The organism is Massilia rubra (assembly GCF_011682065.1).
Taxonomy (GTDB): domain Bacteria; phylum Pseudomonadota; class Gammaproteobacteria; order Burkholderiales; family Burkholderiaceae_D; genus Telluria_A; species Telluria_A rubra.
This window is the reverse complement of sequence record NZ_VUYU01000004.1, coordinates 115344-173014: the sequence shown is the minus strand read 5'-3', so window position 1 is coordinate 173014 and position 57671 is coordinate 115344. Positions and strand designations below refer to the sequence as shown.

The following is a 57671-nucleotide window of genomic DNA, read 5'->3' as shown; positions in this document are numbered from 1 at the left end:
CTCGGCGCGCGGCGTCGTGTACCTTGGTGGCGATGGCGCCGCCCTGGCCGGCTTGCTGGCCTTGCACTGCGCGCCCTGTTCGGTGATCGCCATGGACGTGGCCGACCCGGGCAGCCCGGCGCGCCTGGCCGCCAGCCTGCTGCTGCGCGATGGCGCCGACGCGGCGCGCTGGCTGCCGTATCTGCAGGCGCGCCACGGCCAGGCCGCGGTGGCGGCGCGCGTGGTCGAGGACCCGTTCGCACCGCTGCGCGCCGAACTGGCGTGCTGGGAAGCTGAAGAACTGGAGTGCGGTTTGTGGTGGCGCGACGACGACCTGGTCGCCGACAGCCCCGCCCTGCGCCGCCTGGCCGCGCTCTCGCAGCGCCACGCCGCGCCGGTGCTGGTGGCGGTCATTCCCGCCCAGGCCGACGCCGCCCTGGCGCGCGCCACCGAAGACGGCATGCCGACCCTGGCCTTTTGCCAGCACGGCTGGAATCACACCAACCATGCGGCGCCGGACCAGCCCAACGGCGAATTCGGGGCGGCGCGCGAAGCGGTGGAGGCCGAAGCGGACCTGGTGCGCGGCAGCGAACGCATGCGCGAGCTGTTCGGCGAACGCTTCATGCCGGTCATGGTGCCGCCCTGGAACAAGCTGGCGCCGGCGCTGGCGGCGCGCCTGCCGGCGCTCGGCCTCTACGGCGTGTCGCAATACCTGTCCGAGCCGTATACCCCGGTCGATGGGCTGGTGCGCGTCGATACCCACCTCGACATCGTCGACTGGCGCAACGGCGCCGGCGTGCGCGAGCCGGCCGCGCTGGTCGGGCGCCTGGTGGCGATTTTGCAGATGCGCCGCACCGGCCAGTTGAGCGAGCCGATCGGCATCCTCAGCCACCACCGCGTCATGCTTGATGGCACCTGGCGCTTCCTCGAGCGGCTGCTGGCCGTCACCGCCGATTTTTCCTGCGTGCGCTGGCTGCACCCGCGCGACGTATTTGACGAGAGCACATCCATGATCCAAAAAGAAGCGCAATGCGCTGCCTGATCGTCGGCGCCGCCAAGACCGGCACCACGGCGCTGCTGTACGCGGTGGCGCAAGCGATGGGCGGCGAGCCCGTGATTCATTTCGAGGAGCGCATCGCCACCCTGCCGCCGCTGGCGCCGCACACGGCCGCCAAGCTGCTGTTCGAACAGGAGCGCGCCGACGACATCGCCGCCTTCGGCGCCGGCTTCGAGCGCCGCATCCTGCTGGTGCGCGACCCGCGCGATAACCTCATCAGCCGGCTGCTGTACTTGGTGGCGTCGTCCCGCGTCCAGATGGACGATGCCCCCTGGCTGCGCACCATCGCCGCGCTGCTGCAACGCAAACAGCAGGACCCGGCCTCGGTGGCCCTGCAAGCGTTTCCACAACTGCGCCCGCCATCGGTCCTGCTGGAGCGTACCTGCGCCGCCAACGAGGCGCTGGCGGCGTTCGCCGCCGCCCATGGCGGCGACTGGTTCATCCTGCGCTACGAAGACCTGGTGGCGGGCCGGCTGGACGCCCTCTCGGCCTACCTCGGCCTTGCCGTGCGGGCCGACCCCAAGGTCGATCCGACTTACCAGCGCGTCACGCGCACCAAGGGCGCCGGCGACTGGCGCCACTGGTTCACCCGGGACGATGTGGCGCACTACCGGCCGCTGCTCGACCCGCTGATGCACGCCCTCGGCTACGCCGACGACTGGACCCTGGCCGATCCGCAGCTGATCACCCCCGAGCACAGCTGGGTGTATTTCGAGCGCCTGGTGCGCGAACGGCGCCAGTTCTTCGATTTAGCGCCGCTCACGCTGCCCACGCCCGGCCAGCAGGGGCCGGCGACGCCCATGCGTCTGGGCAAGGCGGACGTCGTCAACCGGCTGATCCGCAAATTCGGCTTCAAGCGCTATCTTGAATACCACAAGTTCGACGGTTCCGGCTGTTTCGGGCAAGTCGCCTGCGACAGCAAGACCCAGGCCTATATTCCCGAACATAATTACCTCGACGGGGCCAACACCGAGCGCCTGCTGCGCACGGCGGCCACGGTGGCGCCGCACGACATCCTGGACCTGGCGCAACTGCTGGAGCGGCACGCCGGGCAGCGCTTCGACATCATTTTCTACGATCCGGTGCACCTGCGCCCGGCGGTGGACGATGCGCTGCGCGCCTTGCCGGCGCTGCTCAATCCGGGCGGCGTACTGGTGGTGCACGACTGCAATCCTGAAAAGGAAGCCTGGACCAGCGCGCAACGCAGCCCCGGCACCTGGTGCGGTGAAACCTACAAGGCCTTCGCCCTGCTGCGCCACCACAATCCGGGCCTCACCGCAACGGTGGACGAGGACTACGGGGTCGGGCTGATCTGGAACAATGGCCTGGTGCTCGATTATCCGCTCGCCGATCTCAACTACCAGCAATTCGCGGCCCAGCGCGCCTCCTACGCCGGCTTGATCAGCTACCACCAATTCCAGTCCAAAACGGCTGACGGCGACATCGCCACCCTGTTCGGCGCGCCGGCCGCTCCGGCGCCGCTGCGCTTCCAGAGCGCGCCGGCAGCGGCGCCGCGCATGGCGAGCCAGCTGTTCTGGCGCGGGCCGGAGCAGGACTTCAGCGAAGAGCAGGCGCTCAGCCTGCCGATCGTGCTCGATGGCAGCGAGCAGGTGCTGCACTTCACCTTTCCGCATGGCGTGGCCGGCATCGAGCGCCTGCGCTTCGACCCGGCCGACGGCATCCTGGCGCTGCGCCTGGCGTCGATCGAACTGATCAGCCCCAAGGGCGCGCTGATGTGGCGCTGGGACGCCGATGGGCATGCCGGCCAGGACTGGCGCGCCGTGCGCTTTTGCGAAGTCGATGGCGCAAGCCTGCTGCTCACCACAGGCAGCGATCCGCAATTTCATCCGGCCTTGCCGGGCAGCGTGCGGGCCCAGCTCGGCGCCGGTTGCAGCCTGTCGGTGGTGATGGCGCCGCAGCCACCGCTGGTCGGCGCGCTGCTGGCCGCGCTCGACCAGGCCCGTCAAGGAGCATCGAATGAATGACGTCGTAAGCGACACCGTGCAAACCGCCGCGCACTGGAACGCGCCGCCGCCTTTGCCGCGGCGCACGCGCTGGTGGCAATCGAAGGCCATCGTGCGCCACATCAACCAGCGCATCTCGGGCGTGGCCAGCGACGGCACCGAGGGCGGCGACCTGGCCCTGCTGCGCGCGCACAATGACGGAACCCCCTTCGCGCGCGCCGTCTCGGTCGGCTGCGGGGCCGCCTACCACGAGCTGCAATTGCTCAAAGCCGGCGTGGTCGAGCACTTCGACCTGGTCGAAATCGCCGCCAGCCGGGTCGCGGCAATCCACGCCAGCGCCGCCGCCATGGGCTTGAGCGCGCGCATCTCGGTCAGCAGCGCCGATCCGTTCGCCGGCGCGGCGTCCGGGCAATACGACCTGGTGTACTGGCGCGACGCCCTGCACCACATGAACCCGACCCTCGACGCCGTCGCGTGGAGCCGGCGCGTGCTCCACACCGGCGGCCTGTTCTACATGCACGAGTGCGTGGCGCCGAGCTACATGCAATGGAGCGATCACCAGCTCGACCTGGCCGAGCGCGTGCGCCAGATGCTGCCGGCGCGCTACCTGGACAATCCGCACCAGCCGGGGTGCCTGATACCGGTGCGCAGGAGCCGCCCGAGCATCGCCGGCGTGCGCGCCACCGATCCGAGCGAGTGCGTCGACAGCGCCAACATCCTGCCCAGCGTACGGGCGGTGTTTCCGAATGCGGCGGTGGTACCGGCCGGCGGCATTGTCTACATGCTCGCGCTGAACGATATCCTGGCCAACCTGGACGAAGAGCGCGACGACGGCCTGCTGGCCGCCTTGCTGGCGATTGACGATATCTACAGCGATGCGGGCGACTTCGTGTACGCGGTGGCGCATGCGCGCAAGCTCGATCCGGCCGCCGCCTACGCCTGATGGCTTACGACTGATGGACAATGCGCCGCTCGCGCAGCAGGAGCAGCAGCGACGCCAGCGCGTCGTCGACCGAGCCGCCGGCGGTGTCGAGCACCAGGTCGGGCGCGGCCGGCGCCTCGTAGGGCGAGGAGATACCGGTGAACTGGGCCAGCTGGCCGTCGCGCGCGCGCCGGTACAAGCCCTTGACGTCGCGCTCTTCGCACACCGCGAGCGGGCACTGGCAAAACACTTCGAGAAAAGCGCCGTCGGGAACCAGCGCCCGGGCCCGTGCGCGGTCATCGGCGAAGGGCGAAATGAAGGCGCAGATGACGATCATGCCGGCGTCGGCGAACAAGGCGGCCAGTTCGCCGGCGCGGCGGATGTTTTCGCTGCGGGCGGCATCCGAAAAGCCGAGGTCGGCGCACAGGCCGGTGCGCAGCTGGTCGCCGTCGAGCACATAGCTGCGGCAGTCCATCTCGAACAGGCGCCGCGCCAGCGCTTGGGCCACGGTCGACTTGCCGGCGCCGGACAGGCCGGTCAGCCACAACACGGCGCCACGGTGGCGGTTCTGGACGGCGCGTTCGGCGCGGGTGATGCTGGCGGCAGGCGTTGGCATGGCGGGACTCGGCAAGTGGGGGTGAGCGAACTGGAGCGACGATATATTCACATAAACCATGGCCGCGCGGCGGGTTTTCCTGACGCGCGGTGCGAATTTTTTCAGATCGGGATGCATGGACGAGTCACTCGCAGTGGAACATCAAACCAAGCCGGCAATGCCGACGTGCAATCTGTGCGGCGGCAAGGAGTTCGCTCCAGGGCCGGGCGGCCGCTTGGGCAAGGATGGGCACGGCCCGCGCTGCGTCGCCTGCGGCTCGCTGGAACGGCACCGGGTCAGCGCGCAAGCACTGCAAGCGCTGCACGGAACCGACCTGGACTCACGGCGCGCCCTGCTGATCGGTGCGGACCGGGGCGCCGATCCAGCCTGGTTCAGGCAGTGCGAGGTGCTGCAGTCGCCGGCGCCCGGTAGCTTGCCGGCGGCGCTGGCCGGCTACGGGCCGGGCAGCATTGACTTCATCGGAATGACGCATGTGATGGAGTTTCTCACCAACGACCAGGACGCCTTCGTGCGCTTGATGCGCCTGCTGTCGCCGCGCGGGGTACTGCAAATCTGCTTTTCCGACCCGCGCATGCGGCCATGGACCGCGATCGTTCCGGGACCGCCGGGCACCCTGCGGCGCTGGTACGGGCGCGACCTGGCGCGGCATTTTCGCTGCCACGACAGGCGCATCGACGTGAAGATGCGTGAAACGGCCGATCCGGGCACAGGCGATGTGCTGCCGGTCCACTTCTTCTATCACCAGCCATGAAAGCGCCGTCCCGATGACTCCCGAACACATCGCCACAATCAAGCAATACATCCTGCAGCGCGTCGCAGGCCTCGACAAGGCGCTGTTATCACTGGGCAACCCCAAGAACAAGGACGTGCTGGTGTTCGGCTGCGGCATGGGTAACGAAATCCTGTGGAGCGCGCGGCACGGCGCACGTTCCGCCCTCGGTATCGACCTGAGCAGCCCAAGGCAGGAACCGCTCGACGCGCTGATGGCGGAGGAAGGCTTCGGCAATTTCTCCTACTCCATTCACGAATGCAATGTGCATGACCTGGCGCTCGACCATCCGGGGCAATACGACCTGATCGTCTCGAACGGCGTGTTCGAGCATGTGACCGACCTCAAAGGCGTGCTCAATGCGATGCGACCCTTGCTGCGGCCGGGCGGCCGGATTGCCATCTACGCTGACGGTTTGTGGTTTTCGGCCATTGGCGGCCATCTCGGCAAGACCAACTGGGAACACCTGTGGATGGCGCCGCACGAGATCAAGGAGCAGTTTCCAGAGCGCTGGCACGCGTATATCAACCACCTGAACCGCATGACGGCGGTCGATTTTTTGCAGGCGCTGCGCGATGTGGGGGCCGTGGTGCTGCAGTTCAACGTGCGCAGCGATCCCTATATGCGCAACGCGGCGCCGCTGATGGACGCGATCCGCGCGCGCCAGCAAGTCTCGCCCACCGACATGTCGATCACCTCGGTCGGCTGCGAGATCTGCTTTCTCGAACATCTGTGATCGTGCAAATGTTAAACAATTCAATTCCCGTCGCGCCGCATTTCACATAAAATCGACCATGTCGAATTGCCGACCTTTTAGGGACACTCCATGATTCTTGTCACCGGTGGCGCCGGCTTTATCGGATCCAATTTCATCCTCGACTGGCTGGCGCACAGCGACGATCCGGTGATCAATCTCGACAAACTGACCTATGCGGGCAACCTGGATAACCTGGCGCCGCTCAGGGACGATGCGCGCCATGTTTTCGTGCGGGGCGATATCGGCGAGCGCGCACTGGTATCGGGACTGCTCGCCAGGCACCGCCCGCGCGCAGTCATCCATTTTGCCGCCGAAAGCCATGTGGACCGCTCGATCGACGCGCCCGGCGAATTCATCGCCACCAATATCAACGGCACGTTCGCCCTGCTGGAGGCGGCGCGCGCGTATTGGCAGGAACTCGATGGCGTCGACAAAAGCGCTTTTCGCTTTCTGCACGTCTCGACCGATGAAGTGTATGGCACCCTGGGGCCGCACGCGCCGGCATTTACCGAGCAATCGGCATACGCGCCAAACAGCCCGTATGCGGCGTCCAAGGCAGCGTCGGACCATCTGGTGCGGGCCTGTTATCACACCTACGGCTTGCCGACCCTGACCAGCAATTGCTCGAACAATTACGGGCCGTGCCAGTTCCCGGAAAAGCTCATTCCGCTGATGATCGCCAATGCGCTGGCCGGCAAGGCGCTGCCGGTGTACGGCGACGGCCGCCAGATCCGCGACTGGCTGTACGTGGGCGACCATTGCGCGGCGCTGCGCCGCATTCTCGAGGCCGGCCGTCCGGGCGAGGTATATAACGTAGGGGGACAAAACGAAATGACCAATATCGACGTGGTGCACACGCTGTGCGACCTGCTCGACGCCCAAGCGCCGGCGGCCGGGTCGTACCGCAGCCAGATCGCGCATGTGACCGACCGCGCTGGCCACGACCGCCGTTATGCGGTCGATGCGGGTAAACTCCAACGCGAACTGGGCTGGGCGCCGGACGAGGATTTTGCCAGCGGGCTGGCGCGCACGGTGCGCTGGTACCTGGCCAACCGCGACTGGGCGGCGGCAATTGCCTCGGGCGCGTATCGGGATGTGCACTGGACGGCGGGAGTGGCGGCATGAGCGCGCTCGCACGCAAGGGCATCATCCTGGCCGGTGGTTCCGGATCGCGACTGTACCCGGTCACGACCAGCATCTCCAAGCAATTGCTGCCGGTGTACGACAAGCCGATGATTTACTATCCGCTCACCACGCTGATGCTGGCCGGGATCCGCGATATCCTGATCATTTCGACCCCGCAGGACACGCCGCGTTTTCGCGAATTGCTGGGCGACGGCAGCGCCTGGGGCATCAACCTGGAATATGCGGTGCAGCCTTCGCCGGATGGCCTGGCGCAGGCCTTCATTATCGGGCGCGAGTTCGTGGGCAACCGGCCGTCGGCGCTGATCTTGGGCGACAATATCTATTATGGCCACGAACTCGATAACAAGCTGAAAAAGGCCAACGATCACCACGACGGCGCCACCGTGTTCGCCTATCACGTGCTCGACCCGGAACGCTATGGCGTGGTCGAATTCGGCGACGAGCAGAATGCGCTGTCGATCGAAGAAAAACCCAAGGTGCCGAAGTCGAATTACGCGGTAACCGGGCTGTATTTCTACGACCGCCAGGTGTGCGACATCGCCGCCGACATCCGCCCGTCGGCGCGCGGCGAACTCGAAATCACCGACGTCAATCGCGCTTATCTGGCCGCCGGCCAGTTGCATGTGGAAGTGATGGGGCGCGGCATGGCCTGGCTCGACACGGGGACGCATGAATCACTGCTCGACGCCTCGCAATTCATCGCCACCATCGAAAAACGCCAGGGCTTGAAAATCGCGGTGCCGGAAGAAGTCGCGTACCGCAAGGGCTTCATCGGCGCGGAAGAACTGGAAGCGCTGGCGCGGCCGATCAAGGATAACGCCTACGGCAAATACCTGCTGCGCGTGCTGTACGACCAGATTTTCTGAGGAAGGCGGCGGGTGCTCTTTTGCGCTTAATGGATCTGTCGCTTCGTTGCGCCATCTAAGGCACGTAGCCACAATCGGCTCCAGGCGAGCGCAGCCGTATCCGCTGGGCTGGCAAACAGACGACGACAGGCAAGATCGAACCGGCCGAGCACATAGCGCTGTTCTTGCGCAATCGAGGCATCCTTCCTCGCATGGCCGTGCGCTGAAGCGTGCGCCGTCGGCCAACGTGGAAACTCAGCGACATCAGCACCCCCCAACCGACGGCGACAGAGGTCACAGAACTTGTTGGCGATATCGTATTTTCGCCGGGTGTGCTGGCCGCAAATGAGGCATTCCATGACATTGCCATCCTCACCCATCCAATAAACGCCGCCATTCTCAGGCCGGCCACGCAAGTCGCGTAAGGAAAACGGTTCGTAATCGGTCGGGTCGAAATCGGCGCGATTGACGTCGTCAAAGCCGTTTTCATCGAAATCATCCATGCTTGTCATTCTCTCTTGTGCTGCCCCACAGCGGGCCAGATAAGACAGCTTAGATCAGAATAATATATTGCAGCAATCCATAATTATCAAAACTTTATTCGACGAAAAGAAGATTTACATTACAAAAGATTCTTTGCTTTCGACGTCGACCCAATGACGTTTTTTTGCAACCCGCACCCCGTCGACCAAGGTGGTCTATTTCGCCGGCGCCTCCGGCTGCGCCTTTTTCCCACTCTCGCCAGGGCGCGGCATCTTGATCCACTCGGCGCTCTTGAGTTTTTCGGGCGGTACGGGCACGTCGCCGGCCGGGCATGGGGCGTCCGGCCGATCCTTGAAGTGCCCATTTTCGCATTCCGACACGAGCGTGCCGTTGCGCCCCGCAGCGATTTTCTCGGGTGAATCCGCAGGGATGTCGCGGTTACCCATCCAAAAGATGCGGAAAGCGATCATCGCCACGAACAGCACGATCAGCATCGGCCAGCCCAGTTTCACTTCACCACGCTCGAATTGGCGCATCTGTCTTTCTCCTGAAAAGTTCATTGCAATCTTGCCATGATAGCGCAATCGAAAAGCCTGCCGGCGGATCGGCCGCCGTCGCCGTGTGTTCAAACGGCAACAACGCGACTATAATGCCCGCATGAGCACCCTGGCAAAGCGACAAACACTGCACATCTGGATCGCCTTCCTGGCCATCCTGTTCAGTGCCTTCGCGCCCGCCATCGGCAGCGCCGCCATGGCGTCCGCGACGATGGAAGTGTGCACCAGCGAGGGCGTTCGGCTGATCGACGTGGCCGCCAGCGACGACGCCTCCGGCTCGGCCCATCACGCCATGCAGCACTGCGCGTTTTGCACCACCCACGCCGGCTCGTCCCTGCCGCCGGCGCCGCCCACGGGCATGCTGATCGTCGAGATCGGCCGCAGTTCCTACCCATCGCTGTTCTACCGCGCGCCGCAACCGCTGCACGCCTGGTCGTCGGCCAACCCGCGCGCCCCTCCCCTCCTCGCCTGACCGTCCGTACCAGTTTGGCCACCGGCTTGCCGGGGCCTTGTGCCGCCATCCGCGCGGCTCCGAACCTGTTTGACGAGGATTTATCTTGAAACCGACCCCTGTCGCTTCAGCGACCACGCTCGCCATCGCGATGCGAACGCTGCGCTGCTTTAACGCCGCCGCTTTCAGCGCGCTCGCCTTTTTCTACTTCGCGTCGTATTGCCTGCCCGCGGCCCCCTTCTTCGCGCTGCAACTCGTGCCGGCCGCCGGCACGACCATCTTCAACACGCCATCACTTTCCGCCAGCAAGGACGCACCATGAAACACCTTCACATTCCCGCCTTCCTCGCCCTGGCCGGCGCCGCCCTCAACGCCGGCGCCCAAACCGCACCCGACGGCCCGATCGAAGCGCGCATGCGGGTGATCGTCTCGGCCATCGGCGAAGGCTGGCGCGCGCCGCAGAACGGCTCCGGCGACGCCGCCTCGCTGCTGGGCGCCACGCCCGGCTATAGCGTGGCCCAGGGCGGCGGCGTGTCCGGCCTGCCGACGATCAACGGCCTGGGCGACGACCGCCTCAAGATCCGCATCGACGGCATGGAAATCACCTCCGCCTGCGCCAATCATATGAATGCGCCGCTGTCGTACATCGACCCCACCCAGATCGGCCACATCGACGTGCTGGCCGGGGTCACGCCGGTCAGCGCCGGCGGCGACAGCATCGGCGGCACCCTGACCGTCAAATCGGCCGCGCCGGTATTCGGCATCGACGGCGAGCGCCTCGTCACCAGCGGCAAACTGTCACTGAGCGGGCGCAGCAACGGCGAGGCAGTCAACGCCGGCGTCTCGGCCAACGTGGCGAACGAGCGCCTGAGCTTCGGCTACAGCGTTGCGCAGGCGCGCGGCCACAGCTACGACGATGGCGACGGCCAGCGCGTCCTTGGCAGCATGTACCGCAGCACCAACCAGTCGGCCGTGCTGGCCCTGCGCGGCGACGGCCAGCGCGTGACGCTGCGCGTCGGCGTGCAGCGCATTCCCTACCAGGGCTTCCCCAACCAGTACATGGACATGACCGGCAACGACGGCAAGTTCGCCAACCTGAACTGGCTGTCGACCTTCGGCTGGGGCGAGCTCGACGCCAGCGCTTACTGGCAATCGACCAGGCACGAGATGGGCTTCTTCACGCCCGAGCGTCCCGGCACCATGCCGATGCTGACCGACGGCCGCAATGCCGGCTATGCGCTCAAGATCACGCTCCCGGCGGGCGAGGCGAGCACCGTGCGACTGGGGCACGAACTGCACACGTTCAGGCTGGACGACTTCTGGCCCGCCGTTCCCGGTTCGATGATGATGGGACCGCAAACCTATGTCAACATCAACGATGGCCGGCGCGACCGCATCGCGCTGTACGGCGAAGCAGAAACCCGCCATGGCGGGCGCTGGACCTCGCTCGTCGGCGCGCGCTGGGAATCGGTGCGCATGGACGCCGGCGCGGTCCAGCCGTATGCGAACAACATGATGAACGCGGCCGACGCGGCGGCGGCGCAAGCGTTCAACGCGCGCGCGCGGCGCCAGCGCGACAGCAACCTGGACCTGACCGCGCTGGCGCGCTTCGAGGCCGACGCGAATACCACCTACGAGCTGGCGGCGGCGCGCAAGACGCGCTCGCCCAACCTGTACGAGCGCTATTCCTGGGGACGCGGCACGATGGCGATGACCATGACCAACTGGTTCGGCGATGGCAACGGCTATGTCGGCGACATCGACCTCAAGCCGGAAACGGCCACCACCCTGGCCTTGACCGCGCACTGGCATGGCGGCGGGGCGGACGGCTGGTTCGTCAAGCTCAACCCCTACTACAACCGGGTCAGCGACTATATCGATGTCGATACGCTGGGCCAGTTCAACCCGTACAGGAGCAAAATCGCGCAAGGCGCCCTGCTGCGCTTCGCCAATCATGACGCCAGGCTGTACGGCGCCAACCTGTCGTGGCGCATGCCGCTGCCGGCCTCGCTGGCATTCACAGGCAATGCGGCCTACACGCGCGGCAAGCGCGCCGATGGCGGCGACCTGTATCACATCATGCCGCCCAACGCCCTGCTGGCGCTCGACTACAGCCACGGTCCGTGGAGCGGCCAGGTCGAAACCAAACTGGTGGCGCACAAGGACCACGCCGACGCTCGCCGGCTGGAGCCGCGCACGGCGGGCTACGCGCTGCTCAACGCGCGCGCCGGCTACCAGTTGCGCAAGAACGTGCGCCTGTCGGCCGGCGTGAGCAACCTGCTGGACAAGCAGTATGCCGACCCCTTGGGCGGCGTGTACCTGTCGGGCCTGGCCGCGCAGCGCGGGGCCTTGCAAGCCTTGCCCGGTTACGGCCGTTCGGTGGAACTGGGACTGACCATCGGCTTCTGATGCGATGCCGGTGACGCAACGCGGGCCGCTCAGGGCAGGTCCGCGTACCACTGGGCGTAAGGCGTGTTGGCGACCATGCGCCGGTTGAAATCGGGTGCGCCATCGGTCCACCACACCGGCCCCCGTTCGCCCAGGGCGCGCTTGGCCGTGTCGACGGCCGCGCGGGCGCCGCGTTCGGCGTCGGCGTCGCCCGATTTTTTGGCGGCGCCGACCTGCCTGCGCGCCGTCATGAGCTGGTCGACCAGTGCTTGCCGTTCATCCGGCGCAAGAGCGGGATTACTGGTGCGCCACAGGCGGCCCGACACGACAAAATAGCGCCCGTCGGGCGTGGTGGGATATTTTTCAGGGGCCGGCATGGACTTCAGCCGACGCCGTGGAACCGGCTGGGGCAACGCTGGGCAGGTAGGCGCTCAAAAACTCGGCCGGCATGCGGCGCACCTTGCCGCTGCTGATCTCAATGCAGACCAGGTCCCAGCGCCCGCGCAGCACGGTAACGCCATCGCGCGCGCGGATCAGTTGAAAACGGCGTTCCATCGCGATCTTGCCGTCGCCACCGGTCAACCACGTGGCCAGGCTCAGGGACTCGCCCACAACGGTCGGCAGCAGATAGTCGTACTCGCCGCGCCGGATTGCCATGGCCCGATCGAGGCGACGGTAGTCGTCCAGGTTCAGGCCAAGCTGCTCCGAGTGCGCCCAGCCGATCTGTTCGCACCATTGAACATACACGGCATTGTTGGTGTGATCGATTCCGTCGATATCGCCTGGCTGCGGCGTGATCGCCTGCACAAACGGGTTTGCATAGTCCCAGTCCAAAACAGTCCCTTTTCAAAAGGGGACCTCGAAAGACCTACTGCGCAGCGCAATTTTCGCTCTGCGATGCTCACCGTACCTGCGTACGGTTGCGCTTCTCGAACGAAACTTGCGCCGCTCGCTACGGTTTTTCGAGGTCCCCAAAAAATGTATGCGCGCTGTGGCGTGAATCAGCCGAAGCGCGCCTGGTAGTCGCTCGGCACCACGCCCAGTTGCGCGGCGAAGGCCCGTCGCAGATTGTACTCGCTACCGAAGCCGCTCTGGCTGGCGGCGCGCTTGACTGTCATGCCGGGGCGTTCGAGCAGGCCGCAGGCGGCCTCCATGCGCAGCCGCAGCAGCAGCTGGGCCGGCGACAGGCCGGCCGCCTGGCGCAGTTGGCGGTGCAAGGTGCGCACCGACAGCGCACACGCCGCCGCCATCTGTTCGACGTCGATCCGCTGGCGCAGGCGCGGGCGCAGCCAGTCGGTAAGCTGGGCATGCACGTCTTGCGGATCGGCCTGCGCCAGCAATTGGGAGCTGAACTGGCGCTGGCCGCCCGGCCGCTTGAAGAACACCACCATCCGCTTGGCCACCGCCAGGCCGACGGCGCGGCCCTGGTCTTCCTCCACCAGGCTAAGCGCCAGGTCCATGCCGGCGGCGATGCCGGCCGAGGTGTACAGCGGACCATCCTTGATATAGATCGCGTCCTCGTGCACGTCGATGGCGGGAAACTGCGACTGCAACAAGGCCGCATCGCGCCAGTGCGTGACGGCGCGGCGGCCGTCGAGCAGGCCGGCGCGCGCCAGCACAAAGGCGCCGGTACACACCGCGCAGCAGCGCGCCACGCGGCCCGCCGCCCGCGCCACCCAGCGCGCCATGGCCGGGTCGTGCGCGCCGCCCGCCGTTTCGATGCCGTGCCCACCTGAGACGATCAGGGTCGCCCCGGCCAGCTTACTCCCCGCCGGCGGCAGCGGCGCGCTCAGCACCGTCACCCCGCAACTCGACGCCACCGGGCCGCCGCCGGGCGCGATCATGTGGATCCGGTACGGCTGCGGCAAGAGCGCGTCGCGGGCCTCGTCGTTGGCGCTGCCGAAGACCTGGGCGGGGCCGGTCGCGTCCAGGAGGGCAAAGCCGGGAAACACCAGCAGCCAGATATCGATCGTTTTCATATGGCAGATATTCCACTATCAATGTCATTTATGTCAATCGCCATCATGACATGATGGGTCTTCTCATCAAGGAGCAACCATGACACGCACCATCGGTATCTATGTTTTTGACGACGTTGAAGTGCTCGATTTTGCCGGGCCTTACGAAGTGTTCACCTGCGCCACGCGCATGGCCGCCAAGCTGGCGCCCGATGGCGAGGCGCCGTTCCGGGTGCGCACCATCGGCGCCACCACCGCGATGCTGCGCGCGCGGGCCGGCCTGAGCGTGCTGCCGGAAGCCGATTTTGCCGGCGCCGGCGACATCGATGTGCTGATCGTGCCGGGCGGCGTGGTGACGAACGAACTGGCCAAGCCCGACGTCATCGCCTGGATCGCCGCCACCGCGGGCAAGTCGGAGCTGACGGCGTCGGTCTGCACCGGCGCCATCCTGCTGGCGCAGGCGGGGCTGCTCGACGGGCAGGAGGCGACCACCCATTGGGCGGACGTGGAGGAGTTGCGCGCGTCCTTCCCGCTGGTGCGCGTGCGCGAACAGCGGCGCTGGATCGACAATGGCGCCATCGTCACCTCGGGCGGCATTTCGGCCGGCATCGACATGTCGCTGCACCTGGTCGAACGGCTGGCGGGGCGCGAACTGGCGCTGCGCACCGCGCACCTGATGGAATACGAGTGGAACGAGGGATGAGGGGGCGGAAATGAGAATCGTGCGCAGCAAGGACTACCTCGGCGCGCGCGCCTGGGACGCGCAGCTGATTGCCGCCATGGACAACGCCACCGTGCGCCTGCACTGGAGCGACCAGCCCTACCCCTGGCACGTCAACGACGGCCAGGAAGTATTCGCGGTGCTCGACGGCGAAGTGGCGATGCACTACCGCGACGACGGGCGCGAGATGGTGGCGCATTTGTGCGCCGGCGACATCTTCTACGCCGCCGAGGGCGACGCCCACAGCGCGCACCCGCTGGGACAGGCACGCATCCTGGTCATCGAGCGCGCCGGCAGCGTGTAGCGTCCACGCTCGGCACGTCCGGGCGGTGCCGCTCAGGCCAGTCGCTTGACCAGCACGGCGGCCGCTTCGGCCGACGAGGCCGGATTCTGGCCGGTGATCAGCAGGCCGTCGGTGAGCACGTACGAGCCCCAGTCGGCGCCCTTGGAATACACGCCGCCGTTGGCCTTGAGCATGTCTTCAACCAGGAACGGCACCACGGCGGTCAATCCCACGCCGTCTTCTTCCGTATTGGTGAAGCCGGTGACCTGCTTGCCTTCGACCAGCGGACGGCCGGCCGGGGTTTTGACGTCGCGCAGCACGCCAGGCGCATGGCAGACCAGCGCGACCGGCTTGTTGGCCGCGATGAAGGCTTCGATCAGGGCGATCGAGTGCTTGTCGTTCGCCAGGTCCCACAGCGGGCCGTGGCCGCCTGGATAAAACACCGCGTCGAAGTCGGCTTGCTGCACACGGTCGAGACGCACGGTGGCGGCCAGTTGGGCAGTCGCTTCCACGTCGGCCTCGAAACGGTGCGTCGCTTCGGTCTGGGAGGCCGGTTCGTTGCTCTTCGGGTCGAGCGGCGGCTGGCCGCCTTTTGGCGAAGCGAGCACCATCTCGACGCCGGCATCCTTGAAGATGTAGTACGGGGCGGCCAATTCTTCCAGCCAGAAGCCGGTCTTGCGGCCAGTGTTGCCAAGTTCGCTATGCGAGGTCAGTACGATCAGAACTTTCATGCTATTTCTCCTAAATAGATCATCAATGAAACGAGTAGACCAGTCGTCTATCCGCAGGGAAAAAAAAATCGGCGGACGAACCGCCGGCAAACTCCCCTTACTCCGGGGAGAGATGTAATAGTTGACGCGTGGTCGACAGCGCCCAGTCGAACGGCTGGGTGTTGCGGCCAATTTTCACCATGATGCTCGCGCCCAGCCACAGCTGGTACAGGCTGTTGGCGGTGGTCTCGACATCGCTGTCGATCGCCAGCGATCCTTCGGCCACGCCGGCCTCGATTGCGCCGGCCAGCCTGGCGACGATGCCAGCCGTGCCGCGCTTGAGGGACAGGCGCATCGCCTCGGACAAGTCGGCCACTTCGGCGCCCAGCTTCACGGCCAGGCATTTTCCCTGGCATTCGAAGGACGATTGCGCCGCCTGCCAGCTTTTCCAGTAATTCATCAAGCGCTGGGCCATGTTGATGCCGGGCTGGCTGAAAGTGGCGTCGATCTGCGCTAGGTAGTCTTCAAAATAGGCTTCAAGCAAGGCTTCCCCGAACGCATCCTTCGAACCGAAGTAATGGTAGAAGGAGCCTTTCGGCACCCCGGCGGCGAGCAGGATCTCGTTCAGGCCGACCGCCGAAAACCCTTTCGCGGCCATGATGCGCTGGCCGGTGGAAAGGATGTTCCCGCGAACATCGGGGCTGTCGGATGTGGTTCTTGTGTTCATGGGCCCACTATAACCGAGATTAGACCGGTCGTCTAGCCCCATATAAATCGATTCTGGCTGGCGCCTCAAGGTCCTGCCCGCACTGGCGACAGGACCTTGAGCGCAGGCGCCGAACGCGCGCCCTATTGGCCGGTCTGGGTCAGCACCATGGTCCAGCGCTGGCCGTCAACAACGATCAGGACCTCGAACGGCAGCGCGCCAGCCGGTGCGGCGGACACATCGAAGCTCTGGGTCTGCGCGTTGTAAGCCAGCCAGCCCGGCAACGGCGAGGCGTCGGTGCGGGTCACCTGCACCGACACGCCGCCGACCGCCATCGCAGCGCTCAACTGTTTCGGCAAGGCGATGCTGAAGCGTTCGCCGCTGGCGACTATTTCCTTGGGAATACCTACCGCCACCAGGCCGGCTGCCTGCTTCGAGGAGGCGCGCACCAGCGACACGGTGATGGCTTCTTTCGCTTGCGCACCGAGGCCCCGCTGCACACCCGCCCCAGGCACGGGCGGCGGGATGGTCAGTTGCAACGGCGACGCTGCCCTGGTTACGACCGGAGGGACGGGCGCAATCACGGGCAACTGCGGCAGCACGAGTTCGGCAACTTCAACCGGCGGCGTTGGCGTGGGCGTGGGCGTTGGCGTGGGCGGTGGCGGCGGCGTTGGCGTCGGCGTCGGCGTTGGCGTTGGCGTTGGCGTTGGCGTCGGCGTTGGCGTTGGCGTTGGCACAGTCGGTACTTCGGGAACCGGCGGCACCGGATCGCCCGGAGCGGGAGTGATGGTGGCGGCGGCGACAGCCGACGTGTTGAGCAGCGCATAGTTGGGCGCGTCGATCCCGGCGACGCCGATTCCGCTCACGTCGATGCGTTTCGCGACGCCGGGCGCGGCGTCGATGAAATTGGCGCCAAGGCTGGCTACCTGGAGCACGTCGCCGGCGACACGATCATCGCTCAAGCGCACCGGCGCGATGGTGCCGCCGTCAAATACACGATCGATCCCCGTGGCGCTGACCGTCAAGGGGCGTGCGTTGATGCTGGAGGTGGTGCTCGCAGTGGTACCGGCCGGCACGTAATTGCCGGCATCCGCGCCACTGACGGCAATATCGGAAACGCTCAACTCCCTGGCGACGCCCACCCGTTTGTCCGCGAACCTGGCGCTGCCGGCAATGGCCAGCACGTCGCCGGCGATGCGGTTGTCGGCGAACGTGGCGCTGCCGGCCGTCGTGCCGTCATAGACTTTGTCGTTCCCCTTCACGCTGATCAGCAAGGGGCGCGGCGCGATGCTCGCCGTGGCCGCCGCCGTCGTCGAGAACGCGTAATTGCCGCTGTCGGCGCCGGTGAGCACGATGCCGGTGATATTGACGCGTTTGGCCGTCCCGGCGTTCTTGTCGATAAAGTTGCCGGCGCCTGCCAGGGTCAGATTGTCGCCCGCCACACGGTCGTCGGCGAACGTGACGGCGTCGAGCGTGGTGCCGTCGTACTCGCGGTCGGCCGCGCTGGCGCTGATATTCAACAAGCGAGGCGTGATCGCTCCGGCCGTCGTGACGGTCGAACCGGGCAGCATGTAGTTGGCGCTGTCGGTGCCGCTCATCGTGATCGCGCTGATGACGATGGCCTTGCCGTTGCCAACGTTTTTGTCGGCAAAGTCGCTCACGCTGCCGCCGACCACCAGGTTGTCGCCCGCAATGCGGTTGTCGGCCAGGGTCGCGCCGCTGGTCGTGCTGCCGTCGTACACGCGGCTGGCGCCGCTGGCGCTCACGGTCAGCGGACGCGGCGTGATGCTGGCAAAGCCGGTGGCCACGGGATTGAAGCTGTAGTTGCCGCCATCGGGTCCGCCGAACGCATAGCCGCTCACGCTGACCGGCTTGTCGACGCCGACGTTCTTGTCGCTGAAACTGCCCGTTCCCGGACTCACGGTCACCGCATCGCCGTCGATCAAGCCGTCGCCGACGCTGATGGTGGCACTGGCGGCCGTGCTGCCGTCGTACTGGCGACTGGTGCCGAGCGCGCTCACGAGCACCGGCCGCTTGGTGATGTTGGCCGTGGCGCTGGCGCTGGCGGCCACCTCGTAGTTGGCAAGGTCGGCGCCGCCGGCGCTGATGCCGCTGAGCGTGACGGTCTTGCCGTTGCCGACATGCTTGTCGACGAAGTTGGCGGCGGTATAAGCCAGGGTCACCTCATCGGTGCCGATCAGGCCGCTTGGCGCGAGCGTGGCGGTCGCGATCGTGGTGCCGTTGTATTCGCGGTTGGCGGCGACAGCGCTAAATTCCAGTGCGCGCCTGGTGATCGTGGCCGAGGTGTTTGCGCTGGTATTGACCAGGTAATTGCCGGCATCGGCGCCGCCGATCGCGATCCCGGTGACGTTGATGGACTTGCCGGGGCCCGCGTTCTTGTCGGCGAAGCTGGCGGCGCCATAGGAATACGTCAGGATATCGTTCGACACGACTGAGTCGTCGGGGAGCAGCGTGACGGTGGCGGCGACCCCGCCGTCATACGCCCGGCTGATGCCGCTGGCGAAAATTTCGAGGCTGCGCGGGGTGATATTGCCGCTGGTGGTCACGCTCGTGTTCGGCGCATAATTGCCCGCGTCGGCGCCGCCGAGCGTGATGCCCGATACCGTAATCGTCTTGCCGACGCCAACGTTTTTTGTGTCGAACAGCGCGGTCTTGTCAATGGTCAGCACATCGCCGTTGAGCCTGTCGTCGAACAGCGACACCGTGGCGTTACGGCTGCCGTTATACGTGCGGCTGTCGCCTTCGGCGCTGATCGCCAGCGCGCGCGGCGTGATCGTCGCGCTGGCATTGGCGCCGGTCAAGACATAGTTGGTATCGATGGCGCCGGCCAGGGCCAGCGTACCAAGGGCCAGCGGCTGCGTCCCGGCATTGACGTTCTTGCTCGGTACGCTGCCGCTGCCGGTCAAGCCGCACGCGGCCAGTCCGCCCGCGCAGTCGCTGCCGACCAGGTTGGTGGCGCCGATGGCGGCGGCGTTGAAAACCGTGCCGCCGTCGTAGGGACGGCTGCCGGCCAGGGCCAGCGGCCGTTTCGATATCGTGTAAGCGAGGCCGGCGCCAGGCACGACGGCGTAATTGTCGGCGTTGGCGCCGCCCAGGGTCAGGCCGGAGCCGTACACGATCTGGTACAGGCCCGCATTCGAGGCAGAGGTCGGGGCGCCGCCATACACCGCCGTGCCGCCGACATTGAGGCCGAGGGCGGCCAGCGCGCCCGCGTCGAGCAGGTTGGCGCCGTTAAACAGCGAATATGTCAAGGTGCCGACCGGATCGCCATATACATTGCCGGCCTGGCTGGCGTTCACCCGCACCAACAGCGGCTGCGAGCTCGGGCACGACGCGAACACCGCCAGGCAGGGATAGCCGTTGTTGACGCCCGCCTTGATTTGCCAGACCGGCGCCAGGAAATCCCATCCGGCGTCGGTGAAGGTGGCGCGCGCTTTCATTTGCGCGCTGGTCTTGCCCACCCCGCCGGCGCTTGCCGCCTGGCCGGACGTGTCGACGTCCCAAAAGCTGTTGTTGATCTCCGACGTCGTGACGCCCCCGTCCATCGTTTCGTAGCCGACAAGGCCGCCGACACTGTTGTTGCCATTGCCGATCGTCACGGCGCCGACCGCATAGCTGTTGGTGATCACCGAGCCGTTTTCGCCCACCAGGCCGCCGACGTTGGTGTTGCCCGACACGGCGCCGAGCGCATAGGTATCGATGATGTTGCTGCGCGTGCCGCCGGCGGCCTGGTTAATGCCGACCAGTCCCCCCACCGACTGGCTGCCCGCCACGGCGCCGCTGGCGTAGCTGCGCCGTATGGTCCCGAAATAGTTCAATCCGGCCAAGCCGCCGATGAAGGCCGTGGTGCCGGTGACGCTGCCGGTGGCATAACTGTTTTCGATGATGCCGGTATTTTTGCCGACCAGCCCGCCCACCTGGCTGGTGCCGGACACGGCGCCGGTGGCATAACTGTTGGTGATAATGCCGGCCCGGTTGTCCCCGACCAGCCCGCCCATCTCGTTAAACCCCGTCACCGCCATGGTCGAGAAGGCATTGCTGATGGTGCCGTAGTTGATGCCGACCATGCCGGCCGCATTGGTGCCGCGGTTGACCGACCCGCCCAGCATGCCCAGATTGCGCAACTGAACCGTGTTGTTGCCATACAAGCTGGTGATCATCGCCGGCCCGCTCTGGTTGATGAACATCCCGCTGATGGTGTGGCCCAGGCCCTCGAACGCGCCCCATGACACGCCGAAGGGCGTGAAGCCGGTGCCGCCATTGCCATCGTTCCATCCCGACGTGGCGGACGCATCGATATCGCTGCCGAGCGCGTAATACGCATTCTGGCTCAACTGCGCACCCTGCAGGGTGCCGGGCGTCATGTCGCCACGGTCCGCCCCCAGGCTGTTGATGACGGTGTACACATTGCCATTGATGGTCAGGGCGCCGCTGCCGCTGAAATTGACTTTGCCGGCAAACGTATTGTTGGCGCCGAAAGCGGTATTGACTTTCAGGCTGGCCGGCGCCAGGTCCAGGCTGGCGCTGCCTGTGGCGCTCATGACCGCCTTGATGTTGATGGCGTTGGTGGCGGTCAGGGTCAGCTTGTTGGTGCTCCAGCTGACCGCGTCGTTGACGTTGATGCTGCCGTCGCTGCCGCTGCCGCCGGTGCTGGCCAGCGCAACGTCGGCCAGCGCCAGGTTGCCGCTCAGGGTCGCGCCGCTGATATCGCCGCCACTGGGCGCGATCGTGAAGCCGTCCGGGTCGAGCAGCCAGGTCCCGGTCTTGCCGGCCAGCGCGCGCGCATCGACCCGGGTGCTCGCGCCGACCGCCAGGCGGCTGCCCGAGGTTTCCACAAAGCCGCCGTTGCCGCCATTTTCCCCGCCACGCACGCTGATCGCGCCATCGACCGTGGTCTTGCTGGCGTGGTTGCCAAGATCGCCCATCAGGATCACCGAGCCGCCGTTGCCGTGCGACCCGGGGGCGGCGTCGGCGCGGATCGTGCCCGCGTGATTGACCTGGCCGGACCCGCTGAGCAAGATGCGTCCGCCATCGTTGACCAGGCCGCTTGCCTCGAGCACGCCGCTGTTGTTCACCACCCCGCCCTGCAAGCTGTTGCTGGCCTGGGCCGACAACACGATCAGGCCGCCCGGCGCGAGCACCGCCTGGCGATTCTCGACCAGGGCCGCGATCACCGACGGCGTGACGCTGACCGAGGCCAGGGTATTGCTGTCGTTGAACTGCAAGGTGACCGTTTCGCCGGCGGCGAGCGCCACCGCGCCCTGCTGCGCAAGCACGATGCCGCTGTTGCGCACTGCGGGGGCCAGCAGCGCGATATAGCCGCCCAGCGAAGCGTGCAACTGCCCCTCGTTGACCACATTCCCGCTTGCCCCGGCGCGGGTGAACGTATTGCTTCCAGCCATGAAGTCAGCGGTCGACATCGCATGCGTGGTCGCTACCAGCCCGCCCACGTCGACCGTGGCCGAGCGGCCGAAATACACGCCCGCCGAATTCGACAGGAACACCTGGCCGTTGGCCGTGAGCTTGCCGAAAATCTGGCTCGGGCTGGCGCCCAGGACCCGATTGAGCGTCACCGAACGGCTCGACGGCTGCACGAAATTGACACTGGCGCCCTGCCCGATATTGAAGCTCTGCCACTCGATGGCGCCCCGTTCGGTGCTCTGCTGGATCGACATGGCGGCGCCGGCCTGGCTCACTTGCGCGTTCCCCGCCACCACATTGGCCCCGCCCGGCAAGGCACCAACGGCCGGCGCCGTCTGCGCCAGCGCCGCATCGGCGAACCCGGCCACCAAGCCCAGTGCGGCGAGCACGGCGGCGAGCGGCCCGCGGCTGCTCTTGCCCCGCCCTTTGGCGTGTTCGGCAACGGCAACCCAGCAGCCGTACTGGTCGCTCCAGACCAGGCGATAAAAGCGGTTCATCGAGGCGTGTGCGAACATGATGATTCCCTTAATTCAAAATGGCAGACTGGCTTGCAGCCAGAAGCGGTTGCGGGTCAGCGAACCATCCTGGTCGCTACCGCTGGCGCTCGGATTGGGATTGGCGCCGATCCGGCGCGCCCAGGTGGACTTGATGCTGATGCCTTTCGGCGCCAGCCAGCTCAAGGCAACGCCGGCGCCGCGCAAGCTATAGGCATTGCGCGTTTCGGCCCCGGCGAAGTGGTTGTCGTGGTTGATCCTGACATGCCCCCAGTCGTAGAACCCGGCCAGCGACAGGTTATGCGGCAACTGGGCGCGCAGTTCGATGCTGGCCAGCTGGCCGGACGCGCCGCCGCCTTCGTTGATGGGATAGGCGCGCACGCCGCTCGGGCCGCCAAGATAGAATTTTTCGGCCGAATCGAGATTCTTGCGCGCCGCCTGCCCCGCCAGGGTCATGTACAGCAGCAGGGCGTCGTTCAACGCCTGGGTGCGCGCGGCCGCGTAGCGCAGCTTGGTGAAGCGCCCGGCCGATTTCACCGTGGCCGCGTCGGCCGCGCGCGTGGGCGAGTCATCCAGGTCGACCTCCCCGCGCACCAGGCTCAGGCTACCGGTGTTGTTGCCGCCGCCGCCCAGCTGATCGAGCGCATTGCCGTACAGCGAAGCGCTCAAGGTATCGATGCGGTAGTCGCTCACGCTCGCGCCAAGGGCGTCGTTGTCGAAACGGCGGTGATCGTAATTGACGGCGAGCGAGAGGTTTTTCAGGCGCGAGCGGATCAACGGGTAGCTGCCGTCGAGCCCGCTTGTCGAGGATTTGCCGCGCGCGTCGAGCGCCGCCGTGTCATCACTGACGAGCTTGTAACGCAAGGCCGATACATGGGCGCCAGCGCGCACACCGCTGCTGCCAACGGGCACGCTGGCGTCGAGCCGGGCGTAATCGATTCCTTCCGAATGCTGCAAGCTCAGTCCGATCTGGTCACCCAGGCGAAAGGGGCTGTTGAGGTAGATATCGCCGCTCACGCGCGCCCGCCCGGTCGAGCGCGAGCCGGCGTTGTCGACGCTGACGACGCCGCTCAGCAGCGGTGCGTCTTCCACTTTTAATAACAGGTCGGTTTCGCGCTCGTTGCGCCCGGCGCTCAGGCTTCCGGTGACGGTCACGCCGGGCAGGTCGCCCAGCAGCAGCAGGGCCCGGTCGAGCGCGTCGGCATTGAGCAGCGCGCCCTTGCTTTGGGCCGCGTCGACCATGGCGATCAGGCGCTGCGGCGCGATGCGGGCTGCGGCCGCGCCGCCATCGAGGCGGACTTCGCCGAAGATCGCTTCGACAATCTGGATCGTGACCACGCCGTCGACAATTTCCTGGTGCGGCAGATAGGCCCGCACAATCCATCCGGACTGGCGGTACAGGGCGGCGACCGTGGCTGGCGCCTGTTGCAGCTGGGTGAAGTCGAGTGGCCGCCCGCGCAGGCCGGCGAGCGCCGCGCCGAGCTGTTCATTGCTGAGCAGCGTATTGCCGACGAAGCGAAATGCCGTCACGGTGACGGTCGAGCCGCTCAAGGCCCGCATCGGTGGCGGCACGCCGACCGCGGGCGCATTGGTCCTGGGCGGCGGCGGACGCCCTTTTTCGATTTGCTGCAGCAGGGAGCCCGCATCCGGCGTCGTTTGGGCGTGGACAGTTTGCAAGGAAAACAGGGCGACGGCAACAAGGCATTTCCGATGACGAACGAGTGTCATGATCTGGTCCCATGGTACGTAGAGGTACGCAACAGGCGTACCTGGACTGGCTCATCCGTGATGAAGCATGCGCGATCACCGCGCGGCATGATATCGATGGACAAGCATGGTCAATCAGTACTGCGATGGCGGCTGTAGTGCGGGCGGGAATTGCTCGGGCCCGACTGTATAGTGCTGCGCTTCCCGGCGCAGCATGTTTTTGTAGTGCAGGGTTTGACAATACGCAGATTCGCGTTGAATGACCAGTTTGTTCGTCGCGTGCGTATGGAAATTCGTACAAAATGCGTCGCCAATGACACACTCCACCCTCGATCCTCTCATTAAGCGAACTCGACATTAAAGGCGGATGCGGACCGCCGCGCGCGCAAGCGCGGCCAGCCCGGCGCCCGGCACGCTGCTGCCGGGCGCCGGCCGCGATGCGGCAGGGGGCAACTGCCGCTTACACGCGCCGGCTCAGGCGAACCTCAATAGCGCCACTGCACCGTCAGTTCCGCATGGCGCCGCGCGCCCAGCAGATACTGGCTGCCGCCGTACGAGGTGCTGGCGTACAGCTTGTCGGCCAGGTTGCGCAGGTTCAGTTGCACCAGCACGTGGCGGCTGGCCTGCCAGCCGAGGCTCGCATCGAGCACCGTGTAGGCCGGCAGCGCTTGGGTGTTGGCGTTGTCGATGAAGCGCGCGCCGACGTAGCGCGCGCCGCCGCCGGCGCGCCAGTCGTTGCTGCGGTAGCCGAGCCAGAGATTGGCCGAGGACTTGGGCGCGTCCGCCGGACGGTTGCCGGCGCGCGAGACGTTGCCGCTTTCGACCAGTTGGTCGAACTGCGCGTCGGTATAGACCGCGTTCGCTTCGAGGCGCCAGGCTGGCGCCAAGGCCACGCTGGCGCTCACCTCCACCCCGCGCGACGATTGCGCGCCGCCCTGGATCGACAGCGCCGGGTTGGCCGGATCGCGCGTGATGATGTCGTCCTTGCGGATGCGGTACAGCGCGGCCGTCCACTCGGCCTTGCCGCCGGCCAGCGATTGCTTGACGCCCGTTTCCAGCTGGCGCGAGCGGGTCAGCTTGTAGCGGCTGTTGGCCAGGTTCAGCGACAACAGGCTGGTCACCGGATCGCTGCCGCTGCTGACCTGGCCGTACAGCGACGTATCCGGCGCCAGCTTCCAGGTCAGGCCGAGGCGCGCGGCGGTCGATTGCAAGGTGGCGTCGAAGCCGGCCGCCCCCTGCAGGCTGGTGCGCTCGACCTGGTAGCGGTCGTGGCGCAGGCCCGCCAGCAACAGCATGGTCTCGCTGAATCGATAAGCGTCTTCGGCATACAGCGCATGCGTGACGGTATCGGTCGTGAAGTTCGGGCGCAAGGGATCGGGACTGTCGAACACACCCGGCGCAAAACCGGTCGGCGCCACGCTCGATGCGCCGCCGTAGGGGGCGTTATTGGTGTGGGTGAAATTGATGGTGGCCGCTTCCCACCCGGCCACCAGGCGGTTGGCGCCGGCGTCCCAGCGCGCCTCGAGCCGGTTGCCGGCCTGCTCCTGGTCGTGCGCGATGGCGATGTAGTCGCTGCGCTCGACCAGCTTCGCCTGGGCGTCGTAGGAATAACTCTCCACATTGCGCCAGTGGCGGCGCGCCTTCATGTAAACGAGTTCGTTGCTGACGCTCAGGAACGGCGTAACGCGCCACGTCAGGCGGGCCAGCGCCTTGTCATCATCAAGGCCGATATCGGCGTCGCCGACGTTGTAGTTCTGCCTGCGCAGCGCGCGCGCCAGGGCGCCGTTGACCAGCGGGGTGCCGAAGTAGCGCTGCGGCTTCTGCTCCAGATGATCGAGCTGGAGCTCGAGGTCCAGCGTGGGCGCCAGCGCATACGCCACGCTGGCCAGCACTTTGCCGTGGCGCGCATCGCCGCGTTCGATCAAGCCGTCGCTGCGGTCGGCGTAGGCGTCGATCCGGAACGCCCCGCCCTGCCCCAGCGCGCCGCTGGCGCCCACGCCGGCGCGCAGTGCGCGCCCGGCCCCGATGCCGGCCATCGCCTCGAACGCGGCGGCGCGCGTGGGCGCCTTGCGCACGGCGTTGATGGTGGCGCCGGTGGTGCCGCTGCCATGGATCACCGATCCCGGGCCGCGCAGCACTTCGATGTACTCGTAGCCCCACGGATCGGCGGGATAGCTTGCCGTGCCCGAGCCGACCTGCGGGCGCTGGCCGTTTTCCAGGATGGCGATGGCGCTGTTGCCGCTAAAACCCCGCGCCGAATAGGCGATGCCATTGCCGGGCGAGCTGATGTCGGTCAGGCCGGTGGTGCGGGTGACGGCGTCCTTGAGCTGCACGTCGCCGCGCGCTTCGATGCTGGCCGCACCGAGCGACTCTACGCTCGCCGGCAAGTCCTGCGCCGCCAGCCCGATCCGGCTGGCGGCGCCGATCTCGCGCTTGAGGCCCAGGCCGTCGTCCGACGCCGCCTGGATGGTTACCACGGGCATCAGCGCCGGCGGCTGGGCCCGGGCGGCCGGGGCGCACAGCAGTGCGATGGCGGCGACGATGGGGCGGATGGGGGTGGAACAAGCGTGGCTGGAAAGCATCATGGAAGCGTCTGACGTAGTAAATGGCCGGATCGGCCGATGGTTACGTTCGCAAAAGCATGCGCCGCCGCCATGGCGCGCGCCGCTCGCGCAGGGCGAACGGAAACACGTACAACGGCGGCGTGCGCTTGCATTGGCAAAACAGAAAAAGGACGACAAATAACAGGCAACCCCTCACCCCGGGCGTTGCGCGTGCATCGTGACTGGCCGGTCTTCTGGCTCGCCGTCATCCTTCCCTGGTCTTGCCTTCCCATGCACTGCACAGTGGCGTTCGATCAAAGTCGTCAGGCTTACAGCAGCGGGGGCTGCGCCGGACTGGCGCGAGATGAAAATCTCGTGCGTCACCGGCTTCCCGTTTCACCCTCCAGCCGACAAGCGGGAGGGCACCATTCACATTGGGCGCATTTTAGTGCGCAAAATCGTTTTTGTCACATCTTTCCTGCGCCAGCCAGCGGGATGGCGTGGGGATTCACCGCCCGCTGCCCGTACTGCGCATTTACAACAAATCTACCGATTTTCAATGTTTTCTGTACAAGACGAATGGTTAATTAGCACGCTTGTGCATATTTGCAATACATTGAAATGCCCGCGTTCAGGTTGGCCGGCATGGCATGCCTGGCGGACGGGTCCAACTAAAAAGGAGACGCTTCATGAGCATTCGCTTTCGTCGTTCTTTGCACACCTTGTTACCCTTCCTTGCACTACTCGCCCCGGCTTCCGAGGCGGCCGCCAGCACCCTGAACCAGAACGCGTCGTGGACCATCGACCGGGCCGGCACCAGCACCAAGTACCGCTCCGTAGCCTATGGCGACTCGATCTATGCCGGCTTTAACGGCTCCGTCACGAGCGCGGCCAAATACGCGGCGCCGACGGTCAACGCGGAGTACCTCTCGGGCCAGTGGGGCGCCGACGTCGAAAGCGTGCGCCGCACCAAGTCCGGCGCGGTGGCCGAGGACGTGTACAACAACAAGATCGTGGCCGAGCGCTCGTATATGCAAGCGAGTAACACGCGCGTGGTCACCTTCGAAATGTGCGGCAACGACGGCTTGCAAGCGCGTTCGGCCTTCAAGAGCCAGACCGGCACCTGCAACTACAGCGGGCTCGCCGCCGCCGAAACCAGCTGCAAGAAGTATGTGACGGCCGCGATGGACTACATCAACGCCAACGCCTACGCCGGGGTCAAGCTGAAGGTCGTCTCCAACCTGCACTATCCGGGCTACGCGGTGGACAATGTGCAGAGCACCTGCAAGGATGCGGGCACCGGCGCCACCGTCAAAATGCAAGACAAGTTCCTGCCCGCGCTGGCGCGGATGAACTTCATGATGTGCGACGTGGCGCGCCAGAAGGGCTTTCAGTGCGCGGACAATTTTGCCCAGTACATGGGGGCCGATTACGACAGCAACGGCGACGGCCGCATCGACGCCGAGGGCTTGCGCTATGTGAGCGGCGAGAGCGAAGCGAGTTACGTCAACCGCCTGACCACGGCGCTGCGCTCGACCATCCGCGACGCCAACACGCACTTCGTGTCGTCGGGCAGCAGCTACGACTACATCCAGTCGGACGACACCCACCCGACCTACAACGGCAGCACCTTCAGTTCCGGCCTGTTCGGCAGCACCACCGGCAGCGGCGCGCCGCGTTACACGAGCTTCAGCGGCGGCAAGAATCCGATCTGGAACCAGTACGGCCATGAGCGCATCGGCTGGGCGGTGTCGACCTACAATCCGGCCACGCCATAAGCACAGGGCGCCGATCCGTGGACACGCCTCCGCGTTCCGGGCCGGCGCCGTCTGGCAGCGCGCAATCCGCTGCCAGCCGCGCCTGGCGGCCCTCCCGGGGCCGCGCCGTCATCGTCGTGCTGCTGGCCGTTGCCTGCGGCGCCGCGCTGTTCTATTTGTGGAAGCCGACCCGCAGCGGGGCCGGCGCCGCCGCGCCGATGGCGGCAGCGCCGCCGCCGCCGACGCACCCGCCGGCTGCGGGCAGCGCACGCGCGCCAGCGCCTGTGCCGGGGCCGGGGCCGGCCGCGCCGGCGCGCCCGCCCGAAGGTGACGCCGACCCCACGCGCGACCTGTCGAGCTACGTCGCACGCGGGGAAAATCCCAGCATGGCGCAAGTCATCGAACGCCTGCACGAGCGCGGCATCCATTCCGGCCTGGGCGCCTTTTCGCCACCGGGCACCAGTCCGCCGCTGGTCGGCCTGGCGGTGCCCGAGGATTTCGTTTTGCCGAAGGGTTATGTGCGCCATCACCAGGCCACCGATGACGGCCAGCGCATCGAAGCGGTGCTGATGTTCGCACCCGATTTTCAGCTGGTCGACGCCAGCAACAAGCCCATCGAGATGCCCAGGAACCTGGTCGTCCCGCCGGAACTGGCGCCGCCCGGCTTGCCGATCCGGCGCATCGTCATTCCCCCGGCACGCTCGGAGCGCTGACCATCATGACCTTATTGAATAACGCGACAGTGCGCACTGTCGGGGGCATCCTCGCCAGCGGCGCCATGGTGGCGCTGTATGCGCGCGGCGGCGCCGCCTGGGCGCTCGGGTTCGTACTGCTGGCGCCCTGGCTGCGCACCCTGGACGCCAGCCCCACCCTGGCGGCGGCCTTGCTGCGCGCCTGGCTCATGTCGCTGGCCTACACGGCGGCGGCCTTCGCCTGGTTCGGCTCCGCGCTCGGGATCTATGCGCAGTTCGGCGCGGCCACCGGCGTGGCGCTGCTGCTGCTCGCCGCTCCGCTGTTCCAGCCGCAATTCATCGTCTTCGCCCTGGTGCGCCACATCACGCTGCGCCGGCATGGCGCCGTGCTGGGCGCGCTGGCCGGCGCGGCGGCCTGGGTGGCGACCCAGGCCGCCGCGCCCGGCTTGCTGGGCGACACGCTCGGCCACGGGCTGTATCCATCGCGCCTGCTGCGCCAGGGCGCCGACGTGGGCGGCACCGCCGGCCTGACCGTTCTGCTGTTGCTGGCCAACGAAGGCGTGGCGGCGGCGCTGGCGCGCCGTGCCGATGGCTGGCGCGTCGCCGCCCGCCCGCTCGCGGCCGCCGCGCTGGCGCCGCTGCTGCTGGCCGGCTACGGCCTGGTGGCGCTGTCGGCCAGCCCCGCTCCCGCCGGCAAGCCGCTGCGGGTGGGATTGATCCAGTCGAACATCGTCGCCTACGACCGCCAGCGCCAGGAAAAGGGAACCCACGCGGTGGTGCGCGAGATTCTCGATACGCATTTCGCGATGAGCTACGACGCCGTGGTGCGCCAGCGCGCCGATGCGGTGCTGTGGCCGGAAACGGCCTACCCCACCACCTTCGGCCATCCGAAGAGCGAGGCGGGGGCCGACTTCGACCGCGAGATCCTGGCCATCGTCAACGCCGCCGGCGTGCCGTTCGTGTTCGGCACCTACGATCGCGACAGCGCCGGCGAATACAACGCCGCCGCGTTCGTGCAGCCGGGCGCCGGCCTGACGGGCTTTTACCGCAAGACGCACCTGTTTCCACTGACCGAGTACGTGCCGGCCTGGCTGGACGGGCCGCGCTTGCGGCGCGCCCTGCCCTGGACCGGCGACTGGCGGCCCGGCAACGGCGCACGCGTGTTTCCATTGCGCCTGGCGGACGGGCGCGAGATTGCGGTGCTTCCCCTGATCTGCCTCGACGATGTCGATCCCGCCCTGGCCATCGACGGCGCGCGCCTGGGTGCGCAAGCCATTCTCACGATGTCGAACGATTCCTGGTTCAGCGCCAGCCCGCTGGGGGCGGAAATGCACCAGGTGGCGGCGGCGTTTCGCAGCATCGAAACGCGCCTGCCGCAGTTCCGCGCCACCACCAACGGTTACAGCGCGGTGATCGACGCGAGCGGCGGCGTGCTGGCCGGCACGCGCATGGGCGAACGCACCCTGGTCATCGCCGATGTACCGGTGCGCGTCCCGCCGCGCACCTTGATGGTGATCTGGGGCGACTGGGTGGGGCTGGCCGCCGGCGCCTTTTTGGCGTTGCTGGCGGCGTGCTCGGTCTTGCCGTCGTGGCGCCCGCGCGCCGCGCACGCGCCGGCGGCGGTGGGCGTCATGCCGGGGCCGGTCGATGTGGCCGTGCTGTCGCCCGCCGCGCGCATGGCGGCGGGCCTGTTGCGCGCGTTCGCGCGTGGCGGCCTGCTCTGGATGTGCGTGGCGCTGCTGCTTGACGAGGCCTTGCGCACCAATACGCTGGCGCAAATGCGCATGTTTTCCGCGTTCTTCCTGGCGCCGGAAGCGGCCGCGTGGTGCGTGCTGTTCCTGTTTTCCGCAAAGCTGTCGCTCGCCGATGGCAAGCTGGTCCTGGCACGCGACGCACGCCGCCTCGAAATCGCGCTGGCCGACATCGCCACGGTGCGGTGCTGGCGCCTGCCGCTGCCCTGCCCGGGGATCTCGGTGCGGCTCGCCGGCGGGCAGCGTTACGCGCTGGCGCTGACCGATCCGGGCGCGCTGGCCGCGCACCTGGCTGGCGCCGGCGGCCCGGCCGTCCAGCAGCGCACGCATTCGCTCGCGGTGATGCAGGCCTACGCGCAAGCGGCGCTGGCGATGCGGCGCTCGCGGCTCGATCATCCGGTCGCCAAGTTCGTGCTGCTGCCGCTGGCGCTGGCGATTCCGGCCTTCCACCTGCACCAGCAGATTTCGTACGGCGGCCCGTTCGGGGAATACTACAGCTTTGGACTGAAGGCTTACCTGACCGCCTTTGCGCTGTGGTGGGCGGCCTGGGCGATCGGCGTGGTGCTGAGCGGCGCGCTGCTGCGCTCGGCAATTGAAAGCGCAACCCTGCTGGCGGCATGGCTGCGGCCCGCGCGCGCGGTCGATATCCGCCAGCGGCTCGAACGCGGCGGCCACCTTGCGCTGTTTCTCGGGCTGCCGGCGTGGCTGCTGCTGACCATCTTCCGCGCTTAGGAAACCGGCTTGAACATCGTTTATCCGGGTTCTCCTGGATGGAGTCGTGGGTTAGCAGGGGAGTCCGGCATCAGGCGGACGCTAAAATCGGCGGGCTGGAATGCGGCGGGCCACGTCCGCTCCAGCATGAGGTCGGCAGCCAGGGAGCCGAGCGTGTCGGAACAGGCGGCGCTGGAACCATTGCCAGCCGTTGCGATAAACAGGCCATTGCCCAGGGCATCGATATATGGCTTGCCGTGATCGCTGTACGTGACCAGGCAGCGCTTGACCTGAACCGCGCTCACGTCAAGGCCGGGAATCAATGCGCACAGGGCCTGCACCATATCCTGTCGTGGATGCCGGCATCCATGCTTCATCCAATGCTGCATCTGGTCCAAGGTTTGTAAAATCACGTCTTCATCGGTATTGGCGCCAAGTTTGATGTAGATATTCCCATCGGGATACACCAGCGGCGGGGTGAGATAGACATCGGAGATCCGTGGCGCATCGATCTGGTAAGCGATTGCCGGCATGCCGCTCAAGCGTTGCGCATCGGCGCCGGAGACCTTGACGAGTATGGTGGTTTCCGACTTGACCCGGATGGCTATTTGCCGCCGGAAGAAACCGAAGCAATTGGAATACGCTCCTGCGCAGATCAAGATGTTCTTCGCTGTGAATTGCCGCCCCTGGTCGGTCGTCAATGTCCAGTGCGCCGAGGTCTTTTCAGCGGCGACGACCGTTTCGCGGATGACGCTGGCCCCCTGCCGCATGGCAATGGACAGCTGGCTCCGGATCAGGGCGCGAGGGTCGATGATGCCGGCCGGCGCCATCTCCAGCAGCGCCCCGTGGCCGGCTGGCAGGGCGACGGATGGGCACAGCGCCGCCATGTCCGGGCGCGCGGGCCAGACGTGTTCAACCGCCATCGCGTGCGCCAGTGCCGCGATGGCCCGCACGTCCGCGGCAGGCGCGATATAGAGCATCCCTGCGGGACGGTAGAAATGCGTGGCGCTGGCCGCTTCCAGGGCGCCAAAGCGCGACATCGATTGCCGGGTGAGCTCTCCCCACAGCCGGTCGCGGCTCAGTTGTGTGCAGATGCGGCCCTGATCGTAGTGGCTGGAGAACACACCGTCGTGCGCCTCCGCGTCCACCGGTTCATCGGGGCCGATGGCGGCAACGCGCTGCGAACCGCAGCTCAGATAGCGCAAGGCGGCGGCGCCGATCATGCCCTTGCCCACCACGAGATGCTCGAACGTCTCTGTCATGCGGTCTCCCTAGCGCAGGCGTGATGCGATGTAGGGCGCATCGAGATGGAAACCGGCGCCGCTGCCGGAGGCCCGCGTGCGCAACCAATGAAAGCCCAACCAGAAGAAGCCGTCGACCGGGGTATCGCAAGCCTGGGGCAAGCCATGCGTGTCCAAGGCCCGAACCACATCGTCAATCAATAACCAGCTCAAATCGGCGCGCCAGCCGGTCGCCCAGATAACGGTGTGGATGCCTGCTTGCCGCAGATTCAACTCTGTTGGCGGCGGCAATGCCGACAATGGCTGATGCGGCCGCCATTCGGGTTCCGCGACGGGCGCGGCAAAGCCCAGGCGCACGACGTCATCTTGCCGCGCAATCCAATCCTCGATGTGGCCGATCAGCTCATCGTAGCCTTGTTGGGCAAAGAGAATATGCTCATCGAGATTATTGTCGAACAGGGCCAGCTCACCGTCGGCCGACATGCCGCGCAGCGTGCCCAGCAGCGTCACGCCCATGCGCGCAAGGCAATGGTGGGAAATCGCATGGTCGCTCCCGACGATGGGGAGGCGCTCCAGGCGCTCGCCGGGATCGGTGAGCTCCTCCTTGGGCGTCGCGAGCAAGCCGGTTCTCTCCAGCCAGAACATGATGTCCTCGCCGCGATGGCTGCGCGGCGTTCCCTTCACCATGGAGGTTGCCAGATACACGCGCCTGCCGGCCTGCGCCAGCTCCTCGCTGAGCTGCACCCCTGTCTGCCCTCCACCGACGACCAGGACCGAACCGGCCCGCACCGTGGAAGGATTGGTATAGGTTCCGACCCGATACTGCTCGATCTGCGGGCCGATCCGCGCGGCGCAGGCGGGGATCCTGGGAAGTTGATAGGTCCCGGGCGCCGCGATCACATTCCTGGCAAGATAGACGTGCGACCCCGCCTCCCTCTCGACGTGCACCCGGAACCCCCCATCGGGCGCCTGTTCGACGGCGACCACCTTGCTCTTCTCATGAATCGGGAAAGCACGTTGTGCGATACAGTCGTCCCACAGGCCCAGGATAGTGCGCAAGGCCAGGCCGCGCTGGCGGTCCGGAAGGCCGTCGCGCTGGCCCATCAGGCGCGAAAAGGCCAACGGCGAATTGATCTTGAAGCTGTCCCAGCGCGCGGAACGCCATTGCTCCAGCGCTTGCGCCTGTTCCAGGACGACGTGCTCACGCCCCGCGCGTTGCAGGACATAGCTCATGCACAGGCCGGCCTGGCCCGCGCCGATCACGACAGTATCGATATGATGCATCGCCTTCTTCAAATCCCATCCTCCCGGCAGCGTTGATTTCCCGACTAAACGATCAGCATGGAGTCGCCGAACATGTCGAATTCATAGCCGCCGACGCTCAACAGTTCATCGTAGCCGCGCATGAGCAGTTCCTGGCCTGCGAATGCGGCGGTGAGCACGATGTGGCTGGAACGCGGCCGGTGCAGATTGGTCAGCAGGGCGTCGACGATCTTGAAGTGATAGCCGGGGTAGATGTACAGACCGGTCCAGCCCGATTGAGGCATGATCACCTGATTGGACGGGCCGCTCGCCGCCAGCGATTCGAGTGTCCGCACGACGGTTGTCCCAACGGCAAAGATGCGCCGCCCCTCGGCCAGGGCGCGGCTGATTTTGGCGGCCGACTCGCCCTGGACCTCGAAAAACTCTTCCCTGACCCGGTGGTCCTCGACATGTTCCGCGTCGATGTGGCGCACGGCCAGCACCTCGGTGCTGCCGACGTGCAAGGTGACGTAGGCGAACTCCACTCCCTTGGCGGCAATCCGGTCGAGTAAGCCGGTGGAGAAATGCAGGCCTGCGGAAGGTATCTCCAGTGAGCCCGGCGATTTAGCGTACACCGATCGATAGGCGGCGGGATTTTCCTGCCAGTGGCCGGGGTTGAGCGGCACTGTCTCGTCGGAGCGCGTACCGTGGCCTTCAAGCGTGCGAATGAGCCGCGCGGTCGGTTCGAACTTCGCCTTCCAGATATGATCCGGATAAGGCGCCAGCAAGATGCAGCTGAGTTGTTCGTCATCGACCGATCGCAATTCCAAGCCGGCTTTTGCCAACTCCCGTGGGCGAACCTCGACCATGCAGCTGTGATCTGATTCGTGGCCATAGACGATGACGGTGGCCGCCTGGCCGCCGCAGGTGAATTGCAGGGTGTTCGACAACATATAGCTGTCATTCAATACCAGCAAGTCCCCGGCCCGGAAATAGTCATAGATGTCGGAAAATATCCTGTGCTCGATGGCGTTCTTGCCGCGATCGAGCACGATCATTCTGCCGTCCGTTCTCTCCCTGCCCCGCAATTCGACAGGATCCGTCGGCATGGTGTGGGATCCCATCTCGAAATCAAACGACGTGGTCTTCATGATTTTTCTTGTCTCCCTTGACGCGCGTTGCTCTGGAGTTATCAAGCCGGCTTCAAGCTCAATAAGCTGTAGATTGGCGGGTTCCCATCTCATGAAATACCGTCCAGTCTTCACTGGACGGCATTAGCCCCCGGCGGACGCTTGATTTACATAGTCTCTATCTATTGTGGCTGGATAAGCGAACGGAATCCGATCTCGCCCTCGCCGCTATACGTCATGGTGCCATTGAAGGAGTTGCCGCCGTCGCCGGAAGTGATATTGAGCGCCGAAACGTTCTGACCCCCGCGGGAGCCGATCAGCCACACGCCACCCGCAGTCCAAGGCGCTGAAGCGCCGCCCCATTGGTTCTCCACCACATAGTTATTGCCAGCCACTGCGGTGGCGCGGAAGCCGATCGGCCCTTCGCCGACATAGGTCATGCTGCCGGTGAACGTCTGCCCGTTGTCGGCCGAGCTGATCTGGACCGCTGCCACGCCCTGGTCGCGCGAGCCAATGACCCATACGCCGCCCTGGTGCCACGCAGCGGATGGCCCGCCCCATTGATTTTCGACGGCGAACACGCCGCCGTCCGCCAGTTCACTCTTGAATGCGATCGCGCCCTCGCCGCTGTAGGTCATGCTGCCTGCAAGTGTATTGCCGCCATCGCTGGACTCGGCGTTGACAGCCACCACGCTCTGGCCGACGCGGCAGCCGATGACCCACGTGCCCCCCGGTTGCCACGGAGCGGCATCGCCACCCCATTGGTTTTCGACCACGTAGGTATTATTTTGGGTCAATGTCGCCTTAAAACCGATCGATCCCTCGCCGGCGTACTTCACGCTGCCGGTGAAGGTTTTGCCGCTGTCGGCCGAGTTGATGTTCAACGCCACGACATTTTGGCCGCTACGGGAGCCGACCACCCACATGCCGCCTTCGTTCCACGCGGCACCCTGGCCACCCCATTGATTTTGGACATGGTGAAGATTATTGACCAACTTGCTGGTTTTTGACATGACTGCCTCCAGAATATCTGAAAAGCACGAAATCTACCCATTGAATGACTAAGGGCTGATGGCCAGCCTGCGCATGGATATGCGTGCTCAATGCAGCGGAACGGCGCTGCCCCGTTGATAAAATATTCTTGATTAATGAAAAACACGATTGCACGCGCTATTCAGCGCTGTTTTCCATTGGAATGTCGCTAGAACCGATTTTCTTGAATTGCTTTTCCAGCGGAGGAACCGGGCGGACAGGGAATAGATGAGTATTCCTGTCGGTTCTGTCGCATTAGCGACCGTCTTGAGGGGCGTAGTGCCATTTGGGGAAAATTTCGCCTTCCGATCACCAACGCGACAGAATCGCGCAAGGTGCTGACTTTGACCATGGGCTGCATATTGTCTCTCCCTCAGGCTGGCATCGGGTGCGGCGGCAAGAGCGGCGCGGCTTACACGTCCGCACCAGTTTCCGCTACTGGCAATTATAGAGTCGTGTCAATATTGCAAATGTAAATTTCTTTTTACATAGGCATGTTGTAATAATTTCGCGACATTTCGTGGTCATCAGCGGTTTTAGCGAACGTTTTTCTCAGCTGAGTGTTGCACAAGCCGCCACCGCAGCCTCGACTTTTCGACGCCGGCCTTTTTCAATTTCAATCGGGATGTCGAGGGGCGATGGCATCCCTACCCAATTGAAACGCACCCAAAATGAAGCGGCTTAAAGGTTGGAGGTTCGCGGCGTGTGATCGATTCCCGGCAGACCGGGCGTGACCCGGTCGACGGCTGCGTCCGCAATACTTCCAGCAGGAATAGATGCCTCGGGCGGCAAAATCGACCAACGAGGGGGAATTCCTGGCGTCCGCGATGGATGCGCTTGCGCGCTGCCGGCTGCTTGCACCCATCCCGCTTCTGCTAGACTTGGGGCCTCTCCAATTGCCGGGCTCGCACCAATCCTCCGAGCCCCATAACGCAAGCGCAACTGATGACACCAGACAGTTTAAGCCCTCCCGGCGGCGCGCCTGACGCCGGCCTGCCGCTCGACGCCGGGCAGATCGATATCTGGCTGGTCTTCTACCAGCATATCGCCGACCCTGCCCTGCTGGCGGCCTTGCTGGCGCCGCTGAACGAGCAGGAGCGCGCGCAGCAGCTGCGCTTTCACTTCGCGGACGACCGCCTGCGCTACCTCGCCACGCGCGCCCTGGTGCGCACCGTGCTCTCGCGCTACGCCCCGCTGGCGCCGGCCGACTGGATCTTCACGCCAAATGCCTACGGCCGCCCCGCCATCGCCAACGCGCACGCGCAGGCGCGCACGCTCAGCTTCAACCTCTCGCACACGCGCGGCCTGATTGCCATGGCCGTCACGCGCGAGCGGGTGCTGGGGGTCGATGTCGAGAACCTGACCACGCGCCAGGTCTCGGACGGCATTGCCGAGCATTTTTTCTCGCCGGTGGAAGTGGCGGAACTGGCCACGGTGCCGCCCGAACGCCGCCACGACCGTTTCTTCGAGTACTGGACCTTCAAGGAAGCGTACATCAAGGCGCGCGGCATGGGCCTGTCGATTCCGCTCGACCGCTTCAGCTTCCACTTTCCCGACGAGCGCCAGGTGCGCCTGTCCATCGAAGCCGACCTGGGCGACGATGCCGAACGCTGGCGTTTCTGGCAATTCCGGCCGGCGCCCGGCTACCTGCTCGCCCTGTGCGCGGAACGCCTCGATGGCGACCTGCCGCGGCTGAACGTGCGCAGCGCCATTCCCACCGTGGCCGACACGCCTTTCGCGTGGACGCTGCTCAAAGCCGGCCCGCGTTCTTGAGCGCCCATCGCAGCGCGCTGGCGATGGCCCATAGCGCCGCGCTCCTGTTCGGCCTGACCGGCGTCTTCGGCGCGCTGATCCGCGCCGACGCCACCGTCATCACGTTCGGACGGGCGGCGTTCGCGCTGGCCGCGCTGGCCCTGTTCGCGCTGGCCCGACAGCGCCCGCTGCTGCGCGGCCTGGACCGTTACAAGTTGTGCATGCTGGTCGTCAGCGGCCTGCTGCTGGCCGCTCATTGGGTGAGCTTTTTCGTCGCCGTGAAAGTCGGCGGCGTGGCGATGGCCACCCTGGGTTTCGCCAGCTTTCCGGCATTCATCGCGCTGCTCGACATGCTGGTGTTCCGCGAGCGCATCGGCAGCGCCGAAGCAATCCTGCTGACCCTGGTCACCCTGGGGCTGGTACTGGTCACGCCCTCGTTCGACGCGGGCGAGGCCGGCACCGCTGGCCTGTTGTGGGGCGTGCTGTCGGGCTTGATGTTCGCGCTGCTGGCGGTGGCCAACCGGCGAGCCGCGCGCGGGATGGACGCGCTCGGGCTCGCGTTCTGGCAAAACCTCGTGGTCGCGCTGGCCGTGGCGCCCTTCGCGGCCGCCAGCCTGGGCGCGCCGACCCGGCTGGACTGGTTTTACCTGGGGTTACTGGGGGTATTTTGCACGGGCCTGGCGCACTACCTGTTCGTCAAGAGCCTGGAACGCTTGCATGCCCGTAGCGCGGGCATGATCATCGCGCTCGAACCGGTGTACGCGATCGCCTGCGCCTGGTGGCTGTTCGCGCAACAGCCGTCAGCGCGCATGCTGGCCGGCGCGGCGCTGATCGTCAGCGCCATCGTGCTGTCGGCGCGCGCCAGAGCGCCAAACGCCGTCCGTGACGCTTAGCGCGCCAACGCCAGCACGCCCCGCCCCGCCACCGGGGGCGCCGCGGTCGAGCTGAGCTTGAACGCTTGCGCCACCTGGGCCAGCGCGGCCGCGTCTTCCTGCATGGACTGGGCGGCGGCGGCGGCCTGCTCGACCAGCGCGGCATTTTGCTGGGTCACCTGGTCCATCTCGATGATGGCCTGGTTGATCTGCTCGATCCCGGCGGTCTGCTCCTGGCTGGCCGACACGATGTCTTTCATGATGTCGGTCACTTTCTGCACGCTGGACACCACATTGTTCATGGTGGTGCCGGCCTGGTCGACCAGGCGGGTGCCGGCTTCGACCATGTCGACCGAATCTTCGATCAGGGTCTTGATTTCCTTGGCCGCCGCCGCCGAGCGCTGCGCCAGGTTGCGCACCTCGGAGGCCACCACCGCGAAACCGCGCCCCTGTTCGCCGGCGCGCGCCGCTTCGACCGCCGCGTTCAGGGCCAGGATGTTGGTCTGGAAGGCAATCCCGTCGATGACGCTGATGATGTCGACGATGCGGCGCGAGGACGTGTTGATCGAACGCATGGTCGAGACCACTTCCGACACCACGGCGCCGCCTTTTTCCGCCACCTCGGAGGCGCTCAGCGCCAGCTGGTTGGCCTGGCGCGCGTTGTCGCCGTTGCGCCTGACGGTGTCGGTCAATTCCATGATCGAGGCGCTGGTCTCTTCAATCGAACTGGCCTGCTGTTCGGTGCGGCCGGACAGGTCCATATTGCCCCTGGCGATCTCGAGCGAGGCGGTGACGATCCGGTCCGAGCCCTCGCGCACCTTGCCGATGGTTTTTTCCAGGCTGGCGTCCATGTCGCGCAGGGCCGCCAGCAACTGGCCGGTTTCATCGGTGGAGGTCACTTCGATATGTTCGCTCAGGTCGCCCGTGGCGACCCGGTTGGCCACTTCGACCGCGCGCCGCAAAGGTTTCTTGATGGAATCGATCACGATGTACGACAGAAACGCACCGAGCACCAGGCCCAGGCCCAGGGTCGCCAGCATCAAGGTGCGTGTGGTCGCGCTCGACTTGTCGGCGGCCGCAAAGGCGGCCTGTGCTTCACCTTTTTGCCGCACCATGCGGGTCAGCAGGGCTGAACGGGCCGCTTCGAACTTCTTTTCGGAGTCGACCTTGAGCTGGGCGCTGGCCGCCTCGTAGTCGCCGCTCTTGGCCAGGGTGATGACCTTGTCACCGGCGGCGGCATACTGCTCCCAGGCCGTTTCGAAGACGCCGGCCTGGGCTTTCGCGTCGCTCGACTGCAGCGAGCGCTTGTAGCTGTTCAGGCTCGCCTTCAACTTGGCGTTGACGCTCGCCACCTCGCGGTAGGACAGTTCGGCCGCCTCCGAATTTTCCGCCCCCATGCCGCCGATCACCAGCGTGCGCGAGCGATACATATCGCCCAGCACCTCGCCCAGGCTGACCAGGGGCACGGTGCTGTCTTCATAAATGGTGCGCATGCTCTCGTTGCTGGCGGATAATCCGCGCAGGGCGACCAGGCCCACCACGGCCAGCGCGGTGAGCAAGGTGCCGGTCAGGATCATCAGGCGGGTGCTGATATTGACGTTATATAACATGGGCGGGGGCTCGGCAAGGTTGGGGGAATTACTTCACTTTGAGGTAGTCGGCCAGCTTCTTGGCCGCGCCCGTGGGCGCGCCGATGGTGACCAGCCCGAGCGGACGCGACATGGCAGGCGCGCCGATGGTCTTGCTGTCGCCCGCCCCGGCCTTGACATGCACGTCGGCCGCCGGCCCGAAGCCGCCCGGCGTGCGCGAGACCCAGGTGATCACTTCGCGCGGCGACTGCGCTTCCAGCGCCCCCTTGACGTATTCGGCGCCGTCCATGATGGTTTTCTGGAACACCAGGCTCGGGATCATGCCCGCCTTGGTCACCACCACCTTGACCGGCAGGTCGGCGCCGCCGACTTCTTTCCAGTTGGTGATTTTGCCGGTTGCCATATCCTTGAGCTGGGCCTTGCTCAGCGCCGTGACGCCATTCGATTTGTGCACGATGACGACCAGCTCGTCCGTTCCGATTTGCGTGAACACCAGGTTGTCCGGAATCTTGATCTCCTTGCTGGCGGCCTTGGCGGCCTTCTTGCCCGCCTCGATCGAGTCGGCCAGGGTGTCGCCGACCGCCGCCACGCTGACCTTGCCGTCGACCAGGGCGACCATGCCGTTGCCGGTGCCCACGCCGTTGACCTTGATCTCGACGCCGGTGGCCTTGAGGATTTCCGCCGCGCGCGGCTCGAGCACATCTTTCTGCGGGGTGGTGCCACCGGAAATTTCCAGCACCTCCCCGGCGCCGGCGCCGCCGGCCAGGCTGGCGATCATGAGGGAGAGCAGTACGAAGGCAGGCGCTTTCATTGTGTATCCTTTATGTGGGTCGATCACATGGAACGGCAAGGTCAGCTGGAATAGTTTCCATGCACCAACTGAAAAACCAGTGTACGGCGGCTTGGGGAAACACACAAGAAAATGCGAACTGGGTGCGTGCGAAATGTGTCTTGCTGTTGGAAACATGCGATACGCGCGCCTGTCGCCTTGCTCGGACGCATGTAAGCGGGCACTACCCTAGTGGGGGGTCCGCCCACGAAAGGCGGGCGCGGGTGCCGCCGCCGGCGGCGCTGTCGATCGCCACGTCGATGCCGACGCGCGCGCCGAGCCGGCGTGCGATCGACAGGCCCAGCCCCACACCAGCGCTGGCCTCGCCTTTGGCGCCCGCCTCGAACAGGCGCTCGCGCAGGGCGGGCGCAATGCCGGGCCCGCTATCGGCCACCACCAGGCTGGCGCCGTCCATGTAAATCCGGATCTCGCCCTGGCGGGTATGGCCGAAGGCGTTGCTGACCAGGTTCGAGAGCAGGATCGCCAGCGCCGCGCGGTGGCTCTCGACGACCGTGCCGGGCGCCACCTCGACGCTGACCTCGACCGCCTTGCCGTCGAGCAGATGGGCAAACTGCACGACCGCGCTTTCGACCAGCGGCAGCAAGGCCACCGGCTCGGCCACCGAGGCCCCGAGTTCCTCGCGCGCCAGCGACAGCAAGGTCGCCACCGTCTGCGCCATGTGCGCCGCCGCGCCGCGCACGCGTTGCAACTGGTCGGCCGCCTGCGCCGGCATCGGCTGCTGCGCCAGCAACTGCGCCGCGCCTTCGATCACCGCCAGCGGCGTGCGCAATTCGTGGCTGGCGTCGCGCGTAAACTGCTGCTCGCGCTCGATGAAGGCGGCGATGCGCGCCATCGCCTCGTCCAGCTTGCGCGCCAGCGCGCCGATTTCGTTATCCGGAAAATCCTGCGCGAAGCGCTGCGGCAGCCGGCCCGGCTGCGCGGCGGCGACCAGCGACGCCAGGCGTGTCAAGGGTGCCGTGGCGCGCCGCGCCAGCCAGTAGCCGACCGCCAGCGTCACGACCAGGATGGCGAGGGTCGACACGCCCAGGAAGCCGAGAAGGAACGGCAGGCGCGGGCGCACCACCAGGTCGCGGCTCACTTCGGCCACCAGGTAGGCCGGGTCGGCGCCGAGGTCGACCTTGCGTACATGATAATGCCGGCCCTGCTCGCCGAAAAATTCGCCGCTGCGGGCCGGCCCCGCCAGTTGGCGCGCCAGGTCGGCCGGGAACGTGTCCGGGCGGCGGTGCACGCTGACGTTTTCGCGCAGCGGCGCGGCCAGCTTGCCCGACGCTTGCCAGCGGCGCTGCTGATGCGCGGCCTCCTGGCGCAGCAGATTGTCGAAAAAGCTATCCTCGACCGAATACACGAACAGCACGCTGAACACGCTGAAACACGCGGCCGTGGCCAGCGCGAACAGCGCGAACGCCAGCATCATCCTGCTGCGCAGCGAATGCCCGCGCTTCACGCCAGCGCGTCGAGCTTGAACCCGACCCCATGCACGGTCAGCAACATGGCGCTGCCGAAAGGTTTGTCGAGGCTTTGGCGCAGCTGGTAGAGATGCGTGCGCAGGGCGTCGGAGTCGGGCGGCGCGTCGCGCCATAATGTCCGGGTCAGTTCCGAGCGGGTCAGCACGCGCGGATGCGCCTCGGCCAGCGCCAGCAAGATCTGGTAGCCGACCGGATTGACCTTGAGCGAGCGCCCTTCCCGGCTCACCGCCTGCGCCTGGCGGTCGATGCGCAAGCTGCCGATGGCCAGCGTGTGCTCCTGGTGCAGGGTATGCCTGCGCGCCAGCACGTTGCAGCGCGCCAGCAGTTCTTCCAGCGCGAACGGCTTGACCAGGTAATCGTCGGCGCCGCTATCGAAGCCGCTGAGCTTGTCGTGCAGGGCGTCGCGCGCGGTCAGCATCAGCACCGGCATGCGGCGCGTCAGGCGGGAGCGCAGGCGCCTGCATACTTCCAGGCCGTCGATGCCGGGCAAGCCGAGGTCGAGGATCATCAGGTCGTAGTGATTCTCCAGCGCCAGCTGCAAGCCCAGTTCGCCGTTGTGGGCGAAATCGGCGCTGTGGCCGTGCAGCGCCAGCCCGTCCGCCAGGTTTTGCGCGAGCATCGCATGGTCTTCGACGACGAGAATATGCAGGGGCATGCGGGTCCTTATCCCTTGGCGAGGCGTTGCAGGTTGACGGCATCGGCCGCGCGCCACTGCATGGCGGCGACCACCGAATGCATCAGCACCAGCATCTTATCAAAGCGCGGCAGCGCGGCCTGTTCGGCGCTGGCCGCGTCCAGGCCGGCGCGGTGGTAGGTGGCCAGCAGGCGCACGCTGATCTCCTCGGCGCTGCGTTCGCGCGCCACCGGGCGATGCCCCAGCGCGGCGACCATCGCTTCGGCCACCGACCAGGTGGACCAGGCGTTCTGCCCCGTGACCAGGCGGCCGTCGACGATGGTGTTGTCGAGGTACTTGGGGCCGGCCACGAAGCGCGCCCCTTCGGCCGTGGCGCGCTCTTCGAGCAGGAAGCCAAAGCGCGTGCGCGCATCCTTCACCAGGAACAGTTCTTCCTCGTTGGTGAAAGCGGTCATGCGGCGCCCCGCCAGCAGCGCCTTGCCGTCGGCCCGCTTAACGCCCAACAATGCCGCCGGCCCGTGGCAGACCGCGCCGACCACGCCGCGCGTGGCGACCTCGTTGACGATGCGGGCCACGTCCGGATTGTCGGGCAAGTCGTGCATCGCGCCCTTGCCGCCGACGAAGTACACGGCCGCATAGCGGCGCGCATCGACGTCCGCCAGCGCCATCGAATTGACCACTTTGGCCTGTGCGGCAGGGTCGTTGAGAAAGGCGTAGTCGGTCTCGCCCATGTCGTCGGGGTCGATCCTTTCGGGCGGCTTGCCGCCTTGGGGCGAGGCGATATCGACTTCGTAGCCATTGACCTGGAACACGTAGTAGGCGCGCGCCAGTTCGGTCAGCTCGTAGCCGGCCCGCTTCATGGCGGGGCCGCCGCGCTCGGCGCTGCTGACCACGGCCAGGATGCGCCCGCGTTTCTGCGCCACCGCCTGCTTCAGGTAGGCCAGGTCGGCCACGCTGGCCTGCGGATTGGCTTTGGGCAGCTCGTCCAGCGCCAGGCTGCGGTAGTAAACATAGCCGGCAGCGGCGAGTAACACCAGGGTGGCGGCCAGCCATGCCCCGCCGCGTAACATTGTCTTGATCATTGGCGCCTCCGTTATCGAATGGCTTGCACGATAGCGCGCGCCATGTGAATCGGATGTGAACGGCTTGCCCGGTACGCATGCGGCGACCAGCTGAGACCGAGCCAGCGCCTGCGCCGCCAGTAGCCCGGGCGCCCCGACCGCATGGGCGCCGCTGCCGGCCGTCACCACGGCGTGAAACAACCATTGGGAGGCAGTCATCGGATTGAAGCACGTCGGTGGGTTAGATTCCCGTATGAATGCCGTTTGTTTGGACCCTCAGCACCGTTTTGCTCATCTCACAATTGTAGCAAGCCAATAGGGTCGGGCACCTCTACTGACTGGTTTTCAATCACGAATAGCGGAAACCCTAGGTTTCGCTCGCCCAATGACGTCAATCGCATCGATCTAAATTCCGGCGATGTGTACAGCTGTGACCCAATTTTTGTTAAAGCTAGAATAAGCGCTTGCATGGCATCGGCCCCTTCTCCGTAACGAACTCTGTTGTTATGCAATCCCAGGAATTGAAAGTGGCAACGAAAAACGTCAGATCCCGCAACAGGTCGCGGTTTGCCAATTTTAACAATAATGGACGTGACGCTCCCGTCTTCCAGGGTCAGGCTTAACTCGCGCTCCGCGATTACTTCCAACATTTCATTTTTCAAAGCAAACTCCTTAGTTATTTTTTGCAGGCTGAGCGATAAAGGCGATCACGACATTCGGCAGCGTCGCGTGCAGCTTTTGCATAACAAGCATACAGAGCGGGACCTCGCAATTTACTGCAGGCCTGCTCGTCCCTCTTTTCTTGTTTATCACACTCGTCGTCGTCTGGGTGCGGCTGATTTCTACCTTGTGCTTTAGCGAGAACGTTTGCTGCTACGACTGAAGCAGTTTTTTTGCGAGCCCGTTCTTTAGACCTCTCGCTCATTTCCGGATCGTCTGGGTGGGTCCAGTCATAAATGCTGGTACCAAAGGGCTGGCCGGCAAAATGCTCCCACGCAGAATTAAAGCCGAGGCCAATACCAACACCTACAGCACCAGCTGCCGCAACGCCGGCACCTGCCGCTGTGGTTGTAGTCCCAGCCGCTGAGCCGACCCACGTCACAACGCTTGGTGGGGGCACTAGCAGACCCGATGGGTCGGCGTATGAGACCGGATTTCCGAGAGCGTAACCGTACGTATTGATTCCACCAGCAAGCCCAATCGGGTCGGACTGCACATACCGTCCAGTCTGCGGATCGAAGTCTCGATAATGGTTGCAATATAGATTGGTCTCTTTTTCGTAATATTTTCTAGGAAAGCGCAATTTGTAGGCCAAGTTTCCTACGTAGCTATCCATTCTTGATCAAGATGGCGAATTCAGAATTTTACATTCAGTTCGCCATTTGCCTTGCGCAGCGTTCTCGAACATTTTCGGCGACATCATATATGCGATTAAGAACATGTGACCACCTACACAACACACGGGCTCGCAATTTTTTTGCACCTTGCCTTGGTATTAGATCAACCACCGCAATCTTAAACTCACTGTTTTTTTGCAAAGCATAATTCTCGCGGCCAATCTACTTTGCCGTTACGCTTTACGAACAAGTTCACTTCCCGACCGTCAGGGCTGCGGTAAATCTTATTAACAGCTTGGAGCTGCTTCGTCCAGCGTTCGGTATCGTTGGGGGAAAGCCGAAATCGTACCGCATCGAAAATTGTAGTTTCCACCTGTGAAAAATCTACCCTGGTACGAAATAGCTCTTTCAGCAATCCAATTAGCGAGGGCATTCGCACCCCGCCAGTCCCGCTCCAATTGCGCCAACTCCTGCCCCTACTGCCGCGCCTTTATATACATTTGGAAAATTAATCCATTGCGCCATAACCGTTCCCAGATGTGTTTACAATAATGCCCCTTCACATTCGCCATCCGGGCCACCGCGTTCCAACAGCGATAACGACTCGACGCGCATCTCTGCATAAAATTTTCGAGCAGCGTTTAGATATATCCACTCTTGATCAGGATGGCGAATTCAGAATCTTGCATTCAGTAGCCATTCGCCTTGCGCAGCCTTTTCGAATATTTTAGGCGACGTCTTGAATGCGATGCCCACGAAAGAGAACAAGAAGTATGCGGACGAGTCGAATCGGGCAGCGTTTGAAGTAGCCGCGGCAGGTGTGAAAAAGACTCAGCGACGCAACGGTATCTAACGACGAACCACCTAGCGTGCTGTGCGCTCGACATTAACGATCGGTGCCAGAACCACCTGCTGCCCGGTAGCAAAGTGCGCCGGCACTACCTCCACCACGACTACGCCGATGAGAAGCGCTGCGTGGGCCAGACTTGGCGTCCACCTTTGGAAGATATTGAGATGAGCGCCTATCTGTTCCCGACGAGCTCACAGAACTACTTGGGCTCCATTCCTACGCGTTATTTCTTGAATTGAAATTTAGATCGCGCCTTCCGCTCAATGGCGGCTCTTGCTTCGTCAGCAATATCTTCCTTACTTCGCATACCTGTTCCAGAAAAATATGTCTTGAATCCGTCTGGGAGTCCTGAGACATCTTTTAGTGCTCCCTCAAAATCGCATACTTTCAATTTTGCCTCGGCGCGAAATAATAATGACGAATCTCTGTAGTAGTAGTGCTTAGCAGCATCACCTATTCTCACGGCGTCACCGAACCGCTCGATTGCTTCACTTGTTGATCCGTTTCTTAATAGCAAAATTCCAAGTGTATAGAAATCGGCCGGTTCTAGGCCATCATTTTTTAAGACATGTTTCAGGTCAATAATTGCTCCATCAATGTCACCCATAAGAGATTTCACTGCCGCACGTTCTCGGCGGCCAGCAATTTCGGTTGAAAAATCTTGCATAAGCCAATCACACAATTCGATTGCTTTTTCATAATTTTTATTACATGCATAGTTGTATGCAGTTTTCAAAACTGATGCAAGTTCATTCTCAGACTTTGGTCTAATAAGTTCCATATTTTTCATCACTTTCTCACACTATAGTCAACTTTATTACCGCCACATTCTTCGCTAACTAAACCACTTGCGCAAATTTCGACATTGGTATAGCCGCCAGTAACGCCGGTAACGCTCCGTTTTTTTCGTCTACCTGCACGCTGTTGCATCTCTTCTATAATCAAATTCCGACATGTCTGCCTTGCCTTCTCCCACTGGGCGTCACACTCTTCCTTGGACGGCGAGTCTCCCTTTGAAGATGAGCAAACCATATTGCCGACAGCCTTGCCAATCGCGGTTCCGGCAAACATTCCACCGGCTAGGCCAGCCCTACTGCCAATAACTGCCCCCACGCTCGCACCCGCAGTGCCACCTATAACAGTTCCACCGCCTGGCACGACGGAGCCCGCTGCACCGCCAAGAAGTCCGCCGACAGTTCCTCCCGCTAATCCCCCTCCATAATATCCGGCCGCACCGCCGATACCCCCGCCTACTGCTCTGCACGCAGCCATGCAGGCTGAATCCAGCCCGAAGGGATCAACGAACGTCAGTGGATTGCCCCCGACGTAGCCATAAGTGTTAATTCCACCTTTAAGGCCAATCGGGTCGGACTGTATATACCTGCCGGTCTGGGGATCGTAGTCGCGATAATAATTGTAATGGAGATTCGTTTCTCTATCATAATATTGCCCAGGAAAACGCGGGTTGTATGTGAAGTTTCCCAGCCGATTCGGATTTTCATCGGGCGAGTCCTCGCCGAACGGATTTGCGCCGTCCCAGCGCCATACTATTTTGTTGTCGCTGGCGCGCGTGATAACCCGCGGTGTCATTAGGTGGTCGGCGTAGACATAGTATGCACTTTCCCCGGCACCCGCTGTACGCGGTTTAATCACAGCGACCGGTGTCCCCTCAAAATAGATCGTTTCCTGTATCGGCGTGCCGGCACTATCGTACTCGCCCACCATCTGCCCGGCCTCGTTGTAGATGAAGTAAGTCGATGCGCCGGCCGCATCAGACTTGATAGCCCGCTGGCCGAGCCCGTTGTAGCGGTGTTGGACAGCGACGCCACCGGTGCCCGTGGCACTGCTCAGGCGCCCATTGGTGCCGTAGACGTAGCGTATCGTCCCGTCGCTGATGAGGTTGCCCGTGGCATCGTACGTATTTCGTTTTGCAGGCACTGGTCCGGACGTGGAAGTAAGCCGATTGCTGCCGGGATCGATCATGTTGAGGTAGCTGTTGGGACCGATTTTCAATCTGGTGCGGTTACCATTAGCATCGTATTCGAAACTCTGGCCCCCGATGACGCTATCAAAACCGACCAGGCGATCACGCCCATCGTAGTAGTAGCGCTGGTCCAGCTTGCCCGGCGTGCCACCCTTGTGTGTGCTGGAAACGATGCGCCCGGCGGCGTCGTAATTAAGCGTGCGTAGCGCACCGCCAGCAGCCGGGTGTCCCAGCGGATAGCTGACCAGCCGGTTCTCAAGGTCGAACTCGCGCTCGTATTTGTTGGGACTGCCAGCGCTGTGGTTCCCCCATAACCACGCCCGCACGGCTCCAAACGGTTGGTAGCTTATCTGACTCAGAATCGTCACGCGCGCGACATTCGGACGCGTCAAGCCCAGGGAAGACGGTTTCCCGTTGGTGTCATAGGTGACGTCAATGCGATTGCCGCTGGGGTAGGTCATCGTAGTGGCGTGTCCAAGGGCACTTCCTTCGCTGCCGTAAGTGTAGGAGGTCACGAAGCGCCGGGCCGCCGGGCCGCTTGTCTGCTCCGTCCTGATGAGCCTCCCCATGCCATCGTAGGCGTACACCGTTTTTCCAGCCTCATCCGTCATTGCCGTCACGCGGCCCGCTGCGGGCGTGCCGACCGCGCCGTACTCAAACGTGCTAGCGCCGATACCGGTCACGCGACCCGCCGCGTCGTATCGATAGGCAGTCTTGCGCCCGGCCGCGTCGACGTTCGATATCACGTTCCCAGCGCCGTCGAACTGCGTGCTCGTAGTGCCGGTATCTGGACTGATCAACGTCGTCTGCTGCCCCAGTCCGTTGAAGAGGTAGCGCGTCTGCAAGCGCCGCGGATCGAGCACGGATGCAAGCTGATCCTGCGGCGTGTACGCGTAATCGATGGTCGCCGGCTTGCCGGTGGCATCCGCAGCAGGAAGCGCCTGTTGGATCAGACGATTAAACGTGTCGTAAGTTCCCTTGCTGACGCGACCAAGTGGATCGGTACTCGATGTCAGGTTGCCGGCGGCATCGTATTCAAAGCGCGCGCCGGGGTCTTTGGCACTGCGCTGTTCCCGTTGCAGGCGGCTGAGCGCGTCAAAGGCGCGCGTGGTTTGCGCCACCAGTTTGCCGTTCGGGTCTTTCACTTCCTGGCGCACGGTATTGCCCATCGCATCGAGGGTGAAGCTGATGCTGTTGCCGGCACGGTCGCGCAAGCCGGTCATGCGGTGCGCGTCATCGTACGTGTACTCCAGCGCCGATCCGTCGGGCGCAGTTGTACGGATCAGTTGTCCCGCAATATCGTATTCATAACGCGTGGTTTCAGCTTGCCCACTTGTCGCGAGGACGGTGCTGGACACCAAGCGCTGGCGCGGGCCATATTCAAGCCCAACAATCTGTCCAGTGGGACGCTGAATTTTGGTCGGTAAGCCGTCCTCGCTGTATTCGAGGTAACTGGTGACCTCGCTAACACTGTTGCGCACACTCGCAAGGTCGCCAGGGGAGTGGCTTGCGGTCGTGTCCGAGTAGTAAGTCATGCTGGTCGATTCGGTCTTGCCATTCGCATCGGCCGGTCCGGTACTCGTCAGCAGCTGCCCGTTGGGATTGTAGGTGTAGCGCCACTCCTGAACCGGGCCGGTTCCCACCGCCGCGAATCCAAGTGCGCCATTGTTGTCATTGGTCGCCTGGACGCTGGCACGACAAATGACGACTATCGGTTTTCCATTGGGCAGCACTGCGCCGCCAGCGCATTCCACCAACTTGCCCGCAGCGTCGCGCTGGCCGTTATAGATCTTCGTGTCCATGCGCCCTGGGGAGGCAATACTGGTGGCAAGCGGCCAGTCCGGATGCCAGCGTGTACTGGTTTTACGGGCGCCAGCCGGAGTTGGGCTATCGATTCTCGCAAGGCAGGTAGCATCTTTGGCCAGTCCGGTCGTGCGTGCTAGTTCAGTTCCACGGATGGGATCACTGATGAAGCAGGTCTTGTTTCCATTGAAGTCGGTACGGCTTTCCACGTCGCCATTATCGGTGTAGGTGGTTGCCTTGGCACTTGCTGCGCAGCCAGCGCCTGCAGGCTGGCTTTCGGCGGTAATTTTGCTCTTGCCATTAAAAAAATCGTACGCGACGGTAATGTTGCGACTGCTGCCAAGCGCATCGGTCACAATCCGCTTTTCCGGGGTGGGATAGGCGAATGTGTAACGTTGCGCACCGCCGGCGTGCTCCGATAGTACCGCCCGAACGTCCGCGTCATATGCATACGTGGCAAAGCGCTTGCCATGTTCATCGGTAATTCCGGTGAGTAGGAAGCGGTCTTTGGCGTCTTCGTAGTGGTATGCGCGCGATGACATCTCCATACCGGAGCGGTCGAGATAGTGCACACCGATCAGGCGGGCCATGCCTTCAATAGGTGGGTAGTCACCAACGACAGTCTGCTCATATTCGTAGCGTACGCTGCCGGTCGCACTGGCGATTGACACGATGACGTCACCCTCCCATGCGATTGCCAAGCTACGGCCGCTCGTGTCGACAATCTTGCTGAGTTTGTTTTTAGCGTCGTAGGTGTAATGCGTCGCCATGCCGCTGCGGCTATGAACGCTGCTGAGTCTGAACTCGTCGCCATCTCGGAGGTAGCGTTCAACCGTGCCGTCTCGCGTTGTCAAAAACCAGACGGAATCGTCGGGGCCTTGCACTTCCAAAACTGTGCTTTTGTCGAAGCTGGACTTGTATGTACGGTCGTCCTGACGCCGGAACTCAAAATAGCTGCCATCGCCGAGCGCCCCGACGACAGACGACCTGCCCATAAGTGAGACTGGGGCGTCGAACGCCCGCTCGAAGGAAAACGACCAGCCCACCCCTGCTGATTGTCCGATTCCGCTGTTGCGCATGCTACGGTAGGTGCGCCGAACTTGCAGCGCCTCATTACCTCCCCCATCAAGATCAGTTTCGGACTGAACTTTAGAGCCGCTTGCAAACTGAACCGGGTTTCCTGCTGCCTCTCCGCATTTCAAGGGCTCAGGTTTAGCCTGCCTGATCTTGCGACAGAAACCCTGTCCGTACGTCCCGTAGCCATATTTGCAATTCAGCACGGTATCCCCTAACCACATAACACCACCGTTTGGAACAAGCCTGTAGTAACACTTAAAATAGTTGCGCCTGCCTGTATAAGGCTGCATTGACACGAGCTTTTCTTTTAGATGATTCATCGCTCCTTTTTGACATGCGGTCAATGGATCTGATGCGTATTCGGTTGGGCTCATCCAGCTGCTTAGCTTGTAAACAGTCCATCCCAGCGTCCCTTCTGGCAGGGCACTCTCTGCACGGGCAGTTCCATGAACCAGCGGTAGCAACATCAACGCGGAACGGACGAGCTGAATCAGTGACGGAAACGGGCTAGCGTTGGGCATGGTCATGGTCTTCTTGTCCTTTGCGGGAGAAGCCGGCGGCAATTGCCAGCAGGAAAGCCGAGAATATCCATTTCACTAATTCGAACATTGCCTTATCGCAAACGATTAACTGCATCGACCAGTTCCCGATCAATCTTACCCGGCCGGCTACTTGGCGCCGATAGTGCGTTAGGAGGTCCGCACTGATCATCTGCATGGGCGACTTGTCCGGGCCGTCGATCCGGTGCATCTCCAGAATCAGCGGCCCGGCATCGCTCACAAGCACCCCGCGATCATGGACGGCAGACTGGCACCTTGACCTCTTGCACGACCGGCGGCGCGGCGGCGCAGGCGGTGAGCAGCGCCAGGGTCAGCAGGGTCGGCAGCAGGTATCTCATCGGAACGACTCCAGGATAACGTTCACGGCCGGCATGGCCTCGTCGTAGGTCGTTGCGCGCGCGCCGGAGACCTTGGCCAGCGCCACGTCGAAGCGCCGGCCGGCTGTGACTTTCTGCAGTTGGGCGATCGCACGGTGCCTGAATCGCCACAGTCAAAACTCCTCGTCCGTTCCTCTTGCTGTGGCGTCCGCGGTCTCGATCATGTCGCCCCCGCCGAACGTAGGCAATTGCGTTTCAATGCTGCACGAACACCAGAACCGGCACACCTATGCCTCACGCATGCTGTTCGCTGGAGAGAATCCGTGATTGGCTACAAAGCGGGTGGGCCACGTCGACGTTGAGATGATGTTCCGCCATTACGGGAAATGGATGCCGAACAAGGAGTCGGGCCAGTAGAAACCCGTGTACGACTGGAACGACACGCCGAAAACGAACGATACGCGGACGACACGCGGGGATTCATAATCAACACTCTCTGCTATGAAAACATGCAAAAAATGAAGGGTTCGATTCCCACTGCGCCGCAGGGCAGCGTGGCATCGCGCATCATGCAGTTCACCAAGGTGGCCGATACACCCAATTCATCGGCGACTTCGCGCTGGACCTGGCCACCGAACTTGTTCAGTTCGAAAGCGGTCAGGCGTTCTGCCCCATGACCAGGCGGCCGTCGACGATGGTGTTGTCGAGGTACTTGGGGCCGGCCACGAAGCGCGCCCCTTCAGCCGTGGCGCGCTCTTCGAGCAGGAAGCCAAAGCGCGTGCGCGCATCCTTCACCAGGAAGAGCTCTTCTTCGTTGGTGAAAGCGGTCATGCGGCGCCCCGCCAGCAGCGCCTTGCCGTCGGCCAGCTAAACCCCCAGCAATGCCGCCGGCCCGTGGCAGACCGCGCCGACCACGCCGCGCGGCGGTCTCGTTAACGATGCGGGACACGTCCGACGTGATAGAAACACCGTCAAGCGGCGCCAGGCGCATCGACGGCGCGCAGCGACCACACGCTGTGCGGATCGCCATGACGGCCGCGCCTGAGGGCCGCCCGCCCCATTTTCCAGAATGCGCAGCCGGCGACCAGCGCCACCGCGTTCACGCTCACCACCACCCATTGCCCGCGCCACAGCGACAGCAACGGATGCACGCCGCTCGCCGCCCACTGCGCCAGCGGAATGGCCAGGGTCAGCGTGGCGCACAAGGCCAGCAGCTCCCATGCCGCGCGCGCCGGCGGCCGGATGAAGGCCCATGCGAGGGACGCCAGGAACACCGCGTAATAGCCGCGCTCTTCCCACAGCGGCAGCTCGCCCGGCGCGGCGGGGAACAATTTATTGACCAGGAAGACCGCCGACACCCCCGCCACGCAGCCCAGGCACACGCCCAAGGTGGCCTGGGCCATCAGCCGCCCGCTCAGCGGCTGGCGCTGCGCCTGGCGCTTGCGGCGCGCTTCGATCCACAGCAAGTTTCCGCTGTAGAACAGGAAGGCGCCCGCCAGTCCGAGCACAAAATACACCCACTGCACCGCCGCATGACCAAAATTCCCAAAATGCAGCGTTTGCAGGCCGCGCAGGAAGGTCGTGCCGGGGCTATATTGCTGCGGCGTCATCACGCGCACCACGGCGCCGCTGCCCGCCTTGAGCACCACGGCGGCGGAACTGGTCAGCGTGCGCTGTCCGATGTCGCCGTACGCGATGACATGGGCATTGGCGTCGCCCGCGTGCTGATAGTACACGTGCGTCACCAGCATGCCCGGCGCCGCCTGGCGTACGCGCGCCAGCAACTGCTCCGCGGGCAGCAGCGGCCCCGCCACGCCGGCCGCCTTCAGCGGCGCCGTGGCCGAAATATCGGGCTCGATCAATTGCAGCAGCTTGCCGTCGAAAACCAGGAACTGGAACGGGGCCAGCAGCAGCACGCCCAGCGCCAGCACCGCGCCGCTCCAGGCGAACACGATATGGAACGGCAGCGACAGGATGCCGATCACATTATGCGCATCCTGCCACATGCGCTTGAGGTTTTTGCCGACGCGCAGTGCGAACAAATCCTTGAGGAACAGCGGCGCGTACGCCACCACGCCGCTGGCCAGCGCCAGGCCGTACAGGATGGAGACCAGGCCCAGCACATAAATGCCCCAGCTTGCCGGCAGCCCGGCCGTGTAGTGCAGGCGATACAGGAAATGCGACAGCTCCGATTGCGGCTTCAGGTCCAGCAGCGCGCCGTCGGGCGCCAGGCGGAACTTGTGCTCGGTCTGGCCGCCATTCGCGTCGCGCTCGTCCCAGTCGAGCGTCAGGTGCGGTTCATCCACGTTGGGCACGAGCAGCGTGAACGATGCTTTTGCTTGGGGGTGCCGGTGCAGCACGGCGTCGATCAGCGCTTGCGCGCCTGCCTCTGACGCGATCGGCGCGCGCGCCGACGACGGCGTCTCCCAGGTATGCAATTGCTTGGTGAAGACGGTGATCGCACCGGCGTAAAAGGCGATGAACAGGGCAAAGCCGGCCACCAGGCCAACCCAGGTATGCACCGCGATGTAGGTTTTCAGCGTGGATGACTTCATGCCGCAATCCTCAGCAGGCCGGCAGCCTTGAGTCCATGGATCAAGCCGAACCCGGCCAGGCTGGCGCCACCCATCCACAACCAGGCGCGCAGGGCGGTCTTGAAATGATAGGCCAGCGCCATCGCCCCCACCCACACCGGGAAGAACATCAGCAGGATCGGCAGGGTGTCGCGCTGCTGGTTGCCGCTCAGCAGGGCCAGCAAGCCCACCAGCGCCACGCCGAGCGGCGGCGCGAGGAATACCGCGGCCAACGATTTACCCCACATGGCGCCCCCGGCTCCAGGCATTCACGTAAGGCAGCGCCACCAGCGCCAGCATCAGGGCGGACAGCGCGATAAAGACGCCGCACCAGAAGCCGTAGCCATGGCTGGCGGCCAGCACCGACGCCGTGCACAAGGGCAGCGCCAGCCAGCGCAGCGGGCGCCGCGGCGCTGCCGCCCACAGGGACTGATGCGGCGAGGCCAGGTAAAAAGCAAGCGCGGCCAGAAAGGCCGCGCCGAGGGACATCCAGATCATTTACCACCTCTTGAATGAGACGTATTCTCAATAATGGAATGATAAATGATTATGCGCGCCGGAAACAGTGAAATTTTGCCGATATGCTACTTTTGAACCCCCGCCCGGCGGCGCAAGTCCTTGCGCGTGCGCTTACCCTCGCCAATGCATCGCCAGCCACAGGTCGTCCATCTGCTTGTTCGTCAGATACAGCCGCAAGGGAGCGCGCCATGCTATTTGGCAAGCCGGACCGTGGTGCATGGAAATGTTGCTAAATGTCTCAGCAGTCCGTATGATTGCCACGTTTTGGTGCTCGCGGCCTTGCTCTGAAGGCGGCAGTTAAACGGGAAACACGCGCTGATGTCAGCGGCAAACGTGTGCTGTCCCCGCAACGGTAAAGCAGGCGCCGCATGTCGTCCAACGATGCGCGGCCGGTTGTCTCCATGGTCCACTGTGCCGCCGGCATGGGAAGGCGAGGCAATCTGACCTGTCAGCCCGGATACCGGCCAGGACGCATGGAAGCAAGCGGCCGGGAATTGCCGTGTTTGTGGATCGCCCCGGGGGCGCGCGCAATGGCGTCGCTCCCGTCTCGCCATCGACTCTCACGCCTGCGTCGGCCGCCGCTTCTTTTTTCTCGGTGCACGGGGATGTGCGCCGTACAAAAAACAGGCCGGCCGGTCCGGTCTTTACAGAGAGTACCCGTGAAAAATACCACCCCTGCCCCGTCGCAATGCGGGCTGCGCCTGCTGTCGCCGCTGCTGCTGGCGGCCTTGCCCGCCTTCGCCACCGCTGCCGCCGCCAACGCCGCCGTCGATGGCGACGCCCCCTCCCCCGTCCAGCAAGTGCGCGTGTCCGCCAGCCTGATCCCGCTCGGCGTCGCCGATTCGGCCAACCAGGGCACGGTCACCGCCCGGCAGCTCGAAAACCGTCCCTTGCTGCGCACCGGTGAGCTGCTCGAAGCGGTGCCCGGCCTGATCGTGACCCAGCACGCCGGCGACGGCAAGGCCAATCAATATTTTGCGCGTGGCTTCAATCTCGATCACGGCACCGATTTCCGCACCAGCGTGATGGGGATGCCGGTCAACCTGCCCACCAACGCGCACGGCCAGGGCTATTCGGACCTGAACTTCCTGATTCCTGAGCTGGTCAGCACCATTCAGTACAAAAAAGGCACTTACTATGCCGAGGAAGGCGACTTTTCGGCCGCCGGCGCAGCCGCGTTCGACTACGTGCGGCAGATGGAGCAAGGCTTGCTGAGCGTGGAGGCGGGCCAGCATCGCTTCCAGCGCGCGCTGGTGGCCAACTCGAGCGCGCTGGCCGACGGCACGCTGTTGTACGCCCTGGAACGCGCGGGCCAGGATGGTCCCTGGGAGACGCCGGAACACTACAAGCGCATCAACGGCGTGCTGTCGTACCACCGCGCGGCCGGCGATGACGAGATCCGGGTGACGGCGATGGCGATGCGTTCGTCCTGGACCTCGACCGACCAGGTGCCGCAGCGCGCGCTCGCCGCCGGCTTGATCGGCCGCTACGGCACCCTGGCCCCGACCGACGGCGGCGAGACCGCGCGCTACAGCGTCTCCGGCGAGTGGAGCCGCCAGTACGGCGACGGCGCCAGCAAGGTCAATGCCTACGTCATCGCATCGCGGCTCGACCTGTTCAGCGACTTCACCTACATGCTCGGCGACCCCGAACACGGCGACCAGTTCCACCAATCCGAAAAGCGCCGCATTCTCGGCCTGAACGCGGCGCGCACATGGCGCCATGCGCTCGGCCCTTTCGCTTCCGAGACCGCGCTCGGCGTCCAGCTGCGCGCCGATCACCTGGCGCCGGTCGGCCTGTATCTGAGCCAGGCGCGCCAGCGCCTGTCGACGGTGCGCGAAGACGACGTCAAGGAGCGTAGCGGCGCGCTGTATCTGTCCAACAGCACCGTCTGGGCGCCCTGGCTGCGTACTGTGGCCGGCTTGCGCGCCGACCGTTACACGTTCGACGTGCACAGCGACACGCCCGCCAACTCCGGCAAGGTCGATGCGCGCATCACCAGTCCCAAGTTCACCGCCATTTTCACGGCGGGCAAACATGCGGAGATCTACCTGAACTGGGGACGGGGCTTTCACAGCAACGACGCGCGCGGCGTCACCGGCAGCGTCGATCCGACAACCGGACTGGCGGTGGACGCCGACGGTGCGGCGATCGAGCGCGCCACGCCGCTGGTGCGCGCAACCGGCAAAGAGGCCGGCATGCGGCTGGCCGGGCTGGTGCCGGGCATGCAGACCACCATCGCCGCCTGGCGGCTCGACCTCGATTCCGAACTGATCTTCATCGGCGACGCCGGCACCACCGAAGCGGGCCGCCCGAGCCGGCGGCACGGCATCGAACTGGCCAATTTCTACACGCCCGCCAGGGACTGGATCA

At 64.6% G+C, this 57671-nt stretch carries 48 protein-coding genes and 2 riboswitches (2 of these 50 cut by a window edge); of the genes, 19 read left to right on the top strand and 29 right to left on the bottom strand.

The genetic code is table 11. The features are described from left to right. The 3 genes in view from F0185_RS07565 to F0185_RS07555 are tightly spaced (each overlapping or abutting the next) and all read left to right on the top strand, a layout consistent with a single transcriptional unit that may run on beyond the window. On the top strand, positions 1-1021 hold the 3' portion of the coding sequence (locus tag F0185_RS07565) for a polysaccharide deacetylase family protein (protein WP_167223094.1). 293 nt of this gene lie to the left of the window's left edge; 1021 of the gene's 1314 nt are visible here — the last part of the coding sequence; its start codon lies off the left edge, out of view; the stop codon is at positions 1019-1021. Beyond that, the gene (locus F0185_RS07560) at positions 1009-3021 is read left to right on the top strand and encodes a hypothetical protein (RefSeq protein ID WP_167223092.1); all 2013 of its coding nucleotides are present in this window, start codon (positions 1009-1011) and stop codon (positions 3019-3021) included. Before F0185_RS07565 ends, F0185_RS07560 begins: the two co-directional genes overlap by 13 nt. Then, positions 3014-3943 carry a class I SAM-dependent methyltransferase gene (locus F0185_RS07555; protein WP_167223090.1) on the top strand — a complete coding sequence of 310 codons (930 nt, stop codon included), beginning with the start codon at positions 3014-3016 and terminating at the stop codon, positions 3941-3943. The genes F0185_RS07560 and F0185_RS07555 overlap by 8 nt, the downstream gene beginning before the upstream one ends. Before the next feature lie 4 nt (positions 3944-3947). Here F0185_RS07555 and cysC read toward each other — a convergent pair whose 3' ends face one another. Continuing rightward, positions 3948-4538 (bottom strand): adenylyl-sulfate kinase, encoded by a 591-nt coding sequence (gene cysC / locus F0185_RS07550; RefSeq protein ID WP_167223088.1) that lies wholly within the window; start codon positions 4536-4538, stop codon positions 3948-3950. Between the two features lie 157 nt (positions 4539-4695). On the opposite strand from cysC, the gene F0185_RS07545 reads away from it, so the two are divergent. The 4 genes from F0185_RS07545 (at position 4696) to rfbA (ending at position 8076) form a co-directional block, all read left to right on the top strand. After that, a complete protein-coding gene (locus F0185_RS07545; RefSeq protein ID WP_167223086.1) occupies positions 4696-5289 on the top strand; it encodes a class I SAM-dependent methyltransferase in 594 nt (197 codons plus the stop codon). Between the two features lie 13 nt (positions 5290-5302). Further along, positions 5303-6043 carry a class I SAM-dependent methyltransferase gene (locus F0185_RS07540; protein ID WP_167223084.1) on the top strand — a complete coding sequence of 247 codons (741 nt, stop codon included), beginning with the start codon at positions 5303-5305 and terminating at the stop codon, positions 6041-6043. Positions 6044-6133: 90 nt separating this feature from the next. Continuing rightward, entirely contained in the window at positions 6134-7189 is a 1056-nt protein-coding gene (rfbB, locus tag F0185_RS07535; protein ID WP_167223082.1) for a dTDP-glucose 4,6-dehydratase, read from the top strand. Beyond that, a complete protein-coding gene (rfbA, locus tag F0185_RS07530; protein ID WP_167223080.1) occupies positions 7186-8076 on the top strand; it encodes a glucose-1-phosphate thymidylyltransferase RfbA in 891 nt (296 codons plus the stop codon). Before rfbB ends, rfbA begins: the two co-directional genes overlap by 4 nt. A gap of 26 nt (positions 8077-8102) precedes the next feature. Here rfbA and F0185_RS07525 read toward each other — a convergent pair whose 3' ends face one another. Both F0185_RS07525 and F0185_RS07520 read right to left on the bottom strand, forming a co-directional pair. Beyond that, positions 8103-8558 (bottom strand): hypothetical protein, encoded by a 456-nt coding sequence (locus tag F0185_RS07525; RefSeq protein WP_167223078.1) that lies wholly within the window; start codon positions 8556-8558, stop codon positions 8103-8105. Between the two features lie 195 nt (positions 8559-8753). Then, positions 8754-9074, bottom strand: coding sequence for a hypothetical protein (locus tag F0185_RS07520; RefSeq protein WP_167223076.1), 321 nt, complete (start codon positions 9072-9074; stop codon positions 8754-8756). A 121-nt stretch (positions 9075-9195) separates the two neighbouring features. Between F0185_RS07520 and F0185_RS07515 the strand changes: the two genes are divergently transcribed. From F0185_RS07515 to F0185_RS07505, 3 genes are all read left to right on the top strand, one after another. Next, the gene (locus F0185_RS07515) at positions 9196-9567 is read left to right on the top strand and encodes a DUF2946 domain-containing protein (protein ID WP_167223074.1); all 372 of its coding nucleotides are present in this window, start codon (positions 9196-9198) and stop codon (positions 9565-9567) included. An 85-nt stretch (positions 9568-9652) separates the two neighbouring features. Then, a complete protein-coding gene (locus F0185_RS07510; RefSeq protein ID WP_167223072.1) occupies positions 9653-9868 on the top strand; it encodes a hypothetical protein in 216 nt (71 codons plus the stop codon). Continuing rightward, a complete protein-coding gene (locus tag F0185_RS07505; protein ID WP_167223070.1) occupies positions 9865-11955 on the top strand; it encodes a TonB-dependent receptor in 2091 nt (696 codons plus the stop codon). The genes F0185_RS07510 and F0185_RS07505 overlap by 4 nt, the downstream gene beginning before the upstream one ends. Before the next feature lie 29 nt (positions 11956-11984). Here F0185_RS07505 and F0185_RS07500 read toward each other — a convergent pair whose 3' ends face one another. From F0185_RS07500 to F0185_RS07490, 3 genes are all read right to left on the bottom strand, one after another. Further along, positions 11985-12311: a hypothetical protein gene (locus tag F0185_RS07500; protein ID WP_167223068.1), complete on the bottom strand. Its 327-nt coding sequence runs from the start codon at positions 12309-12311 to the stop codon at positions 11985-11987. Beyond that, positions 12298-12768, bottom strand: a complete 471-nt coding sequence (locus tag F0185_RS07495; RefSeq protein WP_167223066.1) for an acyl-CoA thioesterase — start codon at positions 12766-12768, stop codon at positions 12298-12300. The genes F0185_RS07500 and F0185_RS07495 overlap by 14 nt, the downstream gene beginning before the upstream one ends. A 167-nt stretch (positions 12769-12935) precedes the next feature. Continuing rightward, a complete protein-coding gene (locus F0185_RS07490) occupies positions 12936-13913 on the bottom strand; it encodes a GlxA family transcriptional regulator (protein WP_167223064.1) in 978 nt (325 codons plus the stop codon). A gap of 79 nt (positions 13914-13992) precedes the next feature. On the opposite strand from F0185_RS07490, the gene F0185_RS07485 reads away from it, so the two are divergent. Both F0185_RS07485 and F0185_RS07480 read left to right on the top strand, forming a co-directional pair. Further along, positions 13993-14595, top strand: a complete 603-nt coding sequence (locus F0185_RS07485) for a DJ-1/PfpI family protein (protein WP_167223062.1) — start codon at positions 13993-13995, stop codon at positions 14593-14595. A gap of 10 nt (positions 14596-14605) precedes the next feature. After that, positions 14606-14917 (top strand): cupin domain-containing protein, encoded by a 312-nt coding sequence (locus F0185_RS07480; RefSeq protein ID WP_167223060.1) that lies wholly within the window; start codon positions 14606-14608, stop codon positions 14915-14917. 32 nt (positions 14918-14949) lie between these two features. Here the strand turns inward: F0185_RS07480 and F0185_RS07475 are convergent, their stop codons facing one another. From F0185_RS07475 to F0185_RS07455, 5 genes are all read right to left on the bottom strand, one after another. Further along, entirely contained in the window at positions 14950-15627 is a 678-nt protein-coding gene (locus F0185_RS07475; protein ID WP_167223058.1) for a type 1 glutamine amidotransferase domain-containing protein, read from the bottom strand. A 97-nt stretch (positions 15628-15724) separates the two neighbouring features. Then, the gene (locus F0185_RS07470) at positions 15725-16333 is read right to left on the bottom strand and encodes a TetR/AcrR family transcriptional regulator (protein ID WP_167223056.1); all 609 of its coding nucleotides are present in this window, start codon (positions 16331-16333) and stop codon (positions 15725-15727) included. A gap of 122 nt (positions 16334-16455) precedes the next feature. Further along, entirely contained in the window at positions 16456-22269 is a 5814-nt protein-coding gene (locus F0185_RS07465) for a YDG domain-containing protein (RefSeq protein ID WP_167223054.1), read from the bottom strand. 15 nt (positions 22270-22284) lie between these two features. Beyond that, complete coding sequence (locus tag F0185_RS07460) at positions 22285-23976, bottom strand: ShlB/FhaC/HecB family hemolysin secretion/activation protein (RefSeq protein ID WP_167223052.1); 1692 nt, start codon at positions 23974-23976, stop codon at positions 22285-22287. 464 nt (positions 23977-24440) lie between these two features. Continuing rightward, entirely contained in the window at positions 24441-26540 is a 2100-nt protein-coding gene (locus tag F0185_RS07455) for a TonB-dependent receptor (RefSeq protein WP_167223050.1), read from the bottom strand. On the opposite strand from F0185_RS07455, the gene F0185_RS07450 reads away from it, so the two are divergent. The 4 genes from F0185_RS07450 (at position 26539) to lnt (ending at position 31430) form a co-directional block, all read left to right on the top strand. Further along, a complete protein-coding gene (locus tag F0185_RS07450; RefSeq protein WP_167223048.1) occupies positions 26539-26700 on the top strand; it encodes a hypothetical protein in 162 nt (53 codons plus the stop codon). The two genes, F0185_RS07455 and F0185_RS07450, sit on opposite strands and share 2 nt — an antisense overlap. A 25-nt stretch (positions 26701-26725) precedes the next feature. Continuing rightward, positions 26726-26943, bottom strand: a riboswitch (cobalamin riboswitch). A 244-nt stretch (positions 26944-27187) separates the two neighbouring features. Then, complete coding sequence (locus F0185_RS07445) at positions 27188-28276, top strand: SGNH/GDSL hydrolase family protein (RefSeq protein ID WP_167223046.1); 1089 nt, start codon at positions 27188-27190, stop codon at positions 28274-28276. 17 nt (positions 28277-28293) lie between these two features. After that, positions 28294-28968 (top strand): hypothetical protein, encoded by a 675-nt coding sequence (locus F0185_RS07440; protein ID WP_167223044.1) that lies wholly within the window; start codon positions 28294-28296, stop codon positions 28966-28968. 5 nt (positions 28969-28973) lie between these two features. Continuing rightward, complete coding sequence (lnt, locus tag F0185_RS07435; RefSeq protein WP_167223042.1) at positions 28974-31430, top strand: apolipoprotein N-acyltransferase; 2457 nt, start codon at positions 28974-28976, stop codon at positions 31428-31430. Positions 31431-31450: 20 nt separating this feature from the next. Here the strand turns inward: lnt and F0185_RS07430 are convergent, their stop codons facing one another. The 4 genes from F0185_RS07430 to F0185_RS07415 form a co-directional block, all read right to left on the bottom strand. Next, positions 31451-32671, bottom strand: a complete 1221-nt coding sequence (locus tag F0185_RS07430) for an NAD(P)/FAD-dependent oxidoreductase (RefSeq protein WP_167223040.1) — start codon at positions 32669-32671, stop codon at positions 31451-31453. Between the two features lie 9 nt (positions 32672-32680). After that, positions 32681-33946 (bottom strand): flavin-containing monooxygenase, encoded by a 1266-nt coding sequence (locus F0185_RS07425; protein WP_229476812.1) that lies wholly within the window; start codon positions 33944-33946, stop codon positions 32681-32683. Positions 33947-33978: 32 nt separating this feature from the next. Next, positions 33979-35043, bottom strand: a complete 1065-nt coding sequence (locus F0185_RS07420) for an S-adenosylmethionine:tRNA ribosyltransferase-isomerase (RefSeq protein ID WP_167223038.1) — start codon at positions 35041-35043, stop codon at positions 33979-33981. A 161-nt stretch (positions 35044-35204) separates the two neighbouring features. Further along, the gene (locus tag F0185_RS07415) at positions 35205-36035 is read right to left on the bottom strand and encodes a lectin OAA family protein (RefSeq protein WP_167223036.1); all 831 of its coding nucleotides are present in this window, start codon (positions 36033-36035) and stop codon (positions 35205-35207) included. Positions 36036-36999: 964 nt separating this feature from the next. On the opposite strand from F0185_RS07415, the gene F0185_RS07410 reads away from it, so the two are divergent. Together F0185_RS07410 and F0185_RS07405 are read left to right on the top strand one after the other, a co-directional pair. Continuing rightward, a complete protein-coding gene (locus F0185_RS07410; RefSeq protein WP_167223035.1) occupies positions 37000-37827 on the top strand; it encodes a 4'-phosphopantetheinyl transferase family protein in 828 nt (275 codons plus the stop codon). 23 nt (positions 37828-37850) lie between these two features. Next, positions 37851-38699 carry a DMT family transporter gene (locus F0185_RS07405; protein WP_167223419.1) on the top strand — a complete coding sequence of 283 codons (849 nt, stop codon included), beginning with the start codon at positions 37851-37853 and terminating at the stop codon, positions 38697-38699. On the opposite strand, the gene F0185_RS35305 is transcribed toward F0185_RS07405, so the two are convergent. The 14 genes from F0185_RS35305 to F0185_RS07335 all read right to left on the bottom strand — a co-directional run bounded on the left by F0185_RS35305 (position 38696) and on the right by F0185_RS07335 (position 55277). Continuing rightward, positions 38696-40288, bottom strand: coding sequence for a methyl-accepting chemotaxis protein (locus F0185_RS35305; protein WP_167223033.1), 1593 nt, complete (start codon positions 40286-40288; stop codon positions 38696-38698). The genes F0185_RS07405 and F0185_RS35305 overlap by 4 nt on opposite strands. Before the next feature lie 28 nt (positions 40289-40316). After that, complete coding sequence (locus F0185_RS07395) at positions 40317-41078, bottom strand: substrate-binding domain-containing protein (RefSeq protein ID WP_167223031.1); 762 nt, start codon at positions 41076-41078, stop codon at positions 40317-40319. A 202-nt stretch (positions 41079-41280) separates the two neighbouring features. Next, entirely contained in the window at positions 41281-42561 is a 1281-nt protein-coding gene (locus F0185_RS07390; protein ID WP_167223029.1) for a sensor histidine kinase, read from the bottom strand. After that, on the bottom strand, positions 42558-43238 hold the full coding sequence (locus F0185_RS07385) for a response regulator transcription factor (protein ID WP_167223027.1): 681 nt from the start codon (positions 43236-43238) through the stop codon (positions 42558-42560). The genes F0185_RS07390 and F0185_RS07385 overlap by 4 nt, the downstream gene beginning before the upstream one ends. 8 nt (positions 43239-43246) lie before the next feature. Beyond that, a complete protein-coding gene (locus F0185_RS07380) occupies positions 43247-44299 on the bottom strand; it encodes a type 1 glutamine amidotransferase domain-containing protein (protein ID WP_167223025.1) in 1053 nt (350 codons plus the stop codon). 275 nt (positions 44300-44574) lie between these two features. After that, the gene (locus F0185_RS07375; RefSeq protein ID WP_167223023.1) at positions 44575-44940 is read right to left on the bottom strand and encodes a DUF6968 family protein; all 366 of its coding nucleotides are present in this window, start codon (positions 44938-44940) and stop codon (positions 44575-44577) included. A 14-nt stretch (positions 44941-44954) separates the two neighbouring features. Beyond that, complete coding sequence (locus tag F0185_RS07370; protein WP_167223021.1) at positions 44955-45614, bottom strand: RHS repeat-associated core domain-containing protein; 660 nt, start codon at positions 45612-45614, stop codon at positions 44955-44957. Between the two features lie 1074 nt (positions 45615-46688). Next, on the bottom strand, positions 46689-47255 hold the full coding sequence (locus F0185_RS07365) for a bacteriophage antitermination protein Q (protein WP_167223019.1): 567 nt from the start codon (positions 47253-47255) through the stop codon (positions 46689-46691). Next, positions 47255-51856: an RHS repeat-associated core domain-containing protein gene (locus F0185_RS07360; RefSeq protein WP_167223017.1), complete on the bottom strand. Its 4602-nt coding sequence runs from the start codon at positions 51854-51856 to the stop codon at positions 47255-47257. Before F0185_RS07360 ends, F0185_RS07365 begins: the two co-directional genes overlap by 1 nt. After that, positions 51837-52109, bottom strand: a complete 273-nt coding sequence (locus tag F0185_RS07355; RefSeq protein ID WP_167223015.1) for a hypothetical protein — start codon at positions 52107-52109, stop codon at positions 51837-51839. The genes F0185_RS07360 and F0185_RS07355 overlap by 20 nt, the downstream gene beginning before the upstream one ends. 754 nt (positions 52110-52863) lie before the next feature. Then, positions 52864-53037: a type 1 glutamine amidotransferase family protein gene (locus F0185_RS07350; protein WP_167223013.1), complete on the bottom strand. Its 174-nt coding sequence runs from the start codon at positions 53035-53037 to the stop codon at positions 52864-52866. A gap of 140 nt (positions 53038-53177) precedes the next feature. After that, on the bottom strand, positions 53178-54761 hold the full coding sequence (locus F0185_RS07345; protein WP_167223011.1) for a PepSY-associated TM helix domain-containing protein: 1584 nt from the start codon (positions 54759-54761) through the stop codon (positions 53178-53180). After that, positions 54758-55027, bottom strand: a complete 270-nt coding sequence (locus tag F0185_RS07340; protein WP_167223009.1) for a hypothetical protein — start codon at positions 55025-55027, stop codon at positions 54758-54760. The genes F0185_RS07345 and F0185_RS07340 overlap by 4 nt, the downstream gene beginning before the upstream one ends. Beyond that, on the bottom strand, positions 55017-55277 hold the full coding sequence (locus F0185_RS07335) for a hypothetical protein (protein WP_167223007.1): 261 nt from the start codon (positions 55275-55277) through the stop codon (positions 55017-55019). The genes F0185_RS07340 and F0185_RS07335 overlap by 11 nt, the downstream gene beginning before the upstream one ends. Positions 55278-55546: 269 nt before the next feature. After that, positions 55547-55781: riboswitch (cobalamin riboswitch) on the top strand. Positions 55782-55957: 176 nt separating this feature from the next. Here F0185_RS07335 and F0185_RS07330 point away from each other — a divergent pair. Beyond that, positions 55958-57671: the 5' portion of a TonB-dependent receptor gene (locus F0185_RS07330; protein ID WP_370663987.1), read on the top strand. It continues 404 nt past the right edge of the window; 1714 of the gene's 2118 nt are visible here — the first part of the coding sequence; it begins with the start codon at positions 55958-55960; the stop codon falls past the right edge of the window.

What these genes read in the sequence shown, in the direction of transcription:
- F0185_RS07490 (WP_167223064.1), bottom strand. Translation starts at nt 13,913, where the DNA reads ATGAAAACGATCGATATCTGGCTGCTGGTGTTTCCCGGCTTTGCCCTC.
- F0185_RS07360 (WP_167223017.1), bottom strand. Translation starts at nt 51,856, where the DNA reads ATGACCATGCCCAACGCTAGCCCGTTTCCGTCACTGATTCAGCTCGTC.
- F0185_RS07410 (WP_167223035.1), top strand. Translation starts at nt 37,000, where the DNA reads ATGACACCAGACAGTTTAAGCCCTCCCGGCGGCGCGCCTGACGCCGGC.
- F0185_RS07470 (WP_167223056.1), bottom strand. Translation starts at nt 16,333, where the DNA reads ATGAACACAAGAACCACATCCGACAGCCCCGATGTTCGCGGGAACATC.
- F0185_RS07395 (WP_167223031.1), bottom strand. Translation starts at nt 41,078, where the DNA reads ATGAAAGCGCCTGCCTTCGTACTGCTCTCCCTCATGATCGCCAGCCTG.
- F0185_RS07415 (WP_167223036.1), bottom strand. Translation starts at nt 36,035, where the DNA reads ATGTCAAAAACCAGCAAGTTGGTCAATAATCTTCACCATGTCCAAAAT.
- F0185_RS07520 (WP_167223076.1), bottom strand. Translation starts at nt 9,074, where the DNA reads ATGCGCCAATTCGAGCGTGGTGAAGTGAAACTGGGCTGGCCGATGCTG.
- F0185_RS07555 (WP_167223090.1), top strand. Translation starts at nt 3,014, where the DNA reads ATGAATGACGTCGTAAGCGACACCGTGCAAACCGCCGCGCACTGGAAC.
- F0185_RS07545 (WP_167223086.1), top strand. Translation starts at nt 4,696, where the DNA reads ATGCCGACGTGCAATCTGTGCGGCGGCAAGGAGTTCGCTCCAGGGCCG.
- F0185_RS07465 (WP_167223054.1), bottom strand. Translation starts at nt 22,269, where the DNA reads ATGTTCGCACACGCCTCGATGAACCGCTTTTATCGCCTGGTCTGGAGC.
- F0185_RS07475 (WP_167223058.1), bottom strand. Translation starts at nt 15,627, where the DNA reads ATGAAAGTTCTGATCGTACTGACCTCGCATAGCGAACTTGGCAACACT.
- F0185_RS07420 (WP_167223038.1), bottom strand. Translation starts at nt 35,043, where the DNA reads ATGAAGACCACGTCGTTTGATTTCGAGATGGGATCCCACACCATGCCG.
- F0185_RS07505 (WP_167223070.1), top strand. Translation starts at nt 9,865, where the DNA reads ATGAAACACCTTCACATTCCCGCCTTCCTCGCCCTGGCCGGCGCCGCC.
- F0185_RS07560 (WP_167223092.1), top strand. Translation starts at nt 1,009, where the DNA reads ATGCGCTGCCTGATCGTCGGCGCCGCCAAGACCGGCACCACGGCGCTG.
- F0185_RS07455 (WP_167223050.1), bottom strand. Translation starts at nt 26,540, where the DNA reads ATGATGCTTTCCAGCCACGCTTGTTCCACCCCCATCCGCCCCATCGTC.
- F0185_RS07340 (WP_167223009.1), bottom strand. Translation starts at nt 55,027, where the DNA reads ATGTGGGGTAAATCGTTGGCCGCGGTATTCCTCGCGCCGCCGCTCGGC.
- F0185_RS07485 (WP_167223062.1), top strand. Translation starts at nt 13,993, where the DNA reads ATGACACGCACCATCGGTATCTATGTTTTTGACGACGTTGAAGTGCTC.
- lnt (WP_167223042.1), top strand. Translation starts at nt 28,974, where the DNA reads ATGACCTTATTGAATAACGCGACAGTGCGCACTGTCGGGGGCATCCTC.
- F0185_RS07405 (WP_167223419.1), top strand. Translation starts at nt 37,851, where the DNA reads ATGGCCCATAGCGCCGCGCTCCTGTTCGGCCTGACCGGCGTCTTCGGC.
- F0185_RS07460 (WP_167223052.1), bottom strand. Translation starts at nt 23,976, where the DNA reads ATGACACTCGTTCGTCATCGGAAATGCCTTGTTGCCGTCGCCCTGTTT.
- F0185_RS07365 (WP_167223019.1), bottom strand. Translation starts at nt 47,255, where the DNA reads ATGAAAAATATGGAACTTATTAGACCAAAGTCTGAGAATGAACTTGCA.
- F0185_RS07370 (WP_167223021.1), bottom strand. Translation starts at nt 45,614, where the DNA reads ATGGATAGCTACGTAGGAAACTTGGCCTACAAATTGCGCTTTCCTAGA.
- cysC (WP_167223088.1), bottom strand. Translation starts at nt 4,538, where the DNA reads ATGCCAACGCCTGCCGCCAGCATCACCCGCGCCGAACGCGCCGTCCAG.
- F0185_RS07350 (WP_167223013.1), bottom strand. Translation starts at nt 53,037, where the DNA reads ATGACCGCTTTCACCAACGAAGAAGAGCTCTTCCTGGTGAAGGATGCG.
- F0185_RS07480 (WP_167223060.1), top strand. Translation starts at nt 14,606, where the DNA reads ATGAGAATCGTGCGCAGCAAGGACTACCTCGGCGCGCGCGCCTGGGAC.
- F0185_RS07430 (WP_167223040.1), bottom strand. Translation starts at nt 32,671, where the DNA reads ATGACAGAGACGTTCGAGCATCTCGTGGTGGGCAAGGGCATGATCGGC.
- F0185_RS07515 (WP_167223074.1), top strand. Translation starts at nt 9,196, where the DNA reads ATGAGCACCCTGGCAAAGCGACAAACACTGCACATCTGGATCGCCTTC.
- F0185_RS07540 (WP_167223084.1), top strand. Translation starts at nt 5,303, where the DNA reads ATGACTCCCGAACACATCGCCACAATCAAGCAATACATCCTGCAGCGC.
- F0185_RS07525 (WP_167223078.1), bottom strand. Translation starts at nt 8,558, where the DNA reads ATGGATGATTTCGATGAAAACGGCTTTGACGACGTCAATCGCGCCGAT.
- F0185_RS07385 (WP_167223027.1), bottom strand. Translation starts at nt 43,238, where the DNA reads ATGCCCCTGCATATTCTCGTCGTCGAAGACCATGCGATGCTCGCGCAA.
- F0185_RS07445 (WP_167223046.1), top strand. Translation starts at nt 27,188, where the DNA reads ATGAGCATTCGCTTTCGTCGTTCTTTGCACACCTTGTTACCCTTCCTT.
- F0185_RS07345 (WP_167223011.1), bottom strand. Translation starts at nt 54,761, where the DNA reads ATGAAGTCATCCACGCTGAAAACCTACATCGCGGTGCATACCTGGGTT.
- F0185_RS07500 (WP_167223068.1), bottom strand. Translation starts at nt 12,311, where the DNA reads ATGCCGGCCCCTGAAAAATATCCCACCACGCCCGACGGGCGCTATTTT.
- F0185_RS35305 (WP_167223033.1), bottom strand. Translation starts at nt 40,288, where the DNA reads ATGTTATATAACGTCAATATCAGCACCCGCCTGATGATCCTGACCGGC.
- F0185_RS07335 (WP_167223007.1), bottom strand. Translation starts at nt 55,277, where the DNA reads ATGATCTGGATGTCCCTCGGCGCGGCCTTTCTGGCCGCGCTTGCTTTT.
- F0185_RS07380 (WP_167223025.1), bottom strand. Translation starts at nt 44,299, where the DNA reads ATGATCAAGACAATGTTACGCGGCGGGGCATGGCTGGCCGCCACCCTG.
- rfbB (WP_167223082.1), top strand. Translation starts at nt 6,134, where the DNA reads ATGATTCTTGTCACCGGTGGCGCCGGCTTTATCGGATCCAATTTCATC.
- rfbA (WP_167223080.1), top strand. Translation starts at nt 7,186, where the DNA reads ATGAGCGCGCTCGCACGCAAGGGCATCATCCTGGCCGGTGGTTCCGGA.
- F0185_RS07450 (WP_167223048.1), top strand. Translation starts at nt 26,539, where the DNA reads ATGGAAGCGTCTGACGTAGTAAATGGCCGGATCGGCCGATGGTTACGT.